Origin of the sequence: Brevibacillus sp. HB2.2 (assembly GCF_013284275.1) — a bacterium.
GTDB lineage: Bacteria > Bacillota > Bacilli > Brevibacillales > Brevibacillaceae > Brevibacillus > Brevibacillus brevis_D.
The window spans coordinates 57,672-115,342 of record NZ_JABSUV010000003.1 but is presented as its reverse complement, the minus strand read 5'-3'; the positions used below and the strand labels follow the sequence as shown (position 1 = coordinate 115,342).

Annotated in this window: 50 protein-coding genes and 1 riboswitch (2 of these 51 cut by a window edge); of the genes, 31 read left to right on the top strand and 19 right to left on the bottom strand. The window is 47.2% G+C overall.

Features of this window, described 5'->3' with window-relative positions; all coding sequences use genetic code 11:
* Positions 1–5,085, top strand: the 3' portion of a protein-coding gene (locus HP401_RS03110) for an AAA family ATPase (RefSeq protein ID WP_173604021.1). The gene continues 831 nt to the left of window position 1, outside the view; only the last 5,085 of its 5,916 coding nucleotides appear in the window; its start codon lies beyond the left edge, outside the window; its stop codon occupies positions 5,083–5,085.
* A gap of 49 nt (positions 5,086–5,134) precedes the next feature.
* Here the strand turns inward: HP401_RS03110 and HP401_RS03105 are convergent, their stop codons facing one another.
* The 3 genes from HP401_RS03105 to HP401_RS03095 all read right to left on the bottom strand — a co-directional run bounded on the left by HP401_RS03105 (position 5,135) and on the right by HP401_RS03095 (position 6,809).
* A complete protein-coding gene (locus HP401_RS03105) occupies positions 5,135–5,491 on the bottom strand; it encodes a response regulator (RefSeq protein ID WP_015893868.1) in 357 nt (118 codons plus the stop codon).
* 193 nt (positions 5,492–5,684) lie between these two features.
* Positions 5,685–6,047: a carboxymuconolactone decarboxylase family protein gene (locus HP401_RS03100; RefSeq protein WP_173604020.1), complete on the bottom strand. Its 363-nt coding sequence runs from the start codon at positions 6,045–6,047 to the stop codon at positions 5,685–5,687.
* Between the two features lie 87 nt (positions 6,048–6,134).
* Entirely contained in the window at positions 6,135–6,809 is a 675-nt protein-coding gene (locus HP401_RS03095; protein WP_015893866.1) for a Crp/Fnr family transcriptional regulator, read from the bottom strand.
* 199 nt (positions 6,810–7,008) lie between these two features.
* On the opposite strand from HP401_RS03095, the gene HP401_RS03090 reads away from it, so the two are divergent.
* The 5 genes from HP401_RS03090 to HP401_RS03070 all read left to right on the top strand — a co-directional run bounded on the left by HP401_RS03090 (position 7,009) and on the right by HP401_RS03070 (position 11,763).
* Positions 7,009–7,773 carry a DUF4097 family beta strand repeat-containing protein gene (locus tag HP401_RS03090; RefSeq protein ID WP_173604019.1) on the top strand — a complete coding sequence of 255 codons (765 nt, stop codon included), beginning with the start codon at positions 7,009–7,011 and terminating at the stop codon, positions 7,771–7,773.
* A gap of 248 nt (positions 7,774–8,021) precedes the next feature.
* Complete coding sequence (locus HP401_RS03085) at positions 8,022–8,975, top strand: ABC transporter permease (protein WP_064200131.1); 954 nt, start codon at positions 8,022–8,024, stop codon at positions 8,973–8,975.
* Positions 8,972–9,913, top strand: a complete 942-nt coding sequence (locus HP401_RS03080) for an iron chelate uptake ABC transporter family permease subunit (RefSeq protein WP_173604018.1) — start codon at positions 8,972–8,974, stop codon at positions 9,911–9,913. The genes HP401_RS03085 and HP401_RS03080 overlap by 4 nt, the downstream gene beginning before the upstream one ends.
* The gene (locus tag HP401_RS03075) at positions 9,910–10,668 is read left to right on the top strand and encodes an iron ABC transporter ATP-binding protein (RefSeq protein WP_015893862.1); all 759 of its coding nucleotides are present in this window, start codon (positions 9,910–9,912) and stop codon (positions 10,666–10,668) included. The genes HP401_RS03080 and HP401_RS03075 overlap by 4 nt, the downstream gene beginning before the upstream one ends.
* 105 nt (positions 10,669–10,773) lie before the next feature.
* Complete coding sequence (locus HP401_RS03070) at positions 10,774–11,763, top strand: siderophore ABC transporter substrate-binding protein (RefSeq protein ID WP_041749722.1); 990 nt, start codon at positions 10,774–10,776, stop codon at positions 11,761–11,763.
* Between the two features lie 214 nt (positions 11,764–11,977).
* On the opposite strand, the gene HP401_RS03065 is transcribed toward HP401_RS03070, so the two are convergent.
* The 6 genes from HP401_RS03065 to HP401_RS03040 all read right to left on the bottom strand — a co-directional run bounded on the left by HP401_RS03065 (position 11,978) and on the right by HP401_RS03040 (position 16,455).
* Positions 11,978–12,841: an ABC transporter ATP-binding protein gene (locus HP401_RS03065; RefSeq protein WP_172139473.1), complete on the bottom strand. Its 864-nt coding sequence runs from the start codon at positions 12,839–12,841 to the stop codon at positions 11,978–11,980.
* Positions 12,842–13,017: 176 nt separating this feature from the next.
* Positions 13,018–13,311, bottom strand: a complete 294-nt coding sequence (locus HP401_RS03060) for a YxcD family protein (protein WP_173604017.1) — start codon at positions 13,309–13,311, stop codon at positions 13,018–13,020.
* Positions 13,299–13,733, bottom strand: coding sequence for a hypothetical protein (locus HP401_RS03055; protein WP_173604016.1), 435 nt, complete (start codon positions 13,731–13,733; stop codon positions 13,299–13,301). Before HP401_RS03055 ends, HP401_RS03060 begins: the two co-directional genes overlap by 13 nt.
* A 149-nt stretch (positions 13,734–13,882) precedes the next feature.
* On the bottom strand, positions 13,883–14,545 hold the full coding sequence (locus HP401_RS03050; protein WP_015893856.1) for a methionine ABC transporter permease: 663 nt from the start codon (positions 14,543–14,545) through the stop codon (positions 13,883–13,885).
* On the bottom strand, positions 14,545–15,582 hold the full coding sequence (locus HP401_RS03045; RefSeq protein WP_015893855.1) for a methionine ABC transporter ATP-binding protein: 1,038 nt from the start codon (positions 15,580–15,582) through the stop codon (positions 14,545–14,547). The genes HP401_RS03050 and HP401_RS03045 overlap by 1 nt, the downstream gene beginning before the upstream one ends.
* Before the next feature lie 42 nt (positions 15,583–15,624).
* The gene (locus HP401_RS03040) at positions 15,625–16,455 is read right to left on the bottom strand and encodes a MetQ/NlpA family ABC transporter substrate-binding protein (RefSeq protein ID WP_173604015.1); all 831 of its coding nucleotides are present in this window, start codon (positions 16,453–16,455) and stop codon (positions 15,625–15,627) included.
* A 102-nt stretch (positions 16,456–16,557) separates the two neighbouring features.
* A riboswitch (SAM riboswitch) is annotated at positions 16,558–16,659 on the bottom strand.
* A gap of 220 nt (positions 16,660–16,879) precedes the next feature.
* Here HP401_RS03040 and HP401_RS03035 point away from each other — a divergent pair.
* From HP401_RS03035 to HP401_RS03005, 7 genes are all read left to right on the top strand, one after another.
* A complete protein-coding gene (locus HP401_RS03035; RefSeq protein WP_015893853.1) occupies positions 16,880–17,236 on the top strand; it encodes a hypothetical protein in 357 nt (118 codons plus the stop codon).
* A gap of 197 nt (positions 17,237–17,433) precedes the next feature.
* Positions 17,434–18,507, top strand: a complete 1,074-nt coding sequence (locus HP401_RS03030) for an ABC transporter substrate-binding protein (RefSeq protein WP_173604014.1) — start codon at positions 17,434–17,436, stop codon at positions 18,505–18,507.
* Positions 18,508–18,605: 98 nt separating this feature from the next.
* Positions 18,606–19,535: a nucleoside hydrolase gene (locus tag HP401_RS03025; protein WP_142497439.1), complete on the top strand. Its 930-nt coding sequence runs from the start codon at positions 18,606–18,608 to the stop codon at positions 19,533–19,535.
* 26 nt (positions 19,536–19,561) lie between these two features.
* Positions 19,562–20,383 carry an ABC transporter permease gene (locus tag HP401_RS03020; protein ID WP_015893850.1) on the top strand — a complete coding sequence of 274 codons (822 nt, stop codon included), beginning with the start codon at positions 19,562–19,564 and terminating at the stop codon, positions 20,381–20,383.
* 5 nt (positions 20,384–20,388) lie between these two features.
* The gene (locus HP401_RS03015; protein ID WP_142497440.1) at positions 20,389–21,177 is read left to right on the top strand and encodes an ABC transporter permease; all 789 of its coding nucleotides are present in this window, start codon (positions 20,389–20,391) and stop codon (positions 21,175–21,177) included.
* Positions 21,178–21,192: 15 nt separating this feature from the next.
* Positions 21,193–22,254, top strand: a complete 1,062-nt coding sequence (locus tag HP401_RS03010; protein ID WP_142497441.1) for an ABC transporter ATP-binding protein — start codon at positions 21,193–21,195, stop codon at positions 22,252–22,254.
* An 18-nt stretch (positions 22,255–22,272) separates the two neighbouring features.
* Complete coding sequence (locus tag HP401_RS03005; protein WP_173604013.1) at positions 22,273–23,982, top strand: adenine deaminase; 1,710 nt, start codon at positions 22,273–22,275, stop codon at positions 23,980–23,982.
* Positions 23,983–24,408: 426 nt separating this feature from the next.
* Here HP401_RS03005 and HP401_RS03000 read toward each other — a convergent pair whose 3' ends face one another.
* Together HP401_RS03000 and HP401_RS02995 are read right to left on the bottom strand one after the other, a co-directional pair.
* Positions 24,409–25,023 (bottom strand): hypothetical protein, encoded by a 615-nt coding sequence (locus HP401_RS03000; protein ID WP_173604012.1) that lies wholly within the window; start codon positions 25,021–25,023, stop codon positions 24,409–24,411.
* A gap of 82 nt (positions 25,024–25,105) precedes the next feature.
* A complete protein-coding gene (locus HP401_RS02995) occupies positions 25,106–26,275 on the bottom strand; it encodes a hypothetical protein (RefSeq protein ID WP_173604011.1) in 1,170 nt (389 codons plus the stop codon).
* Between the two features lie 607 nt (positions 26,276–26,882).
* On the opposite strand from HP401_RS02995, the gene HP401_RS02990 reads away from it, so the two are divergent.
* The 4 genes from HP401_RS02990 (at position 26,883) to fumC (ending at position 32,714) form a co-directional block, all read left to right on the top strand.
* The gene (locus tag HP401_RS02990) at positions 26,883–28,367 is read left to right on the top strand and encodes a lytic polysaccharide monooxygenase (protein WP_173604010.1); all 1,485 of its coding nucleotides are present in this window, start codon (positions 26,883–26,885) and stop codon (positions 28,365–28,367) included.
* Positions 28,368–28,503: 136 nt separating this feature from the next.
* A complete protein-coding gene (locus tag HP401_RS02985) occupies positions 28,504–29,859 on the top strand; it encodes an MATE family efflux transporter (protein WP_173604009.1) in 1,356 nt (451 codons plus the stop codon).
* A 155-nt stretch (positions 29,860–30,014) separates the two neighbouring features.
* Complete coding sequence (locus tag HP401_RS02980; protein ID WP_015893844.1) at positions 30,015–30,710, top strand: MgtC/SapB family protein; 696 nt, start codon at positions 30,015–30,017, stop codon at positions 30,708–30,710.
* A gap of 615 nt (positions 30,711–31,325) precedes the next feature.
* Entirely contained in the window at positions 31,326–32,714 is a 1,389-nt protein-coding gene (gene fumC, locus HP401_RS02975; RefSeq protein WP_173604008.1) for a class II fumarate hydratase, read from the top strand.
* A gap of 63 nt (positions 32,715–32,777) precedes the next feature.
* Here the strand turns inward: fumC and HP401_RS02970 are convergent, their stop codons facing one another.
* Positions 32,778–33,545 carry an SDR family oxidoreductase gene (locus HP401_RS02970; protein ID WP_173604007.1) on the bottom strand — a complete coding sequence of 256 codons (768 nt, stop codon included), beginning with the start codon at positions 33,543–33,545 and terminating at the stop codon, positions 32,778–32,780.
* Between the two features lie 164 nt (positions 33,546–33,709).
* Between HP401_RS02970 and HP401_RS02965 the strand changes: the two genes are divergently transcribed.
* The 3 genes from HP401_RS02965 to HP401_RS02955 all read left to right on the top strand — a co-directional run bounded on the left by HP401_RS02965 (position 33,710) and on the right by HP401_RS02955 (position 36,161).
* A complete protein-coding gene (locus tag HP401_RS02965) occupies positions 33,710–34,399 on the top strand; it encodes a response regulator transcription factor (RefSeq protein WP_217365922.1) in 690 nt (229 codons plus the stop codon).
* A complete protein-coding gene (locus HP401_RS02960) occupies positions 34,389–35,498 on the top strand; it encodes a sensor histidine kinase (RefSeq protein ID WP_173604005.1) in 1,110 nt (369 codons plus the stop codon). Before HP401_RS02965 ends, HP401_RS02960 begins: the two co-directional genes overlap by 11 nt.
* A gap of 117 nt (positions 35,499–35,615) precedes the next feature.
* Positions 35,616–36,161, top strand: a complete 546-nt coding sequence (locus tag HP401_RS02955) for a VanZ family protein (protein ID WP_173604004.1) — start codon at positions 35,616–35,618, stop codon at positions 36,159–36,161.
* Positions 36,162–36,274: 113 nt separating this feature from the next.
* Here the strand turns inward: HP401_RS02955 and HP401_RS02950 are convergent, their stop codons facing one another.
* Positions 36,275–36,466 (bottom strand): hypothetical protein, encoded by a 192-nt coding sequence (locus HP401_RS02950; protein WP_173604003.1) that lies wholly within the window; start codon positions 36,464–36,466, stop codon positions 36,275–36,277.
* 92 nt (positions 36,467–36,558) lie between these two features.
* Between HP401_RS02950 and recQ the strand changes: the two genes are divergently transcribed.
* Positions 36,559–38,334, top strand: a complete 1,776-nt coding sequence (recQ, locus tag HP401_RS02945) for a DNA helicase RecQ (protein ID WP_173604002.1) — start codon at positions 36,559–36,561, stop codon at positions 38,332–38,334.
* Positions 38,335–38,550: 216 nt separating this feature from the next.
* Positions 38,551–40,476 carry a bifunctional metallophosphatase/5'-nucleotidase gene (locus HP401_RS02940; RefSeq protein WP_375140425.1) on the top strand — a complete coding sequence of 642 codons (1,926 nt, stop codon included), beginning with the start codon at positions 38,551–38,553 and terminating at the stop codon, positions 40,474–40,476.
* 69 nt (positions 40,477–40,545) lie between these two features.
* On the opposite strand, the gene lplT is transcribed toward HP401_RS02940, so the two are convergent.
* From lplT to HP401_RS02920, 4 genes are all read right to left on the bottom strand, one after another.
* Positions 40,546–41,736, bottom strand: a complete 1,191-nt coding sequence (lplT, locus tag HP401_RS02935) for a lysophospholipid transporter LplT (RefSeq protein WP_015893834.1) — start codon at positions 41,734–41,736, stop codon at positions 40,546–40,548.
* A 1-nt stretch (position 41,737) separates the two neighbouring features.
* Positions 41,738–43,846: an AMP-binding protein gene (locus tag HP401_RS02930; RefSeq protein ID WP_173604000.1), complete on the bottom strand. Its 2,109-nt coding sequence runs from the start codon at positions 43,844–43,846 to the stop codon at positions 41,738–41,740.
* A 292-nt stretch (positions 43,847–44,138) separates the two neighbouring features.
* Positions 44,139–44,777 carry a response regulator gene (locus HP401_RS02925; protein WP_173603999.1) on the bottom strand — a complete coding sequence of 213 codons (639 nt, stop codon included), beginning with the start codon at positions 44,775–44,777 and terminating at the stop codon, positions 44,139–44,141.
* A 19-nt stretch (positions 44,778–44,796) separates the two neighbouring features.
* Complete coding sequence (locus HP401_RS02920) at positions 44,797–46,176, bottom strand: sensor histidine kinase (protein WP_173603998.1); 1,380 nt, start codon at positions 46,174–46,176, stop codon at positions 44,797–44,799.
* 197 nt (positions 46,177–46,373) lie between these two features.
* Here HP401_RS02920 and HP401_RS02915 point away from each other — a divergent pair, with 197 nt between their 5' ends.
* The 8 genes from HP401_RS02915 (at position 46,374) to HP401_RS02880 (ending at position 54,497) form a co-directional block, all read left to right on the top strand.
* The gene (locus HP401_RS02915; RefSeq protein ID WP_173603997.1) at positions 46,374–49,049 is read left to right on the top strand and encodes a sigma-54-dependent transcriptional regulator; all 2,676 of its coding nucleotides are present in this window, start codon (positions 46,374–46,376) and stop codon (positions 49,047–49,049) included.
* Between the two features lie 203 nt (positions 49,050–49,252).
* Positions 49,253–49,555, top strand: a complete 303-nt coding sequence (locus HP401_RS02910; protein WP_015893830.1) for a PTS sugar transporter subunit IIB — start codon at positions 49,253–49,255, stop codon at positions 49,553–49,555.
* 7 nt (positions 49,556–49,562) lie between these two features.
* Positions 49,563–50,915 (top strand): PTS cellobiose transporter subunit IIC, encoded by a 1,353-nt coding sequence (celB, locus tag HP401_RS02905; RefSeq protein WP_173603996.1) that lies wholly within the window; start codon positions 49,563–49,565, stop codon positions 50,913–50,915.
* Positions 50,916–50,936: 21 nt separating this feature from the next.
* Entirely contained in the window at positions 50,937–51,683 is a 747-nt protein-coding gene (chbG, locus tag HP401_RS02900; protein ID WP_173603995.1) for a chitin disaccharide deacetylase, read from the top strand.
* A 12-nt stretch (positions 51,684–51,695) separates the two neighbouring features.
* Entirely contained in the window at positions 51,696–52,022 is a 327-nt protein-coding gene (locus tag HP401_RS02895; protein ID WP_016739598.1) for a PTS sugar transporter subunit IIA, read from the top strand.
* Positions 52,019–53,341: a 6-phospho-beta-glucosidase gene (locus HP401_RS02890; protein ID WP_087350465.1), complete on the top strand. Its 1,323-nt coding sequence runs from the start codon at positions 52,019–52,021 to the stop codon at positions 53,339–53,341. Before HP401_RS02895 ends, HP401_RS02890 begins: the two co-directional genes overlap by 4 nt.
* Before the next feature lie 13 nt (positions 53,342–53,354).
* Complete coding sequence (locus HP401_RS02885; RefSeq protein ID WP_173603994.1) at positions 53,355–54,194, top strand: Cof-type HAD-IIB family hydrolase; 840 nt, start codon at positions 53,355–53,357, stop codon at positions 54,192–54,194.
* A gap of 39 nt (positions 54,195–54,233) precedes the next feature.
* Positions 54,234–54,497 carry an HPr family phosphocarrier protein gene (locus HP401_RS02880; protein ID WP_064200285.1) on the top strand — a complete coding sequence of 88 codons (264 nt, stop codon included), beginning with the start codon at positions 54,234–54,236 and terminating at the stop codon, positions 54,495–54,497.
* 65 nt (positions 54,498–54,562) lie between these two features.
* On the opposite strand, the gene HP401_RS02875 is transcribed toward HP401_RS02880, so the two are convergent.
* Both HP401_RS02875 and HP401_RS02870 read right to left on the bottom strand, forming a co-directional pair.
* Positions 54,563–56,716 carry a sensor histidine kinase gene (locus tag HP401_RS02875; protein WP_173603993.1) on the bottom strand — a complete coding sequence of 718 codons (2,154 nt, stop codon included), beginning with the start codon at positions 56,714–56,716 and terminating at the stop codon, positions 54,563–54,565.
* Complete coding sequence (locus HP401_RS02870) at positions 56,694–57,386, bottom strand: response regulator transcription factor (protein ID WP_172139418.1); 693 nt, start codon at positions 57,384–57,386, stop codon at positions 56,694–56,696. The genes HP401_RS02875 and HP401_RS02870 overlap by 23 nt, the downstream gene beginning before the upstream one ends.
* Positions 57,387–57,560: 174 nt before the next feature.
* Here HP401_RS02870 and HP401_RS02865 point away from each other — a divergent pair, with 174 nt between their 5' ends.
* Positions 57,561–57,671, top strand: partial view of a class I SAM-dependent methyltransferase gene (locus HP401_RS02865; RefSeq protein ID WP_173603992.1) — the 5' end (the start) only. The gene runs 510 nt beyond the window's last position; the window shows 111 of its 621 coding nt (coding positions 1–111); it begins with the start codon at positions 57,561–57,563; the stop codon falls past the right edge of the window.

Below are 57,671 nucleotides of genomic sequence, written 5' to 3'. Positions count from 1 at the left end.
CAAAACGGTTTGATTACGCCTTTTCCGCTTGCTTTAGAAGATCGTGCTGATCACTTGCGGATTCCAGAGAGGCTGTATGGACGTGAGCAAGAAATCCAGATGCTTATCGATGCATTTGAGCAAGTCACGAAAGGCGCTACGAGGATGGTTCTTCTCAGTGGATCTCCCGGTGTGGGTAAGTCTGCCCTCGTGCTGGAAGCGCAAAAAGCGTTTTTGAGCGGCCGGGGACGTTTTGTTTCAGGAAAGTTCGATCAATATAATCAGGCCGTTCCGTATTCGGCCCTCATTCAAATCTTTCAGGATTTGATCAAGCAGTTATTGGCAGGCCACGAACGCGAGCTGCTTGCTTGGCGAGAGATGATACTCGACGCCATGCAAGGCCTTGGTCAAGTGATCGTGGATGTCATTCCACAGCTTGAAGCAGTGATTGGCAAGCAGCCTGCCGTACCTGAGCTGCCTGCAGCAGAAGCAAAAAATCGTTTTCAATGGGTGATGCAACGCTTTATTCGGATTTGGGCGCGTCCAGAGCATCCACTCGTCTTGTTCCTGGATGATTTGCAGTGGGCGGATTCTTCTTCGCTTTTCCTGATCCGAGAGTTGATTGCAGATAGGCAGATCAGTCATTTTCTATTGATTTGCGCTTATCGTGAGCATGATGGCAGTATGATGAATCCGTTGATTGCCATTTTGACAGAGACAGGCATCAAGAGCCGCATTTTGCGCCAATTCACGTTATTGCCGCTTCGAGAACACGAATTCAATGCGTTAGTAGCAGATACATTGCATAGCGATACGGACATGACGAAGCCGCTGGTTACGATTATTATGCAAAAAACAGCCGGGAATCCGTTTTATGTAAGGGAATTCATTAAGACGCTGTATGATCGGAACTTGTTGTGGTATGGAAGAGAAGAGCGGAACTGGCAATGGGATTTGGTCGAAATCGAGAAGCTGGGTACAACGGAAAATGTGGCCGATCTTCTCGTAGAAAAAATGAGAAGACTGCCTGATTCTACTCAGCAGCAGCTCGCTTATGCTGCTTGTCTGGGCAATTCGTTTTTGCTTCATTTGATAGCCAAGTCACGGAATCAAACGGAGTCAGAAGCCATTCAGCATATATCGCCTGCGATTGAGGAAGGTCTCATCTATCCGATTGAAGGAGCGGAATATCTGACATACGCTGCGCTCGTGGAAGAAGAAGTGGCGTCTCAGATGAGGATTCGTTTCCGTTTTGTGCATGATCGAATTCAACAGGCCGCCTATTCGTTGTTAGCAGAGGCAGAGCGCGGTCAGATTCACGTCAAGCTGGGCAGAATGATGTGGGAAATGTCCCAAGGGAGCGAATCTGGCTTCCTGTTCGAAATTTGCGATCATATGTATCGGGGCAAAGAGATACTGGAGGATCAAGCGGAGCGCATGCATGTAGCGCATTGTCATTTGCTCGCTGGACAAAAAGCGAAATCCTCTGCGGCATTTGAGTCAGCCTTGCAGTATTTCCACCGCGGTCTCGAGCTGGTGGGGGAAGAGGGCTGGCAGCACAATCATGATCTGACCATGGAGCTGTGTGCGTTGTCTGCGGAGACGACGTACCTCTGTAACCAATTGGATGAGGCAAAACAATTGTTTGAACGCGGGATGCAGCATGCCAAAACAGACCGGGAACGCGTTCGCATTTTGGAAATGGAAATTCGCATGTATACACGACTGGCTGAATTTCCGCGTGTCATGGAGATCGCAAGCGAAGCCTTGGGGTTATTGGGCGTACCGATTCCGAAAAAGCCTGGCAAGCTCGATATCATTATGGAAATGTTTCATATCAAGCGACGCCTCAAAGGCAGAAAAATAGATGAGTTGCTGTATTTGCCGGATGTTCCCGATGAAAATTATCAGATGGCGATGAGCATCATCAGCTACGCTGGTCCATCTGCTTACTATGTCAATCTCAATTGGTTTGCTTTAACGATTTTGCGTGCCCTTCATCTGTCACTCGTGCACGGAAACGCAGTCGCTTCGGCAAATGGTTATACCGGTTACGGGATCGTACAAGCTGCTCAATTCGGAAATTATCGAGAGGCTTATGAATTTGGACAATTGGCTTGCCGTGTAGCAGACAGCTTCGCCGATCCGATTGCCATGACGAAGGCGTATGGCGCGTTTGCCCTACTGATCAATCACTGGTGCGAGCATGCGCGGACGAACATCCCTCTCCTGAAAAAAGCGATTCAGCTCGGCTTGGACGGCGGAGGAAACATTTATGCTGCCTACAATGCCCATGGGCTTTTGGAGGCTATGCTCTATTGTGGTGTGCCAGTAGAAGAATTGGAGCAGCAAATCGAGGAATACAGCGATATGATTCAACAAATCAAGGTCGTTGATCACGATGACCGGCTCCTGTTATTGCGCCAGGCGCTGCATACTTTTACAAGGTGGACGGACAATGAACGAACGGCGTTTTGCCATGATGGCTTTGATGAAGTTGCCTATGTAAGCAACCTGCAAAAAGAAGGAAACAGCTACAAACGGTACATGTACCACTACTATAAATCGATGGTTCACCTCATGTACGGGAACCACCTGGAGGCAGCCCAGCTGCTGGCTGAAGCGGAGCAATGGATGGATTCAGTCAGCGGACAAGTACTTGTTAGCCAGCAAGTTTTTATGCAAACACTGGCATTGACGGGGCTCTATGAGAACGCCAACGGACAGGAAAAATCGAGGTATGGGAAAAAAATCAAAGCAAATCTCAAAAAGATGAAGACGTGGGCAAACGAATGCCCGGAAAATTTTCAGCACAAGTGGTTGCTGATGCATGCTGAGTGGCTCCGTGTCACAGAGCATAAACAAGAAGCGGGTCCTTTTTATGAACAGGCGGTTCAACTCGCCAAAAAGGATGTTTTCTTGCAAAACGAGGCAATGGCAAATGAATTGGCTGCCCAGCATTACTTGGCACTTGGAATGGAAACGATTGCGAAGGCATACATGACGGAGGCCCACGAGGTTTACATGCTATGGGGAGCGGTCGCCAAGGCACGAGAGATTGGGGAACGGTACCCTTATCTTTTGCAACGGGTTAGAAGCTTGGGGGCTTCCGCTGAGATTGCTACGACTGACCAGACAGCAGATCTCGTCGATTTAATGAGTGTTATCAAAGCGTCGCAAACGATTGCTAGCGAGCTCCGCTTGGAAATGCTGTTGGCGACGATGCTGCGCACGGTGATGAGCAATGCAGGTGCGGAGAAAGGAATCCTCCTGCTGAAAAAAGATGGTGACTGGCTCATCGAAGCAGCAGGCTCTGTCGATTTGGACGTGGAGATTATGCAGTCTGTCCCGTATGAGCATAGTGGGATGCTCTCTGTCGCTGTCGTGAATTACACGATTCGTACAGAAGAGATGCTGGTGCTCCACAACGCTTCGGTTGAAGGCGTCTTTTTCCGTGATACGTACATTGCGAAGCACCAGCCGAAATCGATTCTATGCTCCCCGCTATGGCAGCAAGGGAAAATGATCGGTGTCATTTATTTGGAGAACAACGAGACGACACATGTGTTCAACGAAAAACGCTCAGAGCCGCTCAGGCTGATCTTCTCGCAAATTGCAATCTTTATTGAAAATGCGAGACTGTATCATCAATTGGAGCAATGGAATCAGTCCTTGGAAAAGATTGTGACAGAGCGTACCAATGAGATTCAGGCACTTTTGCAGGCGAATAAAAATCTGTTAAATAATGCTGGACAAGGCTTCCTTTCTTTTTCCAAGAACCTGCTGGTCCATTCTGAATACAGTCGGGAATGTCTGCGGATTTTTGGGAGAGAACTGGCTGGAGTTTCGGTTGCAGAGCTCCTATACCCAGATCGTCCAGAGGACAGCGTGTTCATTGAATCTCTTTTGGAAAAGTACTTTGAAGCAAAAGACCAAGGGCAAAAAGAGCTGTATCTCAGCCTCTTTCCTACGGAAGTCCAGATCAATCAAATGCCGTTGAAGCTGGCATGTAAGCCGATTTATGAAGATCGGCGAGATTCGCCAGAGGGCTTGATGCTGATTCTGACTGATATGAGTGAGCAGCGTGCGCTCAAATCAAAGATGGAGCGAGAATGGCAAAGGTTGAATATGGTCGTAACGGTAGCGATTAGTCTTCCGCTCTTCCAAAAGGTACTGCGAGCTTTTAACGCTTTCGTTGAGGAGGGGTGGAAGCAGATCCTCGGAGGAGAGATGGCGGAATCCGAGAAGCTATTCAAATTGGTCGCTCAGATTCATCAGTTTAAAGGTGACTTCAGCCAATTACACCTGATTCATACACCACAAAAGCTGCATGATTTGGAGTCGTGGTTGATTCAATGGGCAAAGTCCGAGGAACGCCTGTCCGACGAGGATGTGCGTGCCCACCAGTCATTCGCAGAGGTTCAAGCTGCGATGCAACAGGATTTGTCGATCATGCAGCACAAGCTCGGGGTCGGATTCCTGGATCATAACGAGCATGTGCACACCATTGCAAAAGAGCGGTGGGAAAGCTTCGAGCACGAGATTACCAGTCTGGTACAGGGGGAAGCTCAGCAGGAGCTGCTCCACCGCATCCGCAAGCTGCGTTATCGTCCCATGAAGGACATGTTGTCCCGTTATGAAGATTATGTAAGCGAGCTCGCTATCCGTCTAAATAAGACCATCGATCCGGTCGAATGGGATGTGGAAGAAGTACTGGTCGATCCGGAGCGATTCGAGAATTTTGCGAGGAGCCTGATTCACGTATTCAACAATGCCATTGATCATGGAATGGAAGAAGAGCAAGAACGATTAGCATGCGGAAAAGAACGCAGCGGCAAGATTCAATGCCGCATTTGGCAAGAGGATACTTCCCTGTGCGTCACGATTCGTGATGATGGGCGTGGCGGAGATAGGGAAAAGCTGAAGCTGGCATTGGCTGAGGATGCCACGGTTCAAGAACATGCAAGTCTCGTATCGGGCAGAGGAATTGGCCTGTCCATTGTCAAACAAGAGGTTGAGCAGTTGGGAGGAACCCTCCAGGTTCATACCCAAAAAGGAGAAGGGACCCGCTTTACCTTCCGAATCCCGTTGGAAGAAATTCACTAGATCCATAGAAAAACTGAGGCGACAGTGCCTCAGTTTTTTGTTTGATCGACTAAAGAGAATTCGTAATGGAAGCCAAAAGCCGTTCTTCATCGATCGGTTTTAGAATGTAATGGCGCGCTCCAGCGTTGATTGCTTCAAAAACGAGCGGCTTTAATCCGTTGGTGCTGACCATAATGATGTTGGCGTCGGGGAAGGTGCCGATGATTTTTTTGACAGTCTCTATGCCATTCATTCCTGGCATATTGATATCCATCGTCACCACATCGGGGAGGTGGTCCGTATATTTTTGATAGGCGTCCAATCCATTCGTCGCTTCTGCAATGACTTGATGGCCCGCCCGTTCCAAAATGATTTTCATGTAATCTCGTACTACAAGGGAGTCGTCTGCTATCAGTATACGAGCCATAAAGCCTCCTGTTTCGAAACGGTTAGTTAACCTTAGTAAGTGAGCAGTCTAATTTTACCATAACACTTATAGGAAAAATGTCGCAATCATTTGATCATAAAAAGTGTGCAAACATACAAAAAAACAAACGAATTCCAGTTTTGATGAAACTGGATTCGTTTGTTTAGCTTTTCCAGATGGGTCATGTATTCGGTTAGCAAAAGCAATCTGGCTTGCCAGGAGCATCATGATAGGCGAGCAAGGCATTGACCCCATGACTTAAGATAGCACCGGAACGTGTCACTGCGGCAACGAGTAGAGCCTCCATAATTTCCTCCATGGTGCCGCCCAGTTCTTTATACTTTTTGACGTGAACATCGATGCAATAAGGGCAGCCAGTCACGTGAGCGACCACAATGGCAATCAACTCTTTCGTTTTGACCGGAAGCTGGTGGGATTGCTGGTAGATTTGCCGCTCGAAAGAAAAATAAGAAGCGGCAGCGTCAGGCGCCAATTTCATCAATTCTGGGATATGCGACAAATTTGTTGATTCATAATACGAACGTGCTTTTGACATGAAACATCCTCTCCCTTTTCATGGGTAGTCACTACGACTTTATTGTAGAGAGAGAAAATGGTTGCTTCTGTAACTTACTCACCAATCTCACCAATCACTAGGAAAAAGTTTTTCCTGGAGGGCATCACGGCGAATAGCTGTGATTCGGCCTCGGCCTAACTGAAGCCACCCGGCTTTTTCAAACTCCTTGAGTGACCGACTGATTACCTCTCGGGCAGTTCCGAGTTCTATGGCAATCGCTTCATGGGTGATGGAAAGATGATTGTGAGAATCTGTGGTACGACGGAGCAATAATTCGGCGATGCGGGCGTTGATCGGTTTAAACGCGATATCCTCGACCAGAGATGTGACGGAGACCATTCGGTTGATCATGTTCCGGTAAATAAACTGACGCAAGTCCTTATAGTGATCCATCCAGTCTTTGAAAACATCTACAGGCAAAAGCAGCAGCTCGGTTTCCTCTTCTAGCTGTGCGGATGCTTCATAGCCCGTCTCACCTAAAATACTGGCCATCATGAGGACGCAGACTCCCCCGCGTTGTACCCGATATAACGTAACCTCACGTCCTGACTCGCTGATGATATAGATGCGGACCTTGCCTGACAATACAAAAGCGGCATGGGCAAACAGATGACCCTGCTGCATCGTAAGCTGGGGAGAAAAGCGTTCCACTGTTATGTCAGGATGGCGCCATGCGGCTTCTGGAACAAAGGAAAAGCACGGAAAAGCATTCGTCACAAGTTGGATTCGATTCAAGTCCATTGTTTTACCCTCCGCGACAACTCAATTAGAGAAATATGCTTACTTGTAGTGTAGGGAAAAGACGGGATCTCTACAATGGAATATCCGTCTGCGGACTGACGAGAGAACAACCCTGTAGCCTGATTTCCCTTTTACGCAGTTTTGCTACGATGTTATAGAACTTATCTTGTAAAAATAACCAAGTATCGAGGGGAAACAGATGAAACAAATGAAACGGTGGATAGGGGTTGGCCTAATTGCTGTGGGAATCGGCGTGGCTGGCTGCACGATCAACAATAACGTGATCAAGATTGAAGAAGAAAAAAGACAGCTTGAATTGCCTGCGGAGTCCATCGAGGCGTTGAATATTGTGACCGATTCGGGCGATTTGGTCGTCAAAGGTGATGAAAAAGCAACCGCGATTCATGTAGAGGCTGAAATCAAATCGAAAAATGTCAAACCCGAAGAAATCATCCTTACACTCGAGAAGGATGGGAATAAGGCAACACTACGATCCGAAGTGAACACAGATATCGGTTTTAACTATGTGGATATGACGATAACGGTAATTGTTCCTGCCAAGCTACCGATAGCCCTTACCGATGGATCAGGAGATATTGACATGACGAATCTAACAGGAAAGCTCACGATTGAGGATGACTCTGGTGATATTCGATTAACGAATACGAACGGAGAGGTAGAGATTCGTGACCAGTCCGGTGATATCAAGATCAAGGACGCGTCAGCCCTCAAACTGATCGAAGACGATTCAGGTGAGATCGTCATGGAAAATACGGGTGGAAACGTAGCGATTCACGATCAATCCGGTGATATGTATATTAGGAAGCATAAGGGTGATGTTACGATATCGGACCAAAGCGGTGATATTGTCATTGATACAGTCGAAGGAAATGTGCTGATTGAGAGTGACGGGAGCGGAGATCGACTCGTTCAAAACGTAACAGGCTCGTACACATCCAAATAATCAGGACCGTCAGGGTTTTTGCCCTGGCGGTTTTCTTGTTGTGGCGGTATCTTGACAGGTTGAGGAAGAAATTAGCCGACTAATGAAAAAAAGCTTCCCCTTCCGATAAAGAAGTGCTAATATAACAAATGTAGTTCTAATTGAGAATGAATCTCTTTATTAATGATTATGAGAATTATTCTCTCCGGTAAATGCTCGAGTCAATACGGAACATTACTCCATGAAAAAGTAAGAAGAGTAGGGACGCGATGAAAAAGAGATATTTGGTTGTAGCACTTATTTTGCTATCGTTCGTTTCACTTTTTATTGGCGTGAAAGATATATCCCCGTGGGATCTGTTTAATCTCACAGATGACAAAGTGCAAGTACTGTGGATTAGCCGAATTCCGCGTTTGATTAGTATTATCATTGCAGGGGTCAGCATGAGTATCGCCGGATTGATCATGCAGCAGCTGACCCGAAACAAGTTCGTTTCTCCGACGACAGCAGGGACAGAGGACTCCGTTCGCTTCGGAATATTGGTTTCACTCTTGGTATTCGCTGATGCGAGCTCTTGGGTGAAGCTACTCGTTGCTTTTGCATTTGCTCTCTTGGGAACCTTTGTCTTTATGAAGATTCTCGAACGAATCAAATTTAAAGACTCCATTTTCATCCCGTTAGTGGGACTAATGTTTGGAAACATCGTCGGATCCATCACGACGTTTTTCGCTTATAAGCATGACCTGATGCAAAACATGTCTGCTTGGTTGCATGGAGATTTCTCCACCATTATGAAAGGCAGCTACGAGCTTTTGTACATAAGCATTCCGCTGGTGATTATCGCTTACTTGTATGCGAACAAGTTCACTATTGCCGGAATGGGTGAAGAGTTTGCCATCAACCTCGGGTTGAACTACAAGCATGTCGTCAACATTGGACTGGTCATTGTCGCTTGTGTGACTTCGGTAGTTATTCTCACAGTAGGGACAATCCCGTTTTTGGGGCTGATCATTCCCAACCTGGTTACGATCTACTTGGGAGATAACCTGAAAAAAAGCTTATCTCATACCGCTTTGCTTGGCGCGGTGTTTGTACTTGCATGTGATATCCTGGGACGCCTCATCATCTTCCCATACGAGATTTCTATCGGCTTGATGGTTGGGGTCATAGGCAGCGGGATATTCGTGTACTTACTCATGAGAAGAAAGGCATATGAACAATGAAAGCGAAGATAGCTGCCCTGTCGATTGTGGCCATTGCTTTGATAGCCATTTTTATGTTGATTGACGCCGGTGGCAACTGGGATTACGTCCTTCCTCGGCGGGCTAAGAAAATTCTTGCCATTATTTTAACCGGTTGCATCATCGCCTTCTCAACGATGATCTTCCAGACCATCACGAACAACCGAATCTTGACGCCTAGCATCATCGGCCTTGATTCGCTCTATATGTTCATCCAAACATTTGTGATCTTTGTTTTTGGCTCCACCCATTTCACCTTGATGAACAACAACGTGAACTTTCTGATCTCGACAGGTGGGATGGTGCTTTTCGCAGGCTTGCTCTACAAATTCCTGTTTAAGAGGGAAGGGCAAAACATTTACTTCCTGCTTCTCATCGGATTGATCTTGGGCACATTGTTCAGCAGTTTGTCCACGTTCATGCAAGTGTTGATTGATCCGAATGAGTTTTTGGTTGTGCAAGACCGAATGTTCGCCAGCTTCAACAATGTAAAAACAGACCTGTTGATTACGAGCTTTGCTCTGGTCATCGGAATCATGATTTACTTCTGGCGATACATCAAGTACTTGGATGTGTTATCACTCGGTCGAGATCAGGCGATCAATTTGGGGATTCCGTACGATTTTGTCATCAAACGGTTCCTCGTCATCATTGCCATTCTCGTATCGATTGCAACAGCGCTTGTTGGACCAATTACCTTCCTTGGACTGTTGGTAGCGAATCTCGCCCATCAGTTTATGAAAACCTATCAGCATAAATACTTGCTGGTGGGCTCGGCTTTAATCAGTGTGATTGCACTGGTTGGCGGTTTGTTGATTGTGGAGCGTGTACTTGCGTTCTCCACGACGCTTAGTGTCATCGTCAACTTTATTGGTGGGGTTTACTTCATCTATCTTCTGTTAAAGGAGAATAAAGCGTGATAGAAGTCCGGAATGTCACAAAACAGTATGGTAGCAAAAATGTCGTGGAAAACGTCTCTGTGAAGATTGCCAAGGGGAAAATCACGTCCTTTATCGGACCCAATGGAGCCGGAAAGAGTACGCTGCTGTCGATGATTAGTCGCCTATTGACCAAGGATCAAGGCGAGGTTTTCATTGAGGGTCAGGAGATTGGGCAGACAAAGAGTAGTGAGCTGGCAAAGAAAATCTCGATTCTCAAGCAATCGAACCACATAACGGTGCGGTTGACGATTCGTGAGCTGGTCAGCTTTGGTCGCTTCCCGTATTCACAAGGAAATTTGACAAAAGAGGATTGGAAGTATGTAGACGAGGCTATCCAGTATTTGGAGCTCACGGACATTCAACACAAGTACCTCGACCAGTTGAGTGGCGGTCAGCGTCAACGCGCTTACATCGCGATGGTTGTCGCTCAAAATACGGAATACGTCCTCTTGGATGAGCCGCTCAACAATTTGGATATGAAGCATTCCGTCCAGATCATGAAAGTGCTGCGACGTCTGGTAGACGAAAAGGGCAAAACGGTTGTCATTGTCATTCACGATATCAACTTTGCTTCCGTCTATTCGGATTATATCGTCGCTCTCAAGGATGGAAAGGTCGTGAAGGAAGGCACTACAGACGAGATCATCACCCAACCGATCTTGAAAGATGTCTATGACATGGATATCCGTATTGAAGACATTGAAGAAAATAAAATCTGTGTCTATTTCGCGTAAGCCCCATCTTCCTATCGTTAAAATTTTGATGGCCTGCCGGGGGTTTCATCAGCAAGCTGTCAATAATTTTATATACTTTTACATTCTATATAGAGGTGAGAGAAAGTGAACAAAAAATTACTCATGCTATTTATGGCAGTACTGTTGGCTGTATTCACGGCTGCATGCGGCTCCAATAACGCTGCTCCTGCAACATCTGCGACGGACGCAACCAAAGCACCTGAAGCGGCACAAACATCCGAAGAAGTTACGATCAAGCATAAATTAGGTGAAGCAAAACTGAAAAAGAATCCAAAAACGGTTGTAGCATTTGACTTCGGTGTTCTGGATTCCTTGGACAAATTGGGTGTTGAAGTAGCGGGGGTTGCACAGTCTACTAGCATTCCTGCGTACCTGGAAAAGTTCAAAGATGCGAAATACACAAACGTTGGTGGTTTGAAAGAGCCAGACTTTGAAAAAATCAATGCATTGAAACCGGATGTCATCTTCATTTCTGGTCGTCAACAAGATGCTTACGAAGAGCTGAACAAAATTGCTCCAACCATCTTCATGGGTGTAGACAATGCGAAGTACATGGAATCTTTCAAAGAGAACATGAAAACATTGGGTACCATCTTCGGTAAAGAAGCGCAAGTAGAAGAAGAGCTGGGCAAAATCGATGCATCTATCAAAGAATTGAATGCAAAAGCAACGGCAAGCGGTAAAACTGCTCTGATCGTTATGGTTAACGAAGGCAAGCTGAACGCTTACGGCGCTGGTTCCCGTTTTGGTATCCTGCACGGTGAATTTGGATTTACGCCTGTAGACAAAAACATTTCGGTAGAAAATCATGGTCAAAGCGTTTCCTTTGAATATATCGCGGAAAAAGATCCAGACTACCTGTTCGTAATTGATCGTGGTAACGCGATTTCCAAGAATAAAGAAGTGTCTACTTCTACACAGCAAACAGTAGAAAACGATCTGATTAAGAACACGAAAGCATTCAAAACTGGCAACATCATTTACCTGGATTCTAGCAACTGGTACTTGTCTGGTGGCGGATTGGAATCCACCGCTGGCATGGCAGAAGAAGTTCTGAAAGAAGTGAAGTGGTAAGAGGCTAGAAAAGAAAGTGGCGACAGCCCAAGGGAGTAAGACATTCCCGGGGCTGTCGCCTTTTCATTTTATAGAATGTGCTGATTCATTTATACTCGGGGCTCCCGCTTGGCAAACTCCTGTAACATTCCTCTTATTTGTTCAACCAATAAAGCAGGCCGGTTACACCGTAAAACGTGGTGAAAACCGGCTTTTTGTTTGCGGAATCTAATGGTTATCTGGCTCCAACCAGCTTGCGCTCTTCCGTGTAAACGGGTTGGGTTGTGTTTTCGTTTGCTTGTTTTTGATCCACAGCATGACACAGCTCATATGGGAGGCAGAGCGGTACACCTGTGCGAGGATCAATCAGGATGTCTGCTTCGATGTTGAATACCTTGCGCAGCATCTCAGGCGTCATGACTTCAGCAGGGCTTCCCTCAGCGACGACGGTACCGCGAGAGATGGCAACCATGTGCTGTGCATAACGGGTTGCGTGGTTCAAATCGTGGACGACCATAACGATCGTACGATTTTCTTCGTCATTCAGCTTTTGCAAGAGCTTGAGAACTTCCAGCTGGTGAGCCATATCCAGGAAGGTCGTAGGCTCATCAAGGAACAGGATGTCTGTTCCTTGCGCCAGTGCCATCGCAATCCAGGCGCGCTGGCGCTGACCGCCGGATAGCTGGTCAACCGGACGATCATGGAAATCTGCCATGCCGGTCATGGAGATAGCCCAGTTTATGATCTCCTTGTCTTCCTTGGTCAAAGAGCCGAAGCCTTTTTGATGGGGGAAGCGGCCATAGGTAACGAGCTCAGACACGGTCAAGCCATCGGGTGCGGTTGGGTTTTGCGGCAAAATCGCGAGTTGCTTGGCGACTTCCTTGGTCGATTGCTGATGGATCGACTTTCCGTCCAAAAATACTTGTCCGCCGGTTGGTTTCATAATCCGCGCGAGAGTTTTGAGGATCGTCGATTTACCAGAACCGTTTGCACCAACTAGGGCAGTGATTTTTCCAGAAGGAATGCTGATGTTCAAGTCTTTGACAATGGAAAGCTCACCGTATCCGATGTCCAGCTTTTGCGTGTATAAGCGCTCCACAATGGGCCAACTCCTTTTTAGGAAAGTATGTACATGTATGTGTAAACAAAGACAATGATAATCATTTTCACTAAGATAAAGTATATAACGGAATGAGGTCAAATTCAATATGAAAAAGCCAACCTGCTCACATGCGTGAACAAATTGGCCTTGGGTTAATAAATGATTATCCAGTGTTAGTAGGTGATATGGGCGATAATCCCTTCATCGTCGTCCAATACCAGCTCGATACCGGCCGAATAAGGGTTGCGCTGCATCTGGGTATCCAGGTAGTAGCGAATCGCTTCAATCATGTTAATCTCGACGAAGATTTGTTGGCGATCCATCCAGTGTACTTCAGCAGAGAAGCCATACTCCTCGTCCCACATCAGCTCGACGGAGATGTCTTGTGGCTTCAACTGCTTTTTGAAAGCTGCATGAATGCAAATCGCGTTAATGATATCTTGTTCAGAAAAAGTTATCTTTTCCATGCGTTCAGTTCCTGTTCTTTCTCACGCTTGTTTTTGAAGTAGACGAACGCTTTGCGGATCAGGATAATCACTGCGAGAATCGCCATCAGGTTGATCATGAAGCCAAGGATGGAGCCCAGGATACCCATGTCACCGAATAGGGATCCGAACAGCAAACCAGCCAGACCACCAATCATGAGACCTTTCATGAATCCGCCGCTTTTGCTTGCGGTAGCAGCAGGAGTTGTTGTCGTACCTTTATTGGTTGTTGCGTTTACATTTGAATCGGCTTTGTTGGGTGTTTGTGTATTGGTAGGTGTCGTATTAGAGTTAAAAGATTTTTTCCCGGACTTATAGCCTTTCGCGTCGGCGTGATCAATGAATCCTCCGGCCGGAGCGAGTACGAGCATTACGGCAACCAACATCATGATGAGTTTTTTCATGTTATTTGAGTAGCACCTCTCATTTGAATGACTTGTACATATAAGTCTACATGAATATCGAACGAAATTCCAATGCACTTTCAGTGACGATCGGTTTAAATACCTACAAAAAAGCCCCTGACAAGCGATCTCGTCAGGGGTTCTTCGATTTACGCGCTCTTTTTCAGTTTTCGGGCTGCCCAGTTACCCAACGATTGAATGAGCTGGACCAAGACGACGAGGATAATGACGGTAATGATCATGACTTCGATGTCCCATTGCTGGTAGCCGTAGCGCAAGGCGAGATCGCCCAGTCCGCCGGCACCAACTGCGCCTGCCATTGCAGTAGCACCGATCAAACCGATGGTCGCGATCGTCAGGCAGAGGACGATGCCAGGCCGTGCTTCACGCAGCATGATGCGAAAAATAATCTGCGTCCGGGATGCACCCATCGCTTGGTACGCTTCGATCACGCCGCGATCTACGTCATGCAGGGCCGTCTCCATCAGGCGTGAGATGTAAGGCGCCGTATAGACGATGAGCGGCACAATGGCTCCTTCAATCCCAATCGATGTGCCCACGATCAACTCTGTAAAAGGAATGATTGCAACCATCAGGATAATAAAAGGCAACGAACGCACAATGTTGATGATCGTATTCAAGGTGTGATAAATGATTTTGTTCGGAAAAAGGTGGTTCGCCTGTGTGATGACCAACAAAATCCCGAGCGGAATCCCGATCAGTGTCGCAATGAACAAGGAAAACCCAACCATGATGACGGTCTCTTGCAGGGATTGCCCGAATACCGGAATCATTTCAATCAAACGCTCCATTAGCTCCGCACCTCCTCTGGTGACACAATATCTACGCGGTAGACGGATTCGCGCAAGAAGCGAATGCCATCTTGAATGGGCTGGTCTTCACCAGAAATGTGCAAAAGCAAAATGCCGAGCGCCGTTCCCTTAATGGTCGTAATTGAGCCGTATAACAGATTGGTGCTAATCGGAAAGCGTGCGGACAAGGTGCCTAGAACAGGATCGAGAGCGGCATCTCCGCGAAAAGCAACGCGAACAATTTTGGAAACGGGTCCGGATTCTTTTATCTTGGACAAAATCTCCTGTGGTACCTGATCATCAAAAACCGTTTTGATAAAATTACGGGTCGTTTGCTCTTGCGGATTGCTGAACACATCCAGAACAGAGCCTTGCTCGATGACGACGCCGTTTTCCATGATGGCTACTTGGTCGCAGATTTTCTTAATGACCTGCATTTCATGGGTAATCAGCACGATGGTCAGGTTGAACTTTCGATTGATGTCGAGCAATAGCTCCAGAATGGATTCGGTTGTTTGCGGGTCGAGAGCGGAAGTCGCTTCGTCACAGAGCAGAATTTCCGGATCGGTCGCAAGTGCACGAGCGATGCCCACCCGTTGCTTTTGTCCACCGGATAGCTGAGAAGGATAAGCGTTTGCTTTATCAGACAAGCCAACCAAGCCGAGAAGGTCTTCTACCTTGCGCTTTATGACATCTTTGGGGACGCGATTCATCCGCAAGATTTCCGCCACATTGTCAAAGACATTATAGGAAGAGAGCAGGTTGAAGTGTTGAAAAATAATCCCGATCTTTTTGCGAGCTTGCCGCAGTTCTTTTTCCTTGAGGGTCAGCATGTTCTGGCCATTGACGATCACAGAACCGCTGGTCGGCTTCTCCAATAGGTTGATGGTACGGAGCAGGGTACTTTTCCCCGCTCCGCTAAAGCCGATCACCCCGTAGATTTGCCCTTTTTCCACCTGCAGGGATACGCCCTTCAATGCTTCTACCTGCTTGTTTCCTACTTGATACGACTTATGAATATCGGTTAGCTGTATCATAACGAGTTCTCCTTGTTGTTCTTGATGTTCCTGGCTTCGATCTTACCAGGACGGCAGTACAGCTCCTTCAAAGCGTTCGTCGATGAATTTTTTCACTTCTTCCGAGCGGTAGATGTCCACCAGCTTTTTGACGGCTGGGTTGTCTTTGTTGGTTTCGTTGACTGCCAAGATGTTTACGTATGGAGAGTCAGCCGTCTCAGCGAAGATCGCGTCTTTTTTCGGGGAGTAGCCAGCTTCCATCGCGAAGTTCGTGTTAATCGAAGCAACCTCTACGTTGCTCAGCGAGCGTGCCAGGAAAGCAGCCTCGAGCTCTTTGAATTGCAAATTTTTCGGATTTTCCACGATGTCCAGTGGTGTTGCAGTGTCACCCACGCCATCCTTGAGCTTAATCAAGCCAGCTGCCTGATAGAGCAGCAAGGCGCGTGCTCGGTTGGTCGGGTCATTTTGAATGCCGACAACGCCGCCTGCCGGGATGTCCTCGACTTTTTTATGCTTGGTGGAGTACAGGCCCATCGGGTACGTCACGGTTTTTCCGACCTCGACGATCTTTGTTTTGTGATCTTGATTGAACTTCGCCAAGAACGGGATGGTTTGGAAGCTGTTTACATCGAGATTTCCTTTGTCGAGAGCTTGGTTTGGCTGTACGTAATCGTTGAAAACGATGACTTCGACGTCGAGCCCTTTGCCTTTGGCGACTTCTTTTACTTTGTTGAGAATCTCTTCGTGTGGGCCGCCAGTGACCCCCACTTTGAGTGAGGTTTGTTCAGCAACAGTGCCGCCGTTAGCAGGCGCAGCTTCTTGGTTGCCCCCGCAAGCCGTTACGAGCGATGCAGCGAGCAGTAGTGTAGTGAGCAGTAGACCAGTTTTTTTCATGAAAATACCCCTTTTCTCTGGATGTAAGATGGAAAAGAAAAAAGCCTCTTCCGACAGAAGAGGCGAAAACTGCAAGTATGTAACCACACTGCAACAATACCTCTCTTATCTGTCGGAATAATTCCGCTGGATTTGGCACCGTATCGTTTGCGATAGGTTGCCGAGGTGTCATAGGGCCAGTCCCTCAACCTCTCTTCATAAGAGAATGTGCTATGAAATTATCATTCCAAACATTGTTGTTAATTCTTATTTGGATAGTTGGATTATAACGACTGATTTTTTCGGTGTCAACAGTTTTTGCAAACGAATGACTTGGTGGAAAAATGTGAAATTGATCTAAATACGAATATTCTATTGAAGAATGAAAAAATCATATGTATAATGAGAACGAATGAACCCGATGCCAGCTATCGCAGGTGATGACATGACTCTCGTGGACTCCAATGAAACTAGAAAAAAGCTGTCTGCCATCTATAATGAGATAGCAAAAGAGTTGTTCGGATTTGGAACGACTTTGCTCCGAGTCACGATTGAAAATCAGATGATTACGTTCCAAGCTAAGCATCGCCGCTCTCCGCGCTCACAAGCGTTGGAAGGAGAAGCACCGGCCCTCAAGCTCGAAGTCGATTTTCGCATGTCCCTTCTTTATAAGAAGAGACTGAGAGAACGACTGGAAGAAGAGATGGGATTGCCGTTGGAAGCCGTGCTCAGGGACTATGATGCGCCTACGCAGTGGGCGATCACGAATGTTATTTTAGCTGAATCAGAACTGAATACCTGACGCAATCGTTCGGATTTTCTCTTTTGATCTATCTTAAGGGGAGACCGTAGACTTTGCGTAAAAACGGGTGTCACTTCTCTTTGTTTACGAAGGAAAGTGCTCTTGTTTAGAATGATACGTTCTAATCAAGGGTACTTTTCTTTTTATTGTATCACCATATTTTGTCATCAAATGAACCCAACTGGAGGAGAATTACAATGAAGAAATTACTTGCTGGAATCCTGTCTTTTTCTATGATGTCACTGGCACTCGCTGGCTGTGGCAGCAATGATCAACCAAAAGTGGGGGGAGCTGGCGGCGAAGCAAAGGGCGAGCCACAAAAGCTGGTCATCTCCACATGGGGCTTCTCCGAAGACTTTTTCCGCAAAGAAGTATATGAGCCGTTTGAAAAAGAACATAACGTGAAAATCGTGCTGGAAATCGGGAACAACGCAGAGCGTCTGAACAAGGTCCGCCAAGGAAGCTCCGATGTAGACTTGATCTACCTCTCTGACTACTATGCACAGCAAGGGATTGAGAGTGGCGCATTTGAAAAAATCGACCGCAGCCGCATCCCGAACCTGGATCAAATCTACGACATCGCCAAAGCACCACTGGGCGAGGAGTACGGTCCAGCTTACACGATTGGCCAATTCGGGATTGCCTACAATCCAAAGCTCGTAAAAACCGAGATCAAGGATTGGAAAGATCTGTGGAACCCAGAGCTGACAGGCAAGCTGACACTGCCAAGCATTACGTCCACAACTGGCCCGATGGTTCTCGACAGTGCGTCTGCGGTCGCGGGCAGCAAGGAATTTAACGAGGATCAAGCCTTCGCAAAAATGAAAGAAGTCAACAAAAATGTCGTGAAGTTCTACGATAAGACCTCCGAATACGTGAACATGTTTGGACAAGAAGAAATCGGCGTAGGACCGATCATGGAAATGTACTTCAAAGACATCAAAGCCGCTGTTCCAGAAGCTGTTTTCGTACAACCTGCAAGTGGCGGATATGCGGTTATGAATACGGTTAACATCGTAAAAGGCTCGAAGAACAAAGCACTCGCAGAAGACTTCATCAACTATCAACTGAGCAAAGAGGTTCAGGAGAAAACAGCAAAAGCGAAAATCGATTCCCCTGTAAACAAGACCGTTCAACTGACAGAAGAAGAAGCAAAAGGTGTAACGTACGGGGAAGAAACCGTAAGCAAGCTGAAAAAGCTGGACATGAAATTCGTAAACGAGCACTCCAAAGCATGGATTGACCGTTGGAATCGTGAAATCACGCAATAACGTACGATAGAAAAACAATGGGCGAGGGTATAGACAATTCGGATATACCCTCGTTTTTCAACGTATAGGAATTTGTATGAACGTGAGGAGGACCACTTGTGAAAAAGATCATTCTTGACGTCGATACGGGCATTGACGATGCGCTTGGCATTATTCTCGCTGTGAAAAGCGGGCAATTCGATTTAGTTGGCATTACTACGGTGAATGGCAACGTGTCGCTGCGAAAAGCCACGGAAAACACGTGCAAAATTCTTGATTTCCTGCAAGTCGGCGAGCAAATCCCTGTCATCTGTGGAGCGTCTAAACCGTTATTGCGGCCGTTGTTTTTCGAGCATGCCGTACATGGTGAGGATGGTTTGGGCGGTGCCCTTGCCGGAGTTCCGATTTACAAGGAACCGACTGCTGGCTTTGCCCCTGATTTCATTGTGGAAAACGTACTCGCTCATTCTGGAGAAATTACGCTCGTCATGACGGGGCCGCTGACCAATTTGGCTTTGGCGGTGAAAAAATGTCCGGAGCTTGTTCAACACGTCAAGGAAGTTATTTTCATGGGTGGAGTGGTCCGCGAGCATGGCAATGTGACGCCAGTTGCGGAATATAACATGTACGTCGATCCAGAGGCAGCGAAGGTCGTATTTCATGCCGGATTCCCGCAATTGACGTTGGTTGGTCTGGATGTAACGCGAAGAGTGCTACTGAATGAGGAGCATATTCGCGGGCTAGGAGATACCCCGATGGGCGAGTACGTGAGACAGAGTACGTCTGATTACCTTCATCGCTATTTTCAGCGAAATGGCATCTATGCGTGCGCCATGCATGATCCGTTGGCTGTCGCGGTCGCACTCGATCCGAAGCTGGTGAAGACGCAGAAACTGTATGTAGATATCGAAACGAGAAGTGAGCTGTGTGATGGGCAAACGGTTTGCGACTTTCAAAACCGCCTGAAAAAAGAACCGAACATAAACGTCTGTCTGGACGTAGATGCAGATGCGTTCTTTGCGCGTTTTCTCGGCGCATTGAAAGCCTGACGATACCGTGAACAGGAGTTAATCAGATGAGAAAAACGGGTCTTTATTTATTGCTGTTGCCGGGTGTGCTGTTTTTGACGCTGTTCATGGTCATTCCGATCGTGATGACGATTGCGTCCACCTTTTATCAAGAGGGTAGCTTTACGATCCAAGGCTATCTCCAATTTCTTACCGATGCGTACTTCCTGAAAATTATGCTGACAACGTTGCAGGTCAGTCTGGTCACAACGATTGCGTGTGTTCTGATCGGTTTTCCTGCCGCGTACTACATTTCCAAGCTCGGCCCACGCAAAAAAGGCATCCTGCTGGCATTGGCGATTTTTCCTTTGCTGACCAGCTCTGTCGTGCGGTCGTTCTCTTGGATGATTATTCTCGGAAAAAAGGGCTTATTGAACAGCTCGCTGCTTGCAATCGGGCTCATCGATAAGCCGTTGGAAATATTGTATACGCCGACTGCGATGATGATTGGTTTGATTCATCTGTTCCTGCCGCTGATCATTATTACGCTGGTAGGGGTGATGGAAAACATCGACCCAGACTTGCTGAAGGCGGCGGAAAGCTTGGGTGCTTCCAAGTTGACTGCCTTCTGGAAAGTCATTGTGCCGCTTAGTGTACCGGGACTCATCATCGGTAGCATTCTCGTGTTTGTCGGAAGCTTGACCGCCTACACCACGCCTGCCCTGCTAGGTGGAAAACAGCGGGTCATCTCCACGTTCCTGTATCAAAATGCGATTACGCTGAATGACTGGCATTTGGCATCCGTCATTGCCACGATCATGATTGTCATTACATTTGTCGTCATCTACTTCATGAACAAGCTGGCGACGAAATTAAATCCGAAGGGGTAGAAGCTATGCAGGAGAAAAATCGCGGGTTGGCCCTGTTTACCTCTCTCGTCTTTCTGTTTTTGCTAGGGCCGCTCATTATCATTTCCTTTACGTCGTTTGAGCCGGGTAGCGTCTTGAAGTTTCCTCCGGAGGGTTTTTCCTTGCGGTGGTACGAAAACATATTCCATGTAGAAATGTTCATGACGACGTTCAAGACGTCGATGTTCGTTTCCTTGCTAGGCAATCTCTTGGCGCTCTTGTTGGGGATTCCGGCAGCCTATGCGCTCAGTCGCTTTGATTTTCGCGGCAAAGGCATCTTGAATGGCGTTTTCATCTCACCTGTCCTGATTCCGGGTATCGTGATGGGCTTTGCCATGCTGAAATACGTCATTGTTGTATATAATTTGCCGATTTATGCGGGACTCCTCGTCGGTCATACGGTGCTGATGCTTCCGTTTATCATTCGCGTCATTGCATCTTCCTTGTCCAACTTTGACTTCGCCATTGAAGAAGCGGCGTTAAGCCTTGGTGCAGGTCGCCTCGAAACCTTTTTCAAAGTCGTCTTGCCGAATATTCGCTCCGGGATTATTGCTGCGATTCTGATCGCTTTTCTGGAGTCGTTCAACAACGTAGATATCTCTGTTTTCATGACGGGACCAGGGGTAAGCACGCTGCCGATCCAGATGCTGACGTACGTAGAAAACAACTTCGATCCGACGATCGCCGCGATTTCCGTGCTGCTCATGATTTTTACGGCTATTCTCATGTTCATCATTGAACGTCTGATGGGGCTTTCCTACTTTACAAAACGATAACGGAGGCATCAACTCATGGCATTGCTCACGCTGGAAAACGTATCGGTTGCCTATGACAATCAATATATTTTGCAAAACTTCAATCTCAATATCGAAAAAGGACAGCTTATCTCTTTGCTCGGTCCGAGCGGTTGCGGAAAGACGACGACGCTGCGTCTAATTGCGGGTTTTCTGGAAGCAAAAGATGGACGATTCATGTTTGAAGGAAAAGATTATACGCGCGTTCCGGTCAACAAGCGCAACTTCGGGTTTGTGTTTCAGAGCTATGCACTGTTTCCGCACCTTTCTGTTTTCGATAACGTGGCGTTCGGTTTGCGCCTACGCAAGGTCAATGAAACAGAGGTAAAGACCCGGGTACAGCAAATCCTCGAAGTCGTGAGCCTTGGTGGCTACGAAAAGCGTTTCCCGAAGGAGCTGTCCGGTGGTCAAAGACAGCGCGTGGCAATTGCGCGTGCATTGGTGATTCAGCCTGACCTGCTGCTGTTCGATGAGCCGCTCAGTAACCTCGATGCCAACCTGCGGATCAACATGCGCGTAGAAATCCGTCGCATTCAGCAGGAGCTAGGAATTACGACTGTGTATGTATCGCATGACCAGGAGGAGTGCTTCTCCATTTCTGATCAGGTGGCGATCATGAACAAGGGTGTGATCGAGCAGCTCGACGATCCAGCCACAATTTTCAAATATCCGAAGACCGAGTTTATTGCTCGCTTTATTGGTTTTACCAACTTCATCGACTTCGCAGAACGCACCGAGCAGAACGGGGAAATTGGCTTGCGTGTCGGTGACCATCATTTTACCGCGTCCAAAAATCCGGGTACGGCGAATCCGTCCGGCAAAAAATGCGCAATGCGACCAGATGACCTTCTCGTGACGACAGAAGAGAGCACCGAGCCGGGAATGAACCGTTTGCGTGGGACGGTAAAGGTGAGCACGTTTTTGGGACGCAGCTATCAATATGTCGTGGAAACAGAGCTGGGCGACTTCACGGTCAATCAAGAGATGGAGACGCCGTACAAGACTGGCCTAAACGTCAATCTGCTGTTTCCAAAAGACAAAGTGGTACTCGTGGACTAAAGACAGGAGGTTATTTTCGTGAAGGTCGATTTGTTGATTCAAGACGTCCAAGTGTTTAACAGCTATTTTAAAAAGTTCATCAAAGGAAACGTCGCTGTTTTGGATGGACGATTCTTCTATATTGGTGAGCGCAGTACAGAAATATTTGAAGCTGCAGAGATCGTGGACGGACAAGGCCGCTACATGATTCCTGGTCTGGTCGATATTCACTTGCATATTGAGAGCACGATGGTGACGCCGGAGACGTTTTCCTTTGGCTTGATTCAAAACGGAGTGACGACGATCGTACCAGAGCCGCATGAGATGGCCAATGTGTTCGGAATCGAAGGGATCAAAGAAATGATTCGTGCGAGCCGTGATTGTGTCGTTGATATGCTGTACGCGATCCCGAGCTCTGTACCAGCTACCTCGATGGAAACGACAGGTGGGTCTGTCGAGATTGCAGACATGGACGAGCTCTTGCGTTCCGAAGAGATCATTTGCCTCGGCGAAATCATGAATTACGTAGACATCATCAAGGACCCTGACTGCAAGACCAATCGCATCCTGGAGCATATCCGCAAGACGTATCCAAAGCTCGTCATCGAGGGGCATGTCCCGAAATTGCTCGATTTGGATCTGCATCGTGTTATTTATGCGGGAGTGGACTCTGATCATACGCATCAGACGCGCGAGGGCATGGAAGCGAGAATTGCAGCGGGCATGTTCCTGGAAATTCAGGAAAAATCGATGACGGATGAAGTCATGGACTATTTGATCAAAGAAGATGTTTCCGAGCATTTTTGCTTTGTGACGGATGATGTGATGACAGATTCTCTGGTCAATCGCGGACATCTGAACCATATCGTGAAAAAAGCCATTCAAATGGGCATGCAGCCAGAACGCGCGATCTACGCAAGTACATTTACCCCAGCCAGACGTATGAACATGACGGATCGGGGGGCGATTGCTCCTGGCAAAATAGCGGACTTCCTGCTGCTGTCTGACCTGCATGAACTCAAGATCGAGCGCGTCTACAAAAAGGGGAAGAAAGCTTACGATTCCAAGGAAGAGTACCGACAAGTAGTCAAAGAGAAGCAGTTTCCTGCACATTTTTATGAGAGCATCAAGCTATCGCCACTTACAGAGCAAGACTTCCGCGTCACAGTAGATGTGCCGGACAATCGCTATCCATGTCGGGTCATGCTCGTTCAAAACGGTTCAACATTTACTGAGGATCACCGTGGGATCGCTGAGGTACGGGAAGGGCAACTCTTGTGGGAGGAGAGCCCGTACGGCTTGATTGCCGTCTTTGAACGCTATGGCATAAACGGCAATCGAGGTTACGGCTTGATCAGCGGCGATACGATCAAGCGAGGTGCGGTAGCCACCAGCTACTCGCATGACAACCACAATCTCTTGGTTGTCGGACACAATCCGCACGATATGATGGTCGCAGCCAATGAAGTCATCCGCAACCAGGGCGGCTTTTACGTGGTAGAGGATGGCAAAGTGATCGCGAGCCTTCATTTGCCGGTCGGAGGCATTTTGACAGAGGAACCATTGGAAAAGACGGCAAAGGAAGTCGAACAGCTTCGCCGTGCCATGGAGTCGCTCGGTTACAATCATTACAACCCGATCATGTCGATTAGCACGCATTCCTTACCAGTCAGTCCAGCCTTGAAGCTAACGGATATGGGGTTGATCGATGTAAATGACGGGAAAATAGTTTCGCTGTTGTTGATGTAAACAACACTTGTTTAAATACTAAAGAAGCTACTTGCTGATGAGATCAATCATAAGCAAGTAGCTTGTTTTAATGACAATTGTTATGAAGGCTTATTTACAATTTTTTGATTTGCATCACTATTTATGAGAAAAAATAGGGATCAAGGGCAGAGTTGATGAAAAGGTTTCTTCCCCCAAATTAGGACATCTTTTTCGGTGCGGGTGTAAGATGAAGCGAACTATTGACCCGCTGGTATAGACAAAGTATCCCTTCGGGTATGAAGCCTTTCTTTTATTGGTTAGCAGATGTGTGGTCGTACGCCATCTACAGACTTCATGTTGCTTGATCTGATCATTTAAAATCATATATATCTCCCAATCTTTCTAAGACTAATTGTAGTTTAGAGGTGAGAGTTTACACAGAATATTTTACAGACTCAAACAGTATTAGATATTCGGAAGTCTAGTAAATAAATTGCAAGCAGTAGCCATTTTTTTATATTCGTTTAGTGTATTTTGAGTCTTACAGTATAGTAAAAATATCATTTCGTAATATCCGATAAGGGCAGATTTAGTACTATCAAAAAAGAAATTACAATATATGGCTTCTCTTAAACTCATTTTTGTTAGTATTGCTAAAATGTCCAAATCGGAAACTTTCAATATTTCCTGTTTGTTATCTTTAATAAACGAGATAATGTTCCTCGCTAGATCTTTATCTTCTTCATCTAGATAGTCTATCCATCTTAATTCAGGATGCATAAAATCTTTACAGAATACATACACGCTTTTTTTATCGTTATGTTCATAAGCCATTTTCAATAAAAGTAAATATTTTTGTTCATTAAGTAAGTATTCATGTTTGAAATTTGAAGAATGTGGCCAATCTTTAGAATAGGAAAGAGTAGTGTTTTTGGTCTCCTCGTAAGTTAACTTGCGAGGGTATCTATCGATTAATGATATATATTTTCCTGAACTAAAGCAGTTGATGATGTCAAAGTCTATAAAGTAGTTTTTTAGTATTTTAAATTCCTCTTCTGTAAGAACAGACACTTGTTGCATCTAATTTTAGCCTCCTTATTAATATAAAAATGAAGTCTCCAATTTTAAAAGGACACTTCATTTTTATATTTCAAATCATATTTTAATTACTTTTGTATCTTATAATTTTTCCTGCAGCAGTAAAGGACCAATATTCTTTTGAACCACGATGTTTTAATTTCCAAACAGTATCACCATGTCCAGCTAAATCCTTTTCATACCACCAATCGTTATTTTTACTATAATAATACTTTTGATTAGTTGGTTTGTCATCAAACATATCAAATTTAATATAAGCGCCGGTGCGTGCTTTTGAAGGTATCTTAGATAGTTTTAAATTGGGGTTTTCTTCTTCTTCTTCTTCTTCTTCAGTATTTTTTTTAGCAATTTCTTCTGTAATAAAACCTGAGTCTACTCGATTATTTGTCTGATCGATAAATGCATACGGTAAAACCGAGAATGTTTTTTCCTCAGTAGTTGCCTCAATTTCCTTAAAGTGGATAACCTTAATTAACTTTGATTCTTTGGCATTATCAAATTGAATACCTGTAACTTGATCTTCAAAGTTTTTTATATTTGTTAAATCCTTTGGTTGTCCATCAATCTCAATATCGGACAGCTTTACATTGTATTCTTTTAACTTTTGTTCCTGATCGCGGAAAAATAGTTCTACTATGTCTTGTTCATCTGTTTTTTCTGATTTAGATAAAGAACGTTTCTTGTCTGAATTCGTTTGTTGTTGGTAATTTTCTACAACATTGATAAAATAATCAATATTGTCGTCTGAAGGAGGTTGAGGAATTTGATCTGACTCTAGAGACTTAGCTCTGACACCAGGGTTCTCTGCACAATTATATATTCTTGAAGAAGGAGACCATGTTGACCCGCCTTTCGCATAATCAAAATCTGCTTCTGATTTCCAAAAACCATCAGTTTTTTTGGAAACGGCACTTATTCGTGAAGTGTCAGAATCACTTGCTGCATCGCTGTCGTATGGATCTTCCTGATTAAATAAACTATATACTTCATAGCTAAAACCCATGGCGTCCATTTTTTTATTTGCAGTGCCGGTATATACAGCTTTAGCGGTCATACCGCATTCAGAACCACTATAGACAGTGTCATGCACAAGAGTGGCAGTAGCACCGCCTACAGACCTACTCTTTTTATCGTAGTCTCCATCACCTGGGGTTCCGGCATACACTGGAGAAGCCAACGAACTTGCCAATAATAGAAGAGATAACGCACAACTTAATAATGTTTTTCTTTTCAAAAATATCACTCCAAATCTAAATTGTTATAAACTAACCATATACTACCAAATTTTGGTTGTTAATGTCAAATTTTGTATTTTAAATATTTGCTAATTAAATGGAGGGTCTAATATGGAGATCTTATTATTGACAGGAATAATGATAATTGGCATTTTTTTGGTAATCGCAAGTTTTTTCATGAAGATATTTAATAAAAATAGTAATTCCAGCAATGATCTACAGTTGCAAATAAATCAATTAAAAAAGGAAATAGATCATTTGAAGAATAAAGAGAAATAATTTTTGCAAAATGAGATATAAGAAGGGGCAATTTGAATAAAAAGTTTTCCGAAGAGGAGTTAATTCGAACAGATGGAAAACAGCGATCCATAATTCATAGCTAATCAACAGAGATATAGCCTGACTTTATTCTAAGATGATCAAAAAGTCCCGAAAGAAGCATATAAATTTTCATGCATAGGTATACATTCCTGAATAATCTCCTATTTTCTTACTGGAATTAGGGTATTTGGCAGGTTTTGGTTTAGGTATTCAGAATCTGTAATACTGGAAAATTTTTCTGTAACATGGTATTCGATCCTAATCCAGAAAAGAGGAGATAAATAAATGGATAACGTAGGGTTGAGAAACAATCTGTTCAGTAAAGGGCTGTCGCTTTTATTCATGCTGGCAATGATGCTGGTGGCGGGCGCAGCTACTCTCGTGTTCGCTGAGAAAGCCTCGGCTCACGGGTACATCGAATCGCCAGCGAGTCGTTCTTACTTGTGTAAGACGGGGCAAAACAAAGGCTGCGGTCAAATCCAGTGGGAACCGCAAAGCGTAGAGGGTATTGGCGGGTTTCCGCAATCTGGTCCTGCCGATGGTGAATTTACCGGTGGAGGCCGCTATCCTGAGCTTTATGCACAAACAGCAGATCGCTGGACCAAGGTTACCTTGCAGGGTGGACAAAATGCGTTTACTTGGAATCTGACAGCCCCGCATAGTACAGCGGAGTGGAAATATTACATCACGAAAAAAGGCTGGAATCCTAACAAGCCGCTTGCCCGAGCGGATTTGGAACTGTTCTGCTCGTTCCAGGACGGAGGGAAAAGACCGCCATTCACGTTAACGCAAACGTGCAATGTACCGACAGATCGTAGCGGTTACCACATTATTTTGGCTGTTTGGGAAATTGCTGATACAGGCATGGCTTTTTACCAGGCCATCGATGTGAATCTGATTAATCCTGGAACAGGTATCGTAGAAAAGCCTACCGTTCCAGACAATGTGACTTCCGTATCACAAACAGCTACAAGCATTAACCTTAGCTGGACAAAATCCGTGGCATCTGAGGGAATCAAACAATACGATGTGTATCGCGATGGCAAATTCATCGCATCAACGAGAGAAACAGCTTACACGGACAAAGATTTGACGCCTGCTACGGCTTACAGCTATACCATTGTGGCAGTCGATGGCAAAGGGAAAGAGTCTAACGCGAGCAAAGCACTTACCGTTCGCACAAAAGCTGAAGATATCGTGGATACAGAAGCACCGACGGCACCAGCAGGAATCATGACTCACCATCCAACAGAGACAGAAATCGACCTCATGTGGAGTCCTTCTCGCGACAATGTGGGTGTGGTGAAATACGAGATTTACCGTGATGGCTCCCACGTAGGAACAGTTGAGAAACCTTCCTTTGTCGATAAAGGATTAACGGCGGGAACATCTTATACGTATACGATCAAGGCAGTTGATGCAGTGGGAAATATTTCCGAAGAGAGCGCACCTTTTGCTGCAAGCACAAAGGAGAAAAAGCCTGAAATACCAGGTGAAATCGCTGAGTGGGATTCCTCTGCTGTGTATGTACAGGGCAACCGCGTCTTGTATGAGGGACTGGAATACGCAGCAAAATGGTGGGTAACTGGTGAAAAGCCAGACCGTTCCGATGCGTGGAAGCTGGTAAGCGATGTCGTACTGTCGTGGGATTCCAGCAAAGCGTATGATGGTGGAGCGGAAGTGAACTACGAAGACAAGATTTATAAGGCAAAGTGGTGGACCAAGGGCGAAGAGCCAGGGAAAGCCGATGTATGGAAGCTGGCTGAATAATGTAGTAAAGCCCGGGTGAACTGCCTGGGCTTTTGTTCGTCTAAGTGCAGTCACTATTTTGCCGATTCCTACTTGTTTTGCTATACTTATAATTTGAACGATAAGCCCATCTTATAAGGTTAGAAGGAAATGAAAAATGAATGAAACCTATTCGCTAAAAGAAAAATGGCGACAGTTTTTGGCTGTTTTGCTTCCGATCTTGATCTCACAACTTGCGCTGTTTTCGATGACGTTCGCCGATACCATCATGTCTGGACACGCCAGTCCGACAGATTTGGCGGGGGTAGCGATTGGGGCTAGTCTATGGACACCTGTTCAAGCAGGCTTGACGGGGATTCTGATGGCTGTCATGCCGATGGTTGCACAGATGGTTGGTGCAAGGAAACAAGATCAGGTGTCTTACACGGTTATGCAAGCCTTGTATTTGAGTGTGGGGATTGCGGTTGGTGTCATCATCGTCGGTGGTTTGGTGCTCGATCCGATCCTGAACTGGATGCAATTGGAGTCACAGGTGCGTACGATTGCTCGCGGCTTCCTGCATGCCATCGCTCTTGGCATTATTCCGATGTTTCTTTATACGGTGCTCCGTTGCTTTATCGATGCATTAGGACAAACACGGGTAACGATGTTCATTACCCTGCTTTCGTTGCCGATTAATGTCTTGTTGAACTACGCTCTTATCTTTGGTAACTTCGGATTGCCTCGACTGGGTGGAATCGGTGCCGGGCTTGCATCTGGCATCACATACTGGTGTATTTTGCTGATTACTCTATTTGTCGTGAATCGCGTGCACCCATTCGTTGAGTTCGGTTTGTTCTCCAAATTTCATCGCATCTCGATGAAAGCATGGAAAGAGCTGCTGAAGCTAGGGCTTCCTATCGGATTTTCGATCTTCTGCGAGGTTAGCATTTTTGCGGCCGTCACTTTGTTCATGAGTGAATACAGCACGATAACGATTGCTGCGCATCAGGCAGCGATGAACTTCGCATCCTTCCTGTACATGGTGCCATTGAGCATATCCATGGCGTTGACGATTGTCGTCGGCTTTGAGGTGGGAGCCAAGAGGTTCCGGGACGCGAAGCAGTACAGTTATTTGGGTATAGGCATCGCTGTTGTTATCGCCCTTTTGTTCGGAATCAGCTTGCTGATGTTTAGCGAACAGGTGGCTGGTTTTTACACGACCGACATCGAGGTGTTGGAGCTTGCCCAGCATTTCTTAATGTACTCGATCCTCTTCCTGATCTCTGATGCCATCGCGGCCCCTATTCAAGGGGTACTGCGGGGGTACAAGGATGTGACCATTACCTTTATCGTTGCGCTGATATCTTATTGGGTGATTGGCTTGCCTTTGGGATACATTCTGGCGAAATTCACTTCGCTTGCCGCATTCGGATACTGGATTGGTCTGATTACGGGATTGGCTGCCGGAGCCATCTTCCTTTTTGGACGTCTGCTGTCGTTACAGAAACGCATGATTCGCAGCCATTCATAAGGAAACAGATAAGCGGAAAATCCCTGGAGTGGGGGTTTTCCGCTTTTTGCATGAAGAATGAAAGCCCCGTTTACACTAAGTGAAAGACCAGATATACTTCTTATCATAGGCGATGGAAGATAACCTGACATCAATGCAGAGGGGGGGAGAGACTCATGTCACTCTCGGTATTCACGACGTATGATTTTTTGCTAAAACTAGGAGTTGCATTATTTCTAGGCTTGATGATTGGTATGGATCGGCAGCTCAAGCACAAGCCACTGGGTGTAAAAACCAGCATGGTTATTTCGGTTGCGAGCTGTCTCATTACGATTGTCTCGATTGAATCCGTTCATCGGTTCTCCTTGCCCGGACACACGAATATGGACCCGCTGCGCTTGGCTGCTCAAATTGTGAGCGGTGTAGGTTTCCTTGGGGCTGGTGTTATTCTACGCCGGAGTAATGATGTCATTTCAGGTTTGACCACAGCATCGATGGTCTGGGCGGCTTCTGGACTTGGGATTGCAGTAGGTGCAGGATTTTATTTTGAGGCAGTAACTGCGACGATCCTCATTATTTTGGCAATTAATTTGTTCCCGGTCATCCTTCGCTTGGTTGGTCCAGAATCACTCAGACAAAGAGATTTGTCGATCAAGATTGTGGTCGAAGGCGGGGGCAATTTGGATTTGGTGTTCAAGCAGATTAAGCACCTCGAACTGCAAGTGAAGCGGGTGAAGGTCAAAGACTTGGACAATAGTCTGCAAAAGCTGGAAATGATGATTACAGCGTCGGAAAATACGTATACAACGGACATTTACAGCCTGTTGAAGGCTGTCGATCATGTCATTTCGGTAGAAGTAGAAAGCAGATAATATGGAATACTAGAAGACGGAGGCTAATGTAGCTTTCGTCTTTTTCATTTCATTATTCAAGTGGCTGTCGTGAAGGAAGAAGCGCATTTCCAGTCTACGCTTCGGCCTCCGCCCAGCAAGGGGTGAAGACTGTCCGCTTCGGAAAAAATGGCGGGAGCGCTTCAAACGTAGATGGTTCGAAGAAGGATTCCATGAGTGAAGCTGAAAACCCCCGCCATTTTTTCCTACGCTGAGTAGGGCTCCAGAGGCGCTTGGACTGGAAATGCGCTTCTTCTACGTAGCTTTTGTTTCCATTCTTGAGAGTGAACTCATGAAGTCTTCCTGAAATACTTACAAAACGTTGTAAAAGCTCCTACTACACATAAGCTGTACGAAAGCACTGTCACATGTCTGGAAGGAGACCGCCCGAACGAAGAGAGGATACAGGCGACTGGAAGACATGTGGCAGGGCTTCCCCCGACCCCAACCGTTTGAAGACAGCATTCTTTTTCATTTTTTCCGAAAAAGCACTTCATCCCTTGCTAACAAGAATGAAAATCATTATCATTTTAATGAAGAAGAATTGCCTTATCCTTTTTTACATAAGAAAACGCTTGATAACAAGGAGGATACGAGATGGAATTCAGAATTGAAAAGGATACGATTGGAGAAATCAAGGTTCCGGCGGATAAGCTGTGGGGCGCCCAAACACAACGCAGCTTCCAAAACTTCGAAATCGGCGAAGAAAAAATGCCACTTCCACTGATTCGCATGTTTGCCATCCTGAAAAAAAGCGCTGCGCTGGCGAATCAAAAGCTGGGCAAGCTCGACAATGAAAAGGCAGAAGCGATTGTGGCGGCAGCAGATGAAGTGATCCAAGGAAAATGGGATGGGCATTTCCCACTGGTTGTCTGGCAAACGGGCAGCGGCACGCAATCCAACATGAACGTCAATGAAGTCATTGCTCATCGCGCGAATCAATTGCTCGAAGCGAAAGGCAGCTCGGCACGCATCCACGCCAACGATGATGTGAATAAATCGCAGAGCTCCAATGATACATTCCCGACAGCGATGCACATGGCTGGACTGGTCGCTATTGAGGAGCAAGTACTGCCTGCACTCCAGCTGTTAAAGGCAACGCTGAAAGAAAAAAGCGAAGCCTATATGGAGATCATCAAAATCGGTCGCACGCATTTGCAGGACGCGACTCCGCTGACGCTGGGCCAAGAATTCAGTGGTTGGGTACGAATGCTGGAAAAATCCGAAAAGATGATTAAAGAGAGCAAGGAGTACCTTCGTGAGCTAGCGATTGGCGGCACGGCAGTAGGAACAGGAATCAATGCGCATCCGCGCTTCGGTGAAATGGTCGCGGCAGAAATCAGCACGGAAACCAAGCACCAATTCGTAACCGCTGAAAACAAGTTCCACGCGCTGACCAGCCATGACGAGCTCGTTCATGTACATGGTGCCCTCAAAGCACTGGCTGCGGATCTGATGAAAATCGCCAATGACGTGAGGTGGCTGGCGAGCGGCCCACGTTGCGGAATCGGTGAACTTATCATTCCAGCAAACGAGCCAGGCAGCTCCATCATGCCAGGCAAGGTGAATCCGACCCAAAGCGAAGCGATGACGATGGTCGTATGCCAAGTGATGGGAAACGATGCTGCGATTGGCTTTGCTGCAAGCCAGGGGAACTTCGAGCTAAATGTGTTTAAGCCAGTGATCATCTACAATTTCCTGCAATCCGCAAGATTGTTGGCAGACGTGATGAAGTCCTTCAACGACAATTGCGCTGTAGGTATCGAGCCTGATCTGACAGTGATCAAAGAAAATCTGAACAACTCACTGATGCTGGTGACGGCACTAAACCCGCATATCGGTTATGAAAATGCGGCAGCAGTTGCGAAGCTGGCACACAAAGAAGGCATCACACTCAAGGAAGCAGCGATCAAGAGCAATTTGCTAACCGAAGAGCAATTCGATCAAGTCGTGCGCCCTGAACAAATGATTCATCCTAAAGAATAAGATCTTCATAAATGAAACCGATGGTCCCGCGCTTGTGGCCATCGGTTATTATTTTGAGAACCATTACAGATGGGAACCACCACTGGCATCAATCAATTGTCCGGTTACCCAACGGCTGTCCGAAGAAGCGAGAAAGGCGGCAACATCTGCTACATCATCAGGCTCTCCCCATCTGTTGAAGGTGGAAAGTCCAGCGGCATACTTCTGTCCATCCGGATTATTTTGCAACGTACCAGCATTCATATCGGTGTTAATAATGCCAGGCAGGATCGCGTTTACTGTAATATGACGGCTCCCCAGCTGTTTAGCCAGAGCTAGCGTTAGTGTGTTAACAGCCCCCTTCGATATGCTGTAAGTGAACACACTTGGGGAAGCTGCACGAGTCACAAGGGATGAGAGATTGATGATACGGCCTTCCTCTCTTAGGCGGGGCAAAGCTTGTTGGATCATAAAAAACGGTGCTTTGACATTGATGTTCATGACCTCGTCAAACGATTCCTCGGTAGCCTCTTCCAACGTTAAGATTTGTCCGATCCCAGCATTATTGACGAGAATGTCAAAACGATGATCTCCTGTACGTTTCTGCAGTGCTTCGTCCAATGTCGAATAAAAATTACGAATGCCGTCAAGGGTACGCAAGTCTGTGCCGATTGCGAATGCCTGGCCTCCAGCGAGTTCAATCTCACGTACGACTGCTTCTGCTTCTTCCTGTCTTCTTCCATAGTGTACGGCGACCAATGCGCCATCCTGCGCCAGACGTAATGCGATGCTACGACCAATCCCACGGCTTGCTCCGGTTACCACTGCAATTTTCTCCTTCAAATTACCCATGGTTTCATCTCCCTTGATTGAAATTCAAGTTAGTTATAACACAAGGGGATGTTTGAAATATTGCTCTCTCATTCGGCGGTTGGTCTTACTTGCTTTACCTTTTCTTTAACAATTCTTGTTATAGTAAGGCTATCTATATCTACTACGCACGCGTTCGGAGGTGTTTGTCTGTGAGGATTTTGATTGTAGATGACGACAAAGAGATTGTAGAGCTGATGGCGATATATTTGAGCAACGAAGGGTATGAGATTGAAAAGGCTTTTGACGGTTTGGAAGCGCTGGAGAGGCTGGAGCAGAAGCCCATCGATCTCGTCATTCTGGATGTCATGATGCCCAATCTGGATGGGCTGGAAGTTACCAAGCGCATACGAAAAAACTCGACCATCCCCATCCTGATGGCGAGTGCTAAAACGAATGATATGGACAAAATCCTGGGCTTGATGACGGGTGCAGACGATTATGTGGCGAAGCCTTTTAATCCGCTGGAAGTGATTGCGCGGGTCAAGTCTCTCCTGCGACGGTCGAACTACACACAGGCGAGCAAACAGGATCATGTGATTGAGGCGGGGCCACTGATTATCGACAAGCAAAGCCACTTCGTTCAGACAAAAGAAGGCACCCCGATCAAGCTGACGGCATTGGAATTTTCTGTCCTGCATCTTCTGGCAAGTCATCCGAATCGGGTATTTAGCTCGGAAGAAATTTTTGACCGCTGCTGGAAAATGGAGAATTTCGTTTCCTACAAAACGGTAATGGTTCACATCAGCAACTTGAGGGAAAAACTGGAGAAGGCGACCAATGGCGAGAAGGTGATACAGACGGTCTGGGGGGTCGGCTATAAAATTGAAGCTTAGAGCCAAGGATTTTATTCGCATCCTTTTTGATTTGCTGCTTGGCCTCATGATCATCTACGCAGTTTTCCAAATGGTTGATTTTTTTGCTAACAACTATTTGTACACCATTCCGGAAATCAGAGAGTTCATTTGGAAGTTGCGGGTCAATTTCGATATCAACTCCTTTAAAATCCCAATTGTTTTGTTGGCAACCGGTATGTTTGCGGCGTGGTCGGTCGTTCGTATCCGCAAGTATCTGGAACAAAAGCAGATGGAGCAAATCATAAACGAGCTGCATTTCATTGCAAAAGGCAACTATCATCACCAGATTTCCATTCGTCCGAACGGCAGCTTGGGTCAAGTCGTCGATAGCATCCATGCTCTGGTCAAAAGCGCCTTGGATGCGATGGAAGAGGAGCGGAGGCTGGAACAATCGAAGGACGAGCTGATCACCAACGTTTCCCACGATCTGCGAACGCCGTTGACCTCCATCATTGGCTACCTTGGGCTGATTGAGCAGAACAAACACAAGGACGAGGAGAAGTTCAAGCACTACGCCCATATCGCCTATGAGAAGGCCAAACAGATGAACGTGCTCGTCAATGATCTATTTGAGTACACGAAGGTCCGCAATCGCGGGGCGTATTTGAAGCGAACGCAGTTTGACTTGGTAGAACTGGTTGAGCAAGTATCGGTCGGCTTTCGACTCGTGGCGAATGAGGCAGGGCTGCGCTTAATCGTAGATACGCCCGATCAAAAAATCGAAATGGCAGGAGATACTGACAAGCTCGTTCGCGTTCTGGAAAACCTCATTTCCAACGCCGTGAAATACGGGCAAGATGGTACGGAAATTATCATACGTGTCTTCTGTCAAAGAGAAGGTGTCGCGATTTCTGTTGCCAATAACGGAGCGCCGATCCCGGCTGAATATGTGCCGAGCTTGTTTGAACGCTTTTTTCGGGTGGAGGGCTCCCGTTCGAAAGAGACAGGAGGCTCGGGTCTTGGTCTCGCTATCGCCAAAAGCATCATCGATCTGCACCAAGGCAGCATTTCTGCCGAAAGCACAAGCGAATGGACGACCTTTACCGTTTGGCTACCACGTACAATCTCAAGCATTTGAGAAAGCTTTACTTTTTCTTTACCTTTCGTTTCTGTAAATTTTAATCGAAAAGTCTATCCTGACTACATGAAGGTTACAAGAAGCGGCTCAAAAAACTGATGAAGAGAGGGTTTGACAATGGATAACGTGCAAAAAGTGGAGACACCGACAGAACTGCTTGTAATTGCAGGTTATGCAGTGTTTGCCCTTTACTTGTTTCTCGTCGTGAAGGTACTGCTGCTTAAATTCGGCAGTTTGGATAGCAGCTTGCTATTGGATCAGTGTAAAATCATTTGGAAAGATCCCTCTGTGATTGTGGAGCGCTTACGATACCGGAGCAATTTGGTGCCCTTTCACGAAATCGAGAACTATATCAAATTGATACGAAATAACCAAAGCTGGCACAGTGCAGTGAACTTCGTAGGCAACGTAATCGCCTTCATGCCATTTGGCTTCCTGCTGTCACTCTTGTTCCCGAAAAAAGCCGGCTCCCTGTTCAGGGTCATCCAGCTATCCCTAATGCTAAGCCTCGGCGTGGAACTGACACAACTCGTAATGAACGTAGGAACGTTCGATGTCGATGACCTGCTATTAAATACAGCGGGCGGTATAATTGGATATGTGTTCTACTTGTTCATCTGGATTCTACAGAAAAAACGGTTCATTTTGTCCGTCTCTTCCTAGGCTACTTATTAGGCACCCCTGTGGTGCTTTTTTCTTTATTATTAAAAAAGGTGTGGGTGAGCAAAGAAAGCTGGCGAGAAAAAAAGCACAGGGCTCGCAGACCTTGACAACGCCTACCCAGTCGGAACTTCAAAAAGGGGACCACGCTTGTCGAACACTTCTCCCTTGAGAAACGTCCGCCCGTAGGGTGGCTTTGGTCGACGGTCCCCTTTTTGAAATGTAGACGGCCAGTGAATCCCCTCTTGCGGGCGTGTCAGAGTCGAAGAGAACTGTGCTTTTTCTTCTCCTCCACCATGTTGACTCAAACAAAGCAGTCCCCCCTTGTTTTGTCCCAATACCTATGTTTACACTAGTAAGAAACCCATTGAAAATCCGTCGAAAGAGAAGGTGATTCTCTTTGTTAAATAAAGCGCAAGAAATTTTACGAAAGTACTTTGGCTACGAATCATTCCGAGAAGGCCAGAAGAAAATCATCACGAGCCTGTTAGCCGGACATGACACAGTAGGCATCATGCCAACCGGCGGCGGGAAATCCATCTGCTATCAAGTCCCAGCGATGCTTCAGGACGGCGTAACCATCGTGATCTCCCCGCTCATCTCACTGATGAAGGATCAGGTCGACGTACTGGTCAGCATGGGCATTCCCGCCACCCAAATTAACAGCTCACTAGATTATAGCGAGGTTCGCGACCGACTCCGTATGGCGGCCCGAGGAGAGTACAAGCTGCTGTATATCGCTCCAGAGCGTTTGGAATCCGAAGCGTTCCAAAACCTGATTCAAGATGTTCCGATCTCGTTTGTGGCAGTGGACGAAGCGCATTGCGTCTCGCAGTGGGGGCACGATTTCCGTCCGAGCTATTTGGCAATTGCCCGTTTTCTTCAATCCTTGCCACAGCGTCCGCTCGTCGCAGCCTTGACCGCCACAGCGACACCGGAGGTAACCGAGGACATCAAGCGACAGCTAGAATTACAGGACGAACGCCTTTTTATCACAGGGTTTGGCAGAGACAATCTCATCTTGTCTGTACGCAAGGGAGAGAACCGTCGAGAATTCATCCACGCGTACTTGCGGGCGAATAAGCAGCAGGCGGGGATTATTTATGCGGCAACGAGAAAAGACGTGGACGCTTTGCATGCAGATTTGGACAAGCGTGGCTTTGCTGTGACCAAATACCATGCAGGACTGACGGAAGAGGAGCGTGCGGCCAACCAGGAAGCATTTCTGTACGATGATGTCCGGACGATGGTCGCGACCAATGCATTTGGTATGGGCATCGACAAGTCCAATGTGCGTTACGTCATTCATTACAACATGCCGAAAAACCTGGAGGCGTATTACCAGGAAGCAGGCCGTGCAGGACGCGATGGGGAGCCAAGTGAGTGTATCCTACTGTTTCAGCCCCAGGATATCCAGACGCAAACGTTTTTTATCGAGCAAAATCAACTGCTGGACGAACGCAAGGAGCTGGAGTACAAAAAGCTGTACGCGATGATCGACTATTGCCGGACGCCGCGCTGTTTGCAGCAAAACATCGTGCAATATTTCGGCGAAGTAGATGCTGTCGCGTGCGGACGCTGTGCGAACTGCACCGATGAGACCGAGCTGTCCGATATTACACTCGAAGCGCAGAAGATTTTCTCCTGCGTCAAACGTATGAGAGAGCGCTTCGGTGCCGCACTCGTCGCGCAGGTACTGAAAGGCTCCAAAAACAAGAAGGTCACCCAGTTTTCCTTCGATGAGTTGCCGACGTATGGTTTGATGAAGGAGTACAAGGAAAAAGAGATCGCAGACTTGATTCAGCTCCTCATTGCCGAAGGGTATTTGCAAGTAACGGAGAGCCAATATCCAATCGTAAAGCTGGGGGAGCGGGCATTGCCTGTTCTGCGGGGCGAAGAGCGCGTTGTGCAAAAAATCTCGATACGTCCTGTGCAGCTGACAGAGGATGACGAGCTGTTCGAGCACCTGCGCGCGTTGCGCAAAGAAATCTCGACGCGGCAAAAAGTACCGCCGTATGTGATTTTCCCAGACAGTACCTTGAAGGAAATGAGCAGTGTTTGCCCGACTGACAAACAGGCCATGCTCCAGATCAAAGGAGTAGGCGAGGCGAAATTTGAGAAGTACGGAGAACTCTTTCTGGAGTGTTTGCAGAACTATGCAGCGATCAAGTCGTGACATGTACGTCACGGCTTTTTTTGCTATTTTTCCTTTCACATGCCTGCTATAGTTAGATAGCACCCAGAATTTTCTTACAAAATAGAACAGGAGGACAATTAGAGTAACACCATCGAGGGGCTTTGACAGATTAAGAGAGACAGAGGGGAAAACATGAAAAAACTAGCGAAGGGTTTATTAAGTGTAGCACTTACATCCATGGTGCTAGGCAGTGCGATGATGGGGATCGCCGCACCAGTAAAGGCCGCAGCAACACCTACCAAAATTACGCTGCTGGGTACATCTGACATTCATGGACGATTCATGCCGTGGGATTATGCTTTGGATGGCCCGAATCCAAATGGCAGCATGACGCAGTTGTTCACGATGATTAAAGAGATTCGCAAAGAAAATCCGAACACCGTCTTGCTGGACGCAGGCGATTCGATCCAAGACAACTCGGCAGAGCTTTTCAACGACCAACCGCAGTCTCCTATCATGGTCGCGATGAACGAAATGAACTATGACGCGTGGGCCTTTGGCAATCATGAATTTAATTTTGGACTCGATGTATTGGATAAGGTCAGTAGCCAATACAAAGGCTCTGTTTTGGCAGGCAACATTTACAAGGAAAATGGCGAGCGTTTCTTGCCTGCGTACACGATCATTGAGCGTGGCGGTATAAAAATCGGCGTCATTGGGATGAACACACCGATGATTACCGATTTCGAAAAAGGAACCGACCATCTGGATGGCCTCGTGATCAAAAACCCGGTAGAAGAAACCAAGAAAGCCGTAAAAGAGCTGGAAGGCAAAGTAGACGTCATGATCGGCCTCATGCACATGGGCATTGAGAATGAAAACGGTATTCCGGGTACGGGCGTTGCAGATATCGCGAACGCCGTTCCAGAACTGACTGCGATTTTTGCCGGGCACATGCACAAGCTCGTGAAAAAAGAAGAGATCAACGGCGTTCTGATTACAGAGCCGGACAAATACGGTACACATCTCTCTCGCATTGACCTGACTTTTGAGAAGAAAGACGGCAAGCTCGTGCTGACTGACAAGGAAGCGACTGCGGTCCCTGTAAAAGGCGCAGATGGCACACCAGCGGTATCTGATCCAGCGCTGGAGACCAAGCTCCAGCCTTTTCATGAGTTCGCGCGTGCAGATGCCAACATCGTCGTAGCAGAGCTCAAAGGCATGAACCTGGTAGAGAAAAACGAGATCGAGGGTATCCCGACGGTCCAAATTCAGGAGACGCCACTGTCTGACTTTTTCCATGAAGTGATGCTCTACTACAGTAAAGCAGACATGGTTGCTCACCAGATCGACAACGACAAAGCCAAGCTGGATGTCGGTCCGATCAAGAAAAAGGATATCGCCTACAACTACCAATACGCGGGTGGCGAGATTACCGTATACAAAGTAACCGGAAAAGACTTGAAGGACTATATGGAATGGGCTGTGGGCTACTTCAATTCCACGCGCCCTGGCGACGTGACAGTCAGCTTTGATCCAAAACGCCGCGCTTCCAAATACAGCACCAACGATTTCTTCGGTGGCGTGAAATACGAAATCGACCTGACCAAGCCATACGGTAGCCGCATCACGAACCTGCGCAAGCTCGATGAGACACCGATCAAGGCTACAGATACCTTGAAGCTCGGAATGAACGCATACCGGATGGAAGCTTTGCAGGCAAAAGGTGGCGCGTTGGAAGGACGCAAGTTCGAACAGCTGTGGTCTTCCAAAGACAATACTGCGTTTGGTGAAACAGGTGGAACGATCCGCAACCGTGCGATTGCGTACCTGAAAGAAGTGAAAAAGGGCGTTTACGAGCCAAAAGTACAAAACAATTGGAAGATTACAGGTGTGGACACCACAGCACCTGTACGCAAGGACATAGTAGAGCTGATCAATGCAGGCATTTTGAGCGTTCCGAAAACGGCAGATGGCAAATACACCAATATCGCTTCCATCAACATCAAGGACGCGGTAACCAAAGAAGAAATCACCGAGCTGTCTGCAAAAGTAAAAATCAATGCAGCGAAGTTTTCGACCCTCAAAACAAAAGGTGAATTTTATCATCAACTGAACGAAGCGAGAAAGGCTGCGGAAAAATCGGGTACACCGACAACTAACACCCAGCAAAAGAAATAACATAGATAGACGCCAGAAAGCCGTGACACTAGTGGTCACGGCTTTTTCTTTTTCTATCACGCCAATCTGTCAACGCACGATACGTCTGCGATACTTCACCAAGTACAACAGGAACCCGAGCAGCAGTAGCCCTTGACCAACAATCGCACCGGAGATAGAAATGCCGATATAGGTGATCAGGTAGTAAATGCCGGAGCCTACTGCCATCAGCAGATTCTCGATGAAGTTTTGAATCGCAATCGTTTTTCCTGAACCGACCATCCGTTTGCCTTCGTCCTGCAAGACCGTATTCATCGGGATAATGAACACGCCGCCCATGAACCCGACGAGAAGCAATAAACTGATGGCAACAAAGGTCAGATTCGTCCAAGGAAATAGCACGATGATGAGAAACATTCCGAATCCGTATGTCAGCGATCGAGTGAAATGAGTCAAAGGAATGAGCTTCGGAGCGAGAAAAGCCCCCACGATAATTCCAATGGATGTCGTTGCGAGAATCAGCGATACAGAGAAGCTCTCCGGGTTAATTCCTAGCGCGAGAGGAATCCAGGCCAAAACGGCCACGCGCAGGACAGCTGAGGACATCCAGAATGCTCCGGTTCCAATCAGGGCAAAGCTCGTTTCCGGACGATTCATCAAGTGCTGGAAGTCGATGAAAAAGCGTCGGGCTTCTGCTCCATAGCGAATGGATGCATTCCCTCTCATGCGCGGAATGAAGAAAGTCATACCGAGCGACAGCAGATAGATCAGCAGACAAATTCCTGACGAGATAAGCGGTGCCGTCATGTTCGCGATGGCTCCACCACCACCGATTCCTGTCAAAATCGCAAAGATCGTATAGGCTTCGATGCGTGCATTCGCATGAAACAGTTCATCTTCATTTCGAGTCAGCTCCGGCAAAATTCCGTACTTGGCTGGAGAATACACGACCGCTCCGACTCCTACTGTGAAGTAACACAACATCAGCATGATGATACTCGACTGGTCAATGAAAAACAGCAAGACGACACCAAGCGCTTTAATCAGGTTGCCGATCACCAGCACGATTGACTTGGCATGCTTGTCGGCAAAAGGCCCAACTAATGGAGCGAGAAAAATGTAAGGGAGAAAGAATGAAATCGATACGAGTGCAAGCATCGCGGGAGAAAAACCGTTCTCCCGCAGCAGATTCGCGATGACAAACAAAATCATGTTGTCGGCAAAGGCCGATAGAAACTGAGTGAAGTACAGGGCTTGTAGTGGTTTTAATCGTATATTCACATCATTTTCCTCCCGTTTCGACCAGTTGTTTCAGGCTGACGTAATCCGTTTTTCCGCTACCGAGAAGTGGTAGAGCCTTGATGACTTGCATCGTACCTGGGATGAGAAGTGGCGAGTATTGTTTTTCCGTCAAATACGCGCGTAATTGGCTCAGCTGAACCGATTCATCTGTGGTAAATAGCAGGACACGCTCACCTTTTCGCGGATCATTCACTGTGATTGCAGCAAAACCGGAGTGTCCGAAGCATTGCATAGCCAGTTCTTCAACCAGATTGAGCGAAACCATCTCGCCGCCGATTTTGGCGAAGCGCTTCAAGCGGGATTGAATGCTGAGAAAGCCGTCCTTGTCAGCGGTAACCAAATCACCTGTGTGGTACCATTCCTCAGCGGGAACAAAGCCCTTTCCGTGAATCATATAACCCTTCATGACGTTTGGACCCTTCACCAAAAGCTCTCCGCCAGCATCGATTCCTTCTACTGGTTCCAGCTTGGCGGACATCCCTGGCATCAAACGCCCGACGGTTCCTGGTTTGTTAGCCAGCGGGGTGTTGAGCGACAGGATCGGAGCTGTTTCCGTTGCCCCATAGCCTTCAAAAATCCGCACACCGAACTTTTCCATCCACAGCTTGCGCACATCGTCCTTTAGCTTTTCTGCACCTGCAAATACGTAGCGCAAGGTGTAGAAGTTGTAAGGATGGGCCATACGTCCGTAACCAGCCATAAAGGTCGAGGTTCCGAAGAGGATCGTTGCGTTTTGATCGTAAACCAATTCCGAAATCGCCTTGTAATGCAACGGACTTGGATACAGATAAACCGGGATACCCTTCACGACCGGTAAAAGTGTTCCCGCAGTAAGACCGAAGCTGTGGAACATAGGCAGGGCATTGAAAAACTTGTCGCGACTCGTAATATCAATCACACTAGTCACTTGTTGAATATTCGCGTACAGATTCGTATGCGTCAGAATGACACCCTTTGGCTTACTCTCACTGCCGGAGGTGAAGAGGATCAGCTCGTTACTTGTCGCTGAAGCTTTTTTCTTCCGCAAATAAGAGAAGAGTGCAGACACTTTGTCAAAAGCAGTCGCGGATGCTTTTAAATCCTCGAGATAAATGATTTTCATGCTCGGTGAAAGACCTGCGATGATGTGCTCGAGCTTTCCTTTTTCAATAAATACACGCGATGTCAGGATCGTATCGATATGGGCAGTCTCACAGCAATCCATCAAGGAGCGAATACCAAGCGAAAAGTTCAGGATGGCTGGAGTGGCTCCGATGCGGAACAACGATAGCAACGTTACGAGATGACCCACTGAATTGGGAAGGAATACACCGACAACCGGCTTTCCCAGGAGCATTGGCTGCAATTTGTTGCCGAGTAGGTAGCTGCCGATTAACAAGGTCTTGTAGTCGATCGCGGACGTCAGGTCCTTGGCGATTTCCATTTTTGCACCATTCAGGCGAGCTGCTTCGAGAACTTCATCAAACAGATTCACGTTTTGCTTCATTCGGCTCTCGAACAAGCCTTCTTGAAGAGTACGCAGAATACGATCATTGGCCGTGGCTTTTTGTTCGCGCATCGACAATTTTGGATCGCGCTCGATCGTGAACGGAGTGCCTACTGTCATGGTCACATCAGGGAACCAGGAGAGCTTCAGCTTTCCTTTCAAATACGAGAAGATCGAACGTTCCAGACCACTAATAATGATTGGGTAAACCGTTACACCAGTTCGCAGAGCGAGATAGCCAACACCACTGTAGATTTTCATAATGCCGCCCGTCGTCGTGATCCGGCCTTCTGGAAAAATCACCAGCGTCTGTCCGTTGCGAATAACGCGGAGCATGTGGCGGATGGAGTACGGGTTCAGCGGATCGATCGCGATATGCTTGCGGAAGCGGAGGAAAAACGCAAACCGCTTGGCGATCTCCGTGTTGACGACAAAGGTCGCTTCTTTTGGCAAGCAAAAGGATAGGAGTACCGCATCTAACAAGGAAACGTGATTGGGAGTGATAAGAGATGGCTTCGACAAGTCGATTTTGGAGAGCCCAAGCACACGAGGACGAAACCACAGCATCAGAATCGATTTTAAGAAAGAATAAATAAGGGCCATGTGGACCACACCTTTACAAGGGATAAGTGAGTTGCTCTATAGCTTTTAGAGGTTGATCAAAAAGCCGACTTTTGATCATGAAGTAGTTTAGAAAGCTTATTCGGCATCGAAACTGGCGTTCACCTTCGAAGTCCGGTGCTCATGTAGGTCCCCTACATTCCGCTCCTCCTTCTTCAGCTTCTCGCCATTTTCTCGATGCTGAAAAGTCGACTTTTTGATCTCGCACTTTTAATTGTAAAGAGTGGAGCATGTAAAAAAAGTACCAACATTCATTGGTACCTGGTAATAAGACCTAGAATAGCTTTTTCTGGCTGGCTTTTGCGGCCGCTTCCTTGCTTGTTTTGACGCCCATTTTTTTGAGGATTCGGTTGATGTGGTTTTTGATCGTACGCTTCGTGATGTGGAGAGATTGTTCAATCTGCGTTTGCGTATGACCTTGGTGGATTAGCTGTAGGATGTCCCGTTCTGCGGGAGATAAGAGCTTTTGATTTTCATCGTTTTTCAAACGCAAAAATTCGTTGCGCAGTGCCGCAGCTGCCGTAGGGTGAATGGAAGATTGGCTGTTGTGAGCGGCACGGATAGCGTCGGGAATTTCCTTGAAGTTCGATTTGCTGATGTAATTGACGGCACCCGCTGAGAATGATTCCACGATCACTGCCTCGTCTGTCAGAGAGGTGAGCATGATGATTTTGCTGTCAGCCTGGAGGGCCATGAATTCGATTGCCGTCTCGATCCCGTCCAGATTGTTCTCGGTCAAGTTAATGTCCATTAAGACGACATCCGCTTTGGCAGGCAAAAAGCGCTCGATTGCTTCTGCCTTGAACCCGGCTTCCCCTACTACAGTGAGATCCGGCTCTTTGTTCAGGAAGTCAATGAGACCTTTGCGCCAGACGGGATCATCCTCTACTAAAAATACCCTGATTGGATTCATGATTGTGAGCGTCCTTTCGCTATTCAGAGTCGTTTATGATGACGCGCTTTTTCGGGAAGAACAGGAAAACGGTGGTTCCTTTGCCTTGCTCACTGTAGATTTCCAGTTGGCCTTGATGCTTTTGCATGACATTGTAGCAGTAGGAGAGCCCAAGCCCAAAGTTTTGCCCTGTCCGTTTTGTCGAGAAAAAAGGATCGAGCACATGAGGCAGGTTCTCTTTTGTGATGCCTGTGCCTGTGTCTGCGACCGTGATAATGAGATGCTTGTGAGACATAAATAGCTGAAGATGGAGCTTGCCACCCGACTTCATGGCTTCCAGCGCATTCATGCACAAGTTGGTGATGACTTCGCGCAGTTGTACGCCATCCCCATACAAGCGAAGTGTTTCGTCCACTTCACTAACGACTTCTACCTGTTGTTTCAGGATATAGGGCGTTAAATTTTGTGTGACTTGCCCGATGATTTGGCCGGGGTCACATGGTTCTTCGCGCAGCTCGACGTCCCGCAGCTGGTTTTGAATCCGATTCATCATGTCCAGCATATGCTGCGAGGATTGCATCAGCACAAGCGCGTCTTCTTTTAGCGACGGCTGGTTGGTTTCATCCGCATATGTCTCGATACGGTCGGCATACAGCGATATTTTGCCTGCTTCATTTTTGATCGTATGGTTAATGATTTGTGCACCGGAAGTCAAGGCGCGCAAGGTACTGTCCAGACGTTTTTTCTCCACGCGGAGACGGACGCCAAGGAAGCCGTATTTCAGACTGATGGCAACGATCAGGATAAACTGGATCGTGACCACGAGCATGTTGTAGCGCCAAGCCTCGTAATCGTTCTGGATACGCATGATATAGATGAAAATAAAGACGAAAAACAACGGGATGATGATGAGTACGTTCGTGAAAAAACTGTTCTTTTTCACAAGTGGATCTTTTTCTCGCATGTACTGCACGACAAGCAGCGTACAGGAGAATAGAAAAAACGGAATCACCCATGCCACCATAATCCAGTAGTTAAAAAGCAGCTCGGGATAAACGGGTGTAATCCAAAGCATCCCAAGCGGCAGGATGAGCGCAGCATATTGTATCGTCAGCTTTACTCTGCGAGACAAAAATTCAGCTGAGTGTACGGCAAACATGAGAAACGTGTAAGGCAAACCCACCTGGCAAATAAAGGAGGAGATGCGGCTCGCCATTATCAGGGTGTTCGTGGTCCCGGGCTGTGCGGCCAGATATTCTGCAAAATAGGGCATGATCGTCTCGTCAATCACGCCTGAGATAAAGCCCCCAGCCCCAACAAAGGCAGTCGCACAAGCCCAGCGGATCGACGTTCGTTTCGGGTCTGTGAACAGCACAAACAGACCTAACGCCCATATGGTAAACAAGATAAAAACCATCATGGATTTGCTATCTCCTGTCAATCATTATTTCTCTATTATATCGTACACCAGGGAAAGGAGACGGAAAAATAAATCATCGGGACAAAAACGGGGGAAGGGGAAAAAGCAGCAAGCAGGTTTTTCCAAATATTCGTGGAAATGAAAAGGATTGGTTGTGCATTTCGTGACTTTCTATCTATTCAACGGCGGGTGATAGAGTGAAACGATTAGATTTAATATTCCAGACGTTAGTAGACGCTGGTCCTGATAAAAAAGTAAGCGCTTCAGATTTGGCTGAGAGGCTTGGTTTGAGTCGAGCGAATGTGAGCAGTGATTTGAACCGTTTGTGGAAGGAAGGCCGAATCGAGAAGGAAGAAGGCCGTCCGACGCTGTTTTTTGCCAAGCAAGGAAACGATTCGCTCTATTTGGCGGAGACGTCGCTGGACAGGCTGGCGAAAACCAACAAGAGCCTGATCACGCGTATTGAGCAGGCAAAGGCGGCCGTTTTGTATCCGCCGAGAGGGATGCATTGCTTGATTTTGGGAGAAACAGGTGTAGGGAAGTCGTGGTTCGCCGGGATGATTCACGAGTTTGCCGTTGATATTGGACGCCTGGAAAAGCATGCTCCTTTCGTGATTTTTAACTGTGCCGATTATGCCAACAACCCGCAGCTCTTAATCAGTCAATTGTTCGGAGTCAAAAAAGGGGCGTACACCGGAGCGGAGATGGATCGCAAAGGACTTGTGGAGAAGGCGGATGGTGGCATTCTCTTTCTCGATGAAGTGCATCGACTGCCGGCGGAAGGACAGGAAATCTTTTTTACCTTTATGGATAAAGGCATATTCCGCCGCGTAGGGGAAACAGAGATGGAGCGGACGGCTCAGGTACAGATTGTCATGGCCACGACAGAAAATCCGGAGTCGAGTCTCTTAAAAACGTTCATGAGGCGAATTCCCATGGTCATCAAGCTGCCATCTTTAGTGGAGCGTGGCTTGGAAGAGCGCTTTCGTATTACGATGGAGATTTTTCAAGAAGAGGCTTTTCGGTTGGGGAGAGAGATTCAGATATCGGCCAATGCTGTGCAGGCATTCTTGTGCTATCACTGCCCGAATAACATTGGACAGTTAAAAACGGATATTCAGCTCACCTGCGCCAGCGCCTATGCCGAATTCATTTCGTTAAAAAAGAATCAGCTGCACGTATCGGTTCAGGATTTGCCGCATCATGTCAAGCAAGGGCTGCTTTTGGTGAAGGATTACAAGCAGGAGCTAGATGAAATCATTGGGACGGAGCACAACTGCTTTATCGTGCAGCCATCCAAAGAGGGCATCTGGATCGGACGAGAAACAGGGGATACGACGGACAGTGTCTATGAAAAAATCGAGCAAAAAATATACGAGCTACAAAACCTCGGTGTGAGTGAAAAAGAATTGGAGTTTGACATCGAGAATTACTTTACAACCTTTATCAAAGGCGTCCATCAACGCGTGAATAAGGGCGACATGGCCCGAATTATTGACCCGTTCATCATTCATCTCGTGGAAGAGATCGTTCGCTTTGCAGAGGCCAAGCTGGAGAAGATTTTGAGCCAGAAGGTGATCTTTGGTCTCGCGCTGCATATTCAGACGTCGAAGGAGCGCCTTGCACAAGGCAAGCAAATCGTGAATCCGCAAATCAACCACGTCCGAATCAAATACAAGAAAGAGTTTGCTGTGGCGCTAGAATGCGTGCGCATGATAGAAGAAGCGATACTCATGGATCTGCCGATTGGTGAGGCTGGATATTTGACCATGTTTTTCGTGCTCGACGATGTCAGCATGGAGGAAGAACGGGAAACAATCGGGGTGCTCGTTATTACGCACGGCAGCGGTGGTGCGACAGCGATGGTCGATGTGACGAACCGATTGCTGGTCACACAATATGCGAGAGCCATCGATCTGCCGCTTGAAGAAGACTCCATGAGTGTTTTGGAAAAAGCACTGAAAGTAGCCAGAGAGATCGGCAAGGCTGGACTGCTGTTGCTCGTAGATATGGGGTCGCTGCTCGGCTTTGGCGAGATTATTGAGCGGGAGATCGGCATTCCGGTCAAGGTCATTCCGATGGTCAGCACGCCGCATGTAATTGAAGCCACTCGAAAAGCCATGCTCGGTCATTCACTCGAGGATGTTTACCGTGATGTTTTGGGCATTTCGCTCTACCAGCGGGAGGAGCAGCCGAAGGAGCAGGTGCAAAAGCATATTCCGGCACTGACGATCGTCGCTGCCTGCCTGTCTGGGGAAGGCAGTGCCTTGTTTTTGAAAAAGCTGCTGGAATCGAGGCTTAGGTACGATGATAGCCTGCTGGAATTTGTGCCGCTGCAACTGATCGATAAGGCTCAAGCCCGCAGTCAGCTTCGAAAAATCAAGGAGGAGAGAAAAATTCTCTTCGTTGTGAGCAATTACATTCTCGACCGCGAGTTGCGCCACCATAGCATGGACGATGTTTTGAATGGAGAGGCGATGTCTGATATCCAGCAAGTGATCGATCTGGAAGAGGCCTACTTGAAGATGCAAGAGTCGCTAGGAGAGCATCTACAAATGGTAGACGGACAAGATATTCTCGCAGACGTGAGGATGTGTGTCGGCCGTATGGAGGAGCGACTGAACAATTATTTGGTTTTTGACACGCGAATTGGGGCCTACTTGCACATCTGCTGCCTGGTTGATCGCTTGAAAGCAGGGACGCAATCCGTGGCGTATATTCAAAAAGACAGTTTTTTGCTGGAGAACCGCAAGCTGTACAGCTTAATCCGACATGAATTATTGCCCCTGGAAGATAAGTATGAGGTAGTAATCAGCGAAGACGATGTTTGTTTTATCATGAATTTCTTCATACACAACAAAGCACTGGCGTAACCAGTGTTTTGTTTTTTGACTTTTCCCTATTCAAAATCAAACACTACAGCGCTTACATAAAAACACTAGTGAGAGTGACGGGCGATGAGGTAGCGAAATATGCCTGACTATGCGGTTATTTTGGTAAGCGCATACATTTTTGGTGTTTTGGCACGAAACTTGCTCTTTCAGTAAGGCATCACTCGTTGAGAGGAGGGGGTACAATGAATATTTTATTGTGTTGTGCAGCGGGTATGTCGACAAGCTTGTTGGTTCAAAAAATGGAGGAGGCTGCCAGAGAAAAAGGGTTGGACGCTAAAATATGGGCAGTTTCCGCAGATGAGGTAAAAAATCATATTGACCAAGCTGCGGTGCTCTTGCTGGGACCACAAGTTCGTTACAAGCTGACAGAGATGAAAAAAGAAGGGGCATCCAGAGGAATTCCTGTAGATGTAATCAGCACGGTCGATTACGGTACATTGAACGGGAAAAACGTGCTTGAGTTTGCGCTTCGTCTAAAACAGTAGGAGGGGGATGCGTGTGGGCGGATTTGTTTCATTTATGGAAAACCGCATGATGCCGGTAGCGGGAAAAATTGCGGAGCAAAAGCATCTGCAGGCTATTCGTGACGGAATTATCCTTACATTGCCTTTGTTGATCATTGGTTCAATGTTCCTCATCATTGGCTTCATACCTATACCTGGTTATGACGAATTCATGATTGGGATTTTCGGTGAAAAATGGCGGACCAAGCTGCTGTATCCCGTAGGTGCTACGTTTGACGTCATGGCCTTGATCGTCAGCTTCGGTGTCGCCTACCGACTGGCGGAGAAATACAAGGTCGACCCGCTATCGGCAGGAGCCATTTCTGTCGCATCCTTCTTGCTCGCTACTCCATATAAAATCATGTTCACCCCGGAAGGAGCGAGTGCAGCTCAAGAGGTGGGCGGAGTCATTCCTCTCACACTGATGGGCAGTCAGGGATTATTTGTCGCGATGCTATTGGGTATATTGTCGACAGAGATTTATCGCAAAATCATTCAAAAGAAAATTGTCATTACCATGCCAGACGGAGTGCCTCCCGCAGTTTCCCGTTCCTTTGTGGCATTGATCCCAGCTGGTGCGGTGCTTTTGGTGGTTTGGTTATTGCGTATCCTCCTTGAAAACACGTCCTTCGAAAGTATTCACAATATTGTGAAGGATTTGCTCGTCGGACCACTCAGCGCTGTTGGCAGCAGCTTGATTGGGGCCATTTTATGCGTGCTGCTTATTCACATTCTCTGGGCCATTGGCTTGCACGGTGCGGCGATTGTCGGTGGCATTATGAGTCCCATTTGGCTGACGCTGATGGACCAGAACCGAGCCGCATTCCAGACTAATCCAAACGGTGAATTGCCAAACGTCGTCACTACGCAATTTTTTGACATGTGGATATTCGCTGGGGGATCGGGTGCTACGTTAGCCCTCGTCGTCTTAATGGTATTTCGGGCACGCAGTAAACAGATGAAAAACATTGGCCGTCTTTCGCTTGGACCTGGTTTGTTTAACATCAATGAACCTGTCACGTTCGGTATGCCAATTGTCATGAATCCACTTTTGATCATCCCATTTGTTCTGGCGCCTGTCGTATTGGTCATTATCAGCTATTTGGCCATGTCATTCGGTTGGGTGGCAAAACCAAGCGGGGTAGCAGTTCCGTGGACGACACCATTGTTGATCAGTGGATATTTGGCTACTGGTGGGAAGGTATCGGGTATGGTTCTCCAAGCGGTGAACTTCGTGATAGCGCTCGCGATCTACTATCCGTTCTTCCGTCTGTGGGATAAACAAAAGGTAAGCGAAGAAAAAGCCAGCACTGCTTCCGATAGTAATGCTGTGTCTATGTAAACGCAAGAGGAGAGGCTATCTATGAAATTGATTGTGAATGCAGACGATTTTGGGTATTCCAAAGGCGTCAATCTGGGCATCGTCGAAGCACATCGGGAAGGAGTCGTTACTTCTGCGACCTTGATGGTCAATATGGAGGGGTTCGAGCACGCTGTAGGGCTGGCCAAAGAACATCCGACGCTCGGAGTAGGCATTCATCTGGTACTCACATGCGGATCGCCAGTTAGTCAGGATGTACCATCGCTAACGGATGGAGAGGGGCGTTTCCGACGTGGGCAAGATCATCTGATTTCTGCTGCACCGGAGGAGATTGAGCGGGAGCTGCGGGCTCAATTGGGGAGGTTTGTTGCGTCGGGGCTCAAGCTGACGCATATCGACAGCCACCACCATGTACATGCACATCCAGCTGTTTTGCCGATTGTTCTGAAGCTGGCAGAGGAATATAGGGTGCCAGTTCGCTATCCCTGGATGTCCGGGACACAGGAGCAGCGGGACCAATCGAGTGTTTTGACGACAGAAGGCTTTTCTCATCATTTTTATGGAGACGACCTAACCGTACAATCCTTCGTCAGGATCGTAGAGGATATGTCAGATTATCCTGTGGTTGAGATCATGACGCACCCTGCCTATTTGGACGAAGCGGTACTGACAGGCAGTTCATACGCAAAGCAACGAACCACAGAATTGAAGATCTTAACAGCAGCAGAGTTAAAGCAGTACATTCGTGATCAAAAAATACAGCTCGTGACTTTTAGCGAACTTGGATAGGTGGAGATAGATTTGGACCATACAGACGTTATTTTTCAACTAATACTTCACGGAGGAAACGCACGGAGTCTGGCAATGGAAGCGATCGCTCTGGCTAAAAATAGAGACTTGCCAGGAGCAGAAGATGCGCTGAAGCGTGCGGGAGAAGAGCTCGGTCTTGCACACCAAAATCAAACGGCACTTATCCAGAAGGAGATTGCGGGCGAAAAGACTGAGATCAGCATGCTCTTGATTCACGCCCAGGATCATTTGATGAACGCAATTACAGTCAAGGATTTGGCAACGGAGTTTGTAGAGCTGTACAGCCAAATCCATGCAGGCAAGGAGGCAGGAGTATGAGCGGAATCAAAATTGTAACGATCGGTGGAGGGTCTAGCTATACACCTGAGCTGGTGGAGGGCTTTATCAGGCGCTACGATGAATTACCCGTGCGAGAGCTGTGGCTGGTTGATATTCCAGAGGGCGAGAAAAAGCTGCAAACAGTAGGTGCCTTGGCAAAAAGGATGGTAGAGAAGGCAGGGGTGCCTATCGAGATCCATTTGACGCAGGATCGGCGAAAAGCACTTGCGGGCGCAGATTTTGTTACGACACAAATGCGCGTGGGTCTATTGGATGCGCGAATCAAGGATGAGCGGATTCCTTTGAAATACGGGGTGATCGGTCAGGAAACGAATGGACCTGGCGGCTTGTTCAAAGGCCTGCGTACCATTCCGGTCATTATGGACATTTGTCGTGACATGGAAGAGCTATGTCCAGATGCTTGGCTGATTAACTTCACGAATCCGGCTGGAATGGTCACAGAGGCAGTGCTGCGGTATACCAACCGCAAAAAGGTCATTGGACTGTGTAATGTTCCCATCGGGATGAAAATGGGTGTTGCCTCTGTTTTAGGCGTCGAGCAATCACGGGTTCATATTGACTTTGCCGGTTTGAATCATATGATCTTCGGACTGGGTGTGTACCTGGATGGGGAAAATGTCATTTCCCAGGTAATGGATAAAATAACGGGCGACCAATCGGGCATTACGATGCAAAACATTTTGGACCTTGGTTGGGATAAGGATTTCATCAAAGCACTGGGGATTCTCCCGTGCCCGTATCATCGTTATTACTACCAGACGCGCACGATGCTTGAGCATGAACTGGAAGAAGCGGAGCAGAAGGGTACGCGGGCTGAAGTGGTCAAGCAGGTAGAAGCGGAGCTATTTGCGCTCTACGAAGATCCAGACTTGGATATCAAGCCTCCGCAGTTGGAGAAACGTGGCGGGGCCTATTACAGTGAGGCTGCTTGCAATCTGATTTACTCCATTTACAACGACAAGCGCGATATCCAGACGGTAAATGTTCGCAACAATGGGGCGATTGCCAGCATTCCGGATGATTCGGCAGTCGAAGTGAACTGCGTGATTACAAGAGAAGGGCCGATTCCTTTGGCTGTTGGTGACTTGCCTGTTCCCGTGCGTGGACTCGTACAGCAAATCAAATCGTTTGAGCGAGTGGCAGCTGAGGCGGCTGTAACCGGTGATTACCATACAGCGCTATTGGCGATGAATATTAACCCGCTGGTGCCGTCTGATGTGATCGCCAAAAAAATACTCGATGAAATGCTGGAGGCGCACAAGGAGCATCTGCCCCAGTTTTTCAAGCCTGTCACATAAGGATGGAACTCGTTTGAAATACAAACTCCTCGCTTTAGATGTGGACGGAACGATTTTGATGTCGAACCACACCTTATCCAAAGTAACAGAGCGGGCCATTACCCAGTTAGTGCAGCAAGGAGTCCACGTCACACTGGCAACCGGCAGGGCATACCCATCGGCCAAATCGTTAGCGCAGCAGTTCCAGATCAGCGCACCGCTTGTTTCCCATGATGGCGCATACGTCGCAGACCCCAAGACGGATCAGGTGCTGTATGTACAGCGTATTCCGCATGAGATAGCGGCGAGGATTACAGATATACTCGTATCGCATGGCCTGGATGTCATGTTGCTGCATGAGGCTTATGCTGTCACGAATCGCACCTGGAAGTTGACAGATTTGTTTCCTCTGTTAAATGCCTGGACACTGCGCCAGCTCTGGAAAAATCAATACCCGCTCAAAATCCAGGCTTCGCGGTTGATAGCCGGATACGTTCGAAAACATGAGGTGTGTGCTCCGAAAATATTCGTCACGGGAGACGAGAAGCGTCTGTTGGAAGCAAGACAAGAGCTTGAGAAAGCCGAGCTTTCGGGGATTCGCGTGACGGCATCAGGCGCGAATAATTTGGAAATATTGCCTGTGGGCATCTCCAAAGCAAGTGGTCTTGCGGTAGTGAGTGAGAGGCTTGCGATTCAGCCTGACGAGATCGTTGCTGTAGGAGACAACTACAATGATGCAGAGATGCTCCAATTCGCCGGAATGGGTGTGGCGATGGGCAATGCTCCCGATGATTTGAAACAGCTGGCTCGGCATGTCACGGAAACGAATGATCGGCATGGGGTGGCAGAAGTCATCGAGAAGTTTTTCTTGTGAGAAGATTGCATATACAAGGACAGGAAGGGAGGCGTGAAATTGATCCGAATGAACCTGGAAGTAGCCGTGAGTGGAGGTCTCCATGCTCGCCCTGCTTCTGTCTTGGTGAACTTGCTCAATCAATACAGCTCGTCAGTCAAGATGATCTACAATGACAAGCAGGCTAATGGCAAAAGCATCCTCAGCGTAATGGCTCTGGGGGCAAAGACCGGAGATGAAATTATGTTTGAGGTGGAGGGGGCCGATGAGCAGGAAGTGGCTGCCAGTATTGAGGCCCTATTTGAAAGGAACTTTGCCATCTAACAGGGAGAAAACCACGTAATAAAGCCAGTGCCTGACGATCGGGCACTGGCTTTCCTATTTGATCCTTACGCGTGCTTGCGGAATACGACCGTGACTTTGAAGTAATCGCCATCAATATCGATAGACAGCCTGCCGTCTTGCAGCTCTACGATGCTTTTTGCGATAGCCAAGCCGAGGCCAGAGCCTTCGGTATGACGGGATTGATCAGCGCGCTTGAACCGTTCAAACAGTTCCTGTGCATCAAAGTCGATTTCGTAGGCGGAGACATTTTTGAACGTCAGGATAACCTCGTCCTCTGTCTCTGCCAAATGAATCAGGACGCGCGTGTTCGGCATGGAATACTTCAGGGCGTTGCCGATCAGATTCTCGAATACACGCCATGTTTTCTTGCCATCCAGAGGAGCGACGATCTTCGGCTGTTCCGTCGTTACGCGGAAAGTGAGCGTCGATTGGTCGATTTTGTCACTGAATTCAGCGATGGATTGGTTGAGCAGGGAGGCTACATTCACTTGCTCGATATTCAGCTCAACCGCGCCGCTGGACATTTTGGCTGCGTCAAACAGGTCATCGATGAGGACCCGCAGTCGATCTGCTTTGCGATCCAAGACATCGACGTAGTTCTTGCGGTCCTCAGGTGCCAAATCTTCCTGCTTGAGCAGGGTAACGTAGTTGATAATCGACGTCAGCGGTGTTTTTAAATCATGAGAAACATTGGTGATCAATTCGGATTTCATGCGCTCGCTCTTCATCTGCTCTTCCATCGCGTGCTTGAGTCCCTTTGTTATGTTGTTGAGAGAGTGCGCGAGATCAGATAACTTCCCTTTTCTTACCTTTTGGATCGTAGTGTTCAGATTACCGCCAGCCATTTCGGAGGCACCTCGCATGATGCGGTTCATCAGTCCCAAGCGTCTAAGCGCGTATGGGAAAACCACGGCCATGTAAAACATGCCATACAAAAAGCTGAAAAACAGTAAGCCACCAGACCCTTCGACAAGCCCGACGAATCCGAAACCGATACTCATCCCGAACATAACAGTCAGGATGAACAACGTGGATACTTTAAAGAACATGCCGCGATTGGCATAGCTTTCTTGAAGAAGGACACGTTGTCTGGAGAAAATACTCTTTTGCCACTGCTGCGTAAATCTCTCAGGATGGTTGTACATAAGCCATGCCTCCATGAATTGTAGAAGCAGGTAAGCAGTAAACAACGAAACGAACGCAAGGGTGAAGAAATGCTCCCCATCAATTGGCAAGAAGAAAAAGCGCACGTTCGCGATCATAATCAGATACGTGATGCCAAGCATGAACGACAGTACCATCCGAATATCCAACGGGATGAAGCGGAACAGTGCCATGCTTTTCACTACAATCGGTACTTCTAACGTTTTGCTAACTGGCAAATACCAGTAGCAGAATGCAAGGATGAGCAGAGTGCCCCCGAGCAGAACAAACTCGCCAATCAGCCGATCCCGAATGGAATCATAGTAAAGGGCATCTGTGTGGACCTGACTATATCCGTCTGGTTCTTTTGGGATATAAAAGATACCACTTAGTTGATTCAGTTGATAAGTGCGATTGATGCTTTCCAAATCCCCGTTCGTATTAGGGAGGTTGATTGTATAGCGCGCATATCGGGCCAGTTCCCATTCTGTAGGTTCTTGCGCGAGATTGGTGTAAACTTTGTTGTTCTTTTTATCGGTGACATAGTATTTGAAGGAGCCGCTTCGCAAGGTGAGGCTGTTTTTTTGTTCCTCGTACTCGGCATCTTTTTCGGTGATTCTGTTGTTCACCTGCTCCTGATAATGCAACGTTGCTTTCGCGATGTCTTCTTGCAAGCTTTGTGAATATTCCTCGGTTAATTGGGCGACTCTCTCGTTGTCCCCCTCACTTTTTGCCTCTTTTATCCGATCTAAGAACTGGTTATCTTCCTTAAGCGTTCGAAGGGTTTCCTCATGCTCTTTTTTCAGCTGATTCGCTGTCTTCTCGTCGAGCTTTCCTGGAGTGTAGCCTGTATAATCTACATGAACCTTTTTCACCAGCTCAGCAAATGTCTCTAATTCACGATTGAAGCCTGAGCTTTGAAAATAATTATTCTCTTGGAGATTCTCGCGCTTATGGTACAGATCGGCCATCGTTAGGAGAGCAAGCGAAATACTCACGATCATAACAACGAGCACGGGCACCGCAAAGCGTTTATTTTTCGATTTTGTATCCAATTCCCCATACCACCTTCAAATATTTAGGTTCCTTCGGGTTGATCTCTATTTTTTCCCGAATGCGTCTTACGTGGACAGCCACCGTGTTTTCCGCGTTCATATAAGGCTCTCTCCAGACCCGTTCATAAATTTCCTCTATAGAAAAAACGCGGCCCTTGTTTTCCATCAACAGCTCCAGGATCTTGTATTCGGTAGCCGTCAGCCTGACCTCGTTGCCGTCAATTGCTACATTTTTTGTACTCTTGTTCAAGGTCAAGCCGCGCACCTGAATCTCATCCTCTGTTATTTGAGCGCTTCCCAGATTGGTAAAACGTCTTAACTGAGATTTGACCCTGGCGATGAGCTCCAAGGGATTAAAAGGCTTCGTCACATAGTCATCGGCACCGATGTTTAGCCCGAGAATTTTATCGGTATCCTCTGACTTGGCAGACAGCATGATGATCGGGATGTTTTTTTTCTGGCGAATTTGAAAGGTGGCGGTCATTCCGTCCATTTTTGGCATCATGATGTCCATCAGGATGAGCTGGATCTCTTCGCGTTCCAGTACGTCCAGCGCTTCCTGTCCATTGCTAGCCTTGAATACGGTCATGGATTCATTTTTGAGATAGATTTCGATTGCGTCGCGGATTTCTTCCTCGTCGTCGACTACGAGGACTTGATATTTGGTCATGATTCGTCCCACCTTATGAATGCATTCATGGTACTATCTTAACGCCCAGCTCTAACAAAACAGTAATGAAATGTCTTACAAATTTCTTAATAAACCCCGTTCAGGAAATGCTAGCTGATAGGATCAAGCCGATAAATAAGGTAAGATGTGAGGAAGAATACGAGAAAATTGGTGATGGCTTTGCTGGAATGGACAGGGGAGAGAATCATCCCCAAGCTGTTAAAACCTACGAATGGCATGCTGCTGGAGCATATAGCCAGATATTATTTTGCCGCACCTTATGTA

What these genes read in the sequence shown, in the direction of transcription:
- HP401_RS03105 (WP_015893868.1), bottom strand. Translation starts at nt 5,491, where the DNA reads ATGGCTCGTATACTGATAGCAGACGACTCCCTTGTAGTACGAGATTAC.
- HP401_RS03100 (WP_173604020.1), bottom strand. Translation starts at nt 6,047, where the DNA reads ATGTCAAAAGCACGTTCGTATTATGAATCAACAAATTTGTCGCATATC.
- HP401_RS03095 (WP_015893866.1), bottom strand. Translation starts at nt 6,809, where the DNA reads ATGGACTTGAATCGAATCCAACTTGTGACGAATGCTTTTCCGTGCTTT.
- HP401_RS03090 (WP_173604019.1), top strand. Translation starts at nt 7,009, where the DNA reads ATGAAACAAATGAAACGGTGGATAGGGGTTGGCCTAATTGCTGTGGGA.
- HP401_RS03085 (WP_064200131.1), top strand. Translation starts at nt 8,022, where the DNA reads ATGAAAAAGAGATATTTGGTTGTAGCACTTATTTTGCTATCGTTCGTT.
- HP401_RS03080 (WP_173604018.1), top strand. Translation starts at nt 8,972, where the DNA reads ATGAAAGCGAAGATAGCTGCCCTGTCGATTGTGGCCATTGCTTTGATA.
- HP401_RS03060 (WP_173604017.1), bottom strand. Translation starts at nt 13,311, where the DNA reads ATGGAAAAGATAACTTTTTCTGAACAAGATATCATTAACGCGATTTGC.
- HP401_RS03055 (WP_173604016.1), bottom strand. Translation starts at nt 13,733, where the DNA reads ATGAAAAAACTCATCATGATGTTGGTTGCCGTAATGCTCGTACTCGCT.
- HP401_RS03050 (WP_015893856.1), bottom strand. Translation starts at nt 14,545, where the DNA reads ATGGAGCGTTTGATTGAAATGATTCCGGTATTCGGGCAATCCCTGCAA.
- HP401_RS03045 (WP_015893855.1), bottom strand. Translation starts at nt 15,582, where the DNA reads ATGATACAGCTAACCGATATTCATAAGTCGTATCAAGTAGGAAACAAG.
- HP401_RS03040 (WP_173604015.1), bottom strand. Translation starts at nt 16,455, where the DNA reads ATGAAAAAAACTGGTCTACTGCTCACTACACTACTGCTCGCTGCATCG.
- HP401_RS03035 (WP_015893853.1), top strand. Translation starts at nt 16,880, where the DNA reads ATGACTCTCGTGGACTCCAATGAAACTAGAAAAAAGCTGTCTGCCATC.
- HP401_RS03030 (WP_173604014.1), top strand. Translation starts at nt 17,434, where the DNA reads ATGAAGAAATTACTTGCTGGAATCCTGTCTTTTTCTATGATGTCACTG.
- HP401_RS03020 (WP_015893850.1), top strand. Translation starts at nt 19,562, where the DNA reads ATGAGAAAAACGGGTCTTTATTTATTGCTGTTGCCGGGTGTGCTGTTT.
- HP401_RS03015 (WP_142497440.1), top strand. Translation starts at nt 20,389, where the DNA reads ATGCAGGAGAAAAATCGCGGGTTGGCCCTGTTTACCTCTCTCGTCTTT.
- HP401_RS03010 (WP_142497441.1), top strand. Translation starts at nt 21,193, where the DNA reads ATGGCATTGCTCACGCTGGAAAACGTATCGGTTGCCTATGACAATCAA.
- HP401_RS03000 (WP_173604012.1), bottom strand. Translation starts at nt 25,023, where the DNA reads ATGCAACAAGTGTCTGTTCTTACAGAAGAGGAATTTAAAATACTAAAA.
- HP401_RS02990 (WP_173604010.1), top strand. Translation starts at nt 26,883, where the DNA reads ATGGATAACGTAGGGTTGAGAAACAATCTGTTCAGTAAAGGGCTGTCG.
- HP401_RS02985 (WP_173604009.1), top strand. Translation starts at nt 28,504, where the DNA reads ATGAATGAAACCTATTCGCTAAAAGAAAAATGGCGACAGTTTTTGGCT.
- HP401_RS02980 (WP_015893844.1), top strand. Translation starts at nt 30,015, where the DNA reads ATGTCACTCTCGGTATTCACGACGTATGATTTTTTGCTAAAACTAGGA.
- fumC (WP_173604008.1), top strand. Translation starts at nt 31,326, where the DNA reads ATGGAATTCAGAATTGAAAAGGATACGATTGGAGAAATCAAGGTTCCG.
- HP401_RS02970 (WP_173604007.1), bottom strand. Translation starts at nt 33,545, where the DNA reads ATGGGTAATTTGAAGGAGAAAATTGCAGTGGTAACCGGAGCAAGCCGT.
- HP401_RS02955 (WP_173604004.1), top strand. Translation starts at nt 35,616, where the DNA reads ATGGATAACGTGCAAAAAGTGGAGACACCGACAGAACTGCTTGTAATT.
- HP401_RS02940 (WP_375140425.1), top strand. Translation starts at nt 38,551, where the DNA reads ATGATGGGGATCGCCGCACCAGTAAAGGCCGCAGCAACACCTACCAAA.
- HP401_RS02930 (WP_173604000.1), bottom strand. Translation starts at nt 43,846, where the DNA reads ATGGCCCTTATTTATTCTTTCTTAAAATCGATTCTGATGCTGTGGTTT.
- HP401_RS02925 (WP_173603999.1), bottom strand. Translation starts at nt 44,777, where the DNA reads ATGAATCCAATCAGGGTATTTTTAGTAGAGGATGATCCCGTCTGGCGC.
- HP401_RS02920 (WP_173603998.1), bottom strand. Translation starts at nt 46,176, where the DNA reads ATGATGGTTTTTATCTTGTTTACCATATGGGCGTTAGGTCTGTTTGTG.
- HP401_RS02910 (WP_015893830.1), top strand. Translation starts at nt 49,253, where the DNA reads ATGAATATTTTATTGTGTTGTGCAGCGGGTATGTCGACAAGCTTGTTG.
- celB (WP_173603996.1), top strand. Translation starts at nt 49,563, where the DNA reads ATGCGTGTGGGCGGATTTGTTTCATTTATGGAAAACCGCATGATGCCG.
- chbG (WP_173603995.1), top strand. Translation starts at nt 50,937, where the DNA reads ATGAAATTGATTGTGAATGCAGACGATTTTGGGTATTCCAAAGGCGTC.
- HP401_RS02890 (WP_087350465.1), top strand. Translation starts at nt 52,019, where the DNA reads ATGAGCGGAATCAAAATTGTAACGATCGGTGGAGGGTCTAGCTATACA.
- HP401_RS02870 (WP_172139418.1), bottom strand. Translation starts at nt 57,386, where the DNA reads ATGACCAAATATCAAGTCCTCGTAGTCGACGACGAGGAAGAAATCCGC.